Annotated in this window: 54 protein-coding genes and 1 tRNA gene; 48 read left to right on the top strand and 7 right to left on the bottom strand. The window is 62.4% G+C overall.

The genetic code is table 11. From position 1 onward, the window contains the following. The 11 genes from ftsH to nadC all read left to right on the top strand — a co-directional run. Positions 1-1,890: ATP-dependent zinc metalloprotease FtsH (gene ftsH, locus M1617_01150; protein MCL5886903.1), on the top strand; the 1,890-nt coding region annotated here is incomplete at its 5' end. Beyond that, positions 1,887-2,453, top strand: a complete 567-nt coding sequence (gene folE, locus M1617_01145; GenBank protein MCL5886902.1) for a GTP cyclohydrolase I FolE — start codon at positions 1,887-1,889, stop codon at positions 2,451-2,453. The genes ftsH and folE, both read left to right, overlap by 4 nt. Positions 2,454-2,482: 29 nt before the next feature. Continuing rightward, a complete protein-coding gene (gene folP / locus M1617_01140; protein MCL5886901.1) occupies positions 2,483-3,322 on the top strand; it encodes a dihydropteroate synthase in 840 nt (279 codons plus the stop codon). A 5-nt stretch (positions 3,323-3,327) separates the two neighbouring features. Continuing rightward, positions 3,328-4,176: a 2-amino-4-hydroxy-6-hydroxymethyldihydropteridine diphosphokinase gene (gene folK / locus M1617_01135; GenBank protein MCL5886900.1), complete on the top strand. Its 849-nt coding sequence runs from the start codon at positions 3,328-3,330 to the stop codon at positions 4,174-4,176. 87 nt (positions 4,177-4,263) lie between these two features. Further along, a complete protein-coding gene (locus M1617_01130; GenBank protein ID MCL5886899.1) occupies positions 4,264-4,572 on the top strand; it encodes a nucleotidyltransferase domain-containing protein in 309 nt (102 codons plus the stop codon). Further along, positions 4,562-4,915 carry a DUF86 domain-containing protein gene (locus tag M1617_01125; protein ID MCL5886898.1) on the top strand — a complete coding sequence of 118 codons (354 nt, stop codon included), beginning with the start codon at positions 4,562-4,564 and terminating at the stop codon, positions 4,913-4,915. The genes M1617_01130 and M1617_01125 overlap by 11 nt, the downstream gene beginning before the upstream one ends. A 129-nt stretch (positions 4,916-5,044) precedes the next feature. Then, the gene (gene panB, locus M1617_01120) at positions 5,045-5,920 is read left to right on the top strand and encodes a 3-methyl-2-oxobutanoate hydroxymethyltransferase (protein ID MCL5886897.1); all 876 of its coding nucleotides are present in this window, start codon (positions 5,045-5,047) and stop codon (positions 5,918-5,920) included. A gap of 3 nt (positions 5,921-5,923) precedes the next feature. Next, on the top strand, positions 5,924-6,802 hold the full coding sequence (gene panC, locus M1617_01115) for a pantoate--beta-alanine ligase (protein ID MCL5886896.1): 879 nt from the start codon (positions 5,924-5,926) through the stop codon (positions 6,800-6,802). Continuing rightward, complete coding sequence (gene nadA, locus M1617_01110) at positions 6,799-7,713, top strand: quinolinate synthase NadA (GenBank protein MCL5886895.1); 915 nt, start codon at positions 6,799-6,801, stop codon at positions 7,711-7,713. Before panC ends, nadA begins: the two co-directional genes overlap by 4 nt. Then, on the top strand, positions 7,706-9,328 hold the full coding sequence (gene nadB, locus M1617_01105) for an L-aspartate oxidase (protein ID MCL5886894.1): 1,623 nt from the start codon (positions 7,706-7,708) through the stop codon (positions 9,326-9,328). The genes nadA and nadB overlap by 8 nt, the downstream gene beginning before the upstream one ends. Continuing rightward, the gene (gene nadC / locus M1617_01100) at positions 9,325-10,257 is read left to right on the top strand and encodes a carboxylating nicotinate-nucleotide diphosphorylase (GenBank protein ID MCL5886893.1); all 933 of its coding nucleotides are present in this window, start codon (positions 9,325-9,327) and stop codon (positions 10,255-10,257) included. The genes nadB and nadC overlap by 4 nt, the downstream gene beginning before the upstream one ends. Before the next feature lie 119 nt (positions 10,258-10,376). Here nadC and M1617_01095 read toward each other — a convergent pair whose 3' ends face one another. Together M1617_01095 and M1617_01090 are read right to left on the bottom strand one after the other, a co-directional pair. Beyond that, on the bottom strand, positions 10,377-11,486 hold the full coding sequence (locus tag M1617_01095; protein ID MCL5886892.1) for a 3-hydroxyacyl-CoA dehydrogenase NAD-binding domain-containing protein: 1,110 nt from the start codon (positions 11,484-11,486) through the stop codon (positions 10,377-10,379). Continuing rightward, on the bottom strand, positions 11,483-12,625 hold the full coding sequence (locus M1617_01090; protein ID MCL5886891.1) for a thiolase domain-containing protein: 1,143 nt from the start codon (positions 12,623-12,625) through the stop codon (positions 11,483-11,485). The genes M1617_01095 and M1617_01090 overlap by 4 nt, the downstream gene beginning before the upstream one ends. A 187-nt stretch (positions 12,626-12,812) precedes the next feature. Here M1617_01090 and M1617_01085 point away from each other — a divergent pair, with 187 nt between their 5' ends. The 5 genes from M1617_01085 (at position 12,813) to M1617_01065 (ending at position 19,076) form a co-directional block, all read left to right on the top strand. Beyond that, positions 12,813-13,577: a DedA family protein gene (locus M1617_01085; GenBank protein ID MCL5886890.1), complete on the top strand. Its 765-nt coding sequence runs from the start codon at positions 12,813-12,815 to the stop codon at positions 13,575-13,577. Continuing rightward, positions 13,574-14,551 (top strand): biotin--[acetyl-CoA-carboxylase] ligase, encoded by a 978-nt coding sequence (locus M1617_01080; GenBank protein ID MCL5886889.1) that lies wholly within the window; start codon positions 13,574-13,576, stop codon positions 14,549-14,551. The genes M1617_01085 and M1617_01080 overlap by 4 nt, the downstream gene beginning before the upstream one ends. 78 nt (positions 14,552-14,629) lie before the next feature. Continuing rightward, on the top strand, positions 14,630-15,214 hold the full coding sequence (locus M1617_01075) for a biotin transporter BioY (GenBank protein ID MCL5886888.1): 585 nt from the start codon (positions 14,630-14,632) through the stop codon (positions 15,212-15,214). A gap of 77 nt (positions 15,215-15,291) precedes the next feature. Continuing rightward, positions 15,292-16,539 (top strand): DNA repair exonuclease, encoded by a 1,248-nt coding sequence (locus M1617_01070; protein MCL5886887.1) that lies wholly within the window; start codon positions 15,292-15,294, stop codon positions 16,537-16,539. Then, complete coding sequence (locus M1617_01065) at positions 16,536-19,076, top strand: AAA family ATPase (protein MCL5886886.1); 2,541 nt, start codon at positions 16,536-16,538, stop codon at positions 19,074-19,076. The genes M1617_01070 and M1617_01065 overlap by 4 nt, the downstream gene beginning before the upstream one ends. Here the strand turns inward: M1617_01065 and M1617_01060 are convergent. Together M1617_01060 and M1617_01055 are read right to left on the bottom strand one after the other, a co-directional pair. Then, entirely contained in the window at positions 19,051-20,466 is a 1,416-nt protein-coding gene (locus tag M1617_01060; GenBank protein MCL5886885.1) for a HAMP domain-containing histidine kinase, read from the bottom strand. The genes M1617_01065 and M1617_01060 overlap by 26 nt on opposite strands. Positions 20,467-20,505: 39 nt before the next feature. Beyond that, positions 20,506-21,213, bottom strand: coding sequence for a response regulator transcription factor (locus tag M1617_01055; protein ID MCL5886884.1), 708 nt, complete (start codon positions 21,211-21,213; stop codon positions 20,506-20,508). A 105-nt stretch (positions 21,214-21,318) separates the two neighbouring features. Between M1617_01055 and M1617_01050 the strand changes: the two genes are divergently transcribed. From M1617_01050 to M1617_00910, 29 genes are all read left to right on the top strand, one after another. Next, positions 21,319-22,104, top strand: a complete 786-nt coding sequence (locus M1617_01050; GenBank protein MCL5886883.1) for a type III pantothenate kinase — start codon at positions 21,319-21,321, stop codon at positions 22,102-22,104. Further along, positions 22,101-22,715, top strand: coding sequence for a transcriptional regulator (locus M1617_01045; GenBank protein ID MCL5886882.1), 615 nt, complete (start codon positions 22,101-22,103; stop codon positions 22,713-22,715). Before M1617_01050 ends, M1617_01045 begins: the two co-directional genes overlap by 4 nt. Then, positions 22,700-23,611, top strand: a complete 912-nt coding sequence (locus M1617_01040; protein MCL5886881.1) for a quinate 5-dehydrogenase — start codon at positions 22,700-22,702, stop codon at positions 23,609-23,611. Before M1617_01045 ends, M1617_01040 begins: the two co-directional genes overlap by 16 nt. 180 nt (positions 23,612-23,791) lie before the next feature. Beyond that, complete coding sequence (locus M1617_01035) at positions 23,792-24,463, top strand: cytochrome c maturation protein CcmE (protein MCL5886880.1); 672 nt, start codon at positions 23,792-23,794, stop codon at positions 24,461-24,463. 100 nt (positions 24,464-24,563) lie between these two features. Next, the gene (ccsA, locus tag M1617_01030) at positions 24,564-26,645 is read left to right on the top strand and encodes a cytochrome c biogenesis protein CcsA (GenBank protein MCL5886879.1); all 2,082 of its coding nucleotides are present in this window, start codon (positions 24,564-24,566) and stop codon (positions 26,643-26,645) included. 7 nt (positions 26,646-26,652) lie between these two features. Continuing rightward, positions 26,653-27,381 (top strand): ABC transporter ATP-binding protein, encoded by a 729-nt coding sequence (locus M1617_01025; protein MCL5886878.1) that lies wholly within the window; start codon positions 26,653-26,655, stop codon positions 27,379-27,381. Next, on the top strand, positions 27,378-28,112 hold the full coding sequence (locus tag M1617_01020; protein MCL5886877.1) for a heme exporter protein CcmB: 735 nt from the start codon (positions 27,378-27,380) through the stop codon (positions 28,110-28,112). Before M1617_01025 ends, M1617_01020 begins: the two co-directional genes overlap by 4 nt. 35 nt (positions 28,113-28,147) lie before the next feature. Beyond that, a complete protein-coding gene (locus M1617_01015) occupies positions 28,148-28,909 on the top strand; it encodes a cytochrome c biogenesis protein (GenBank protein MCL5886876.1) in 762 nt (253 codons plus the stop codon). Positions 28,910-28,939: 30 nt separating this feature from the next. Beyond that, positions 28,940-29,128: a CcmD family protein gene (locus tag M1617_01010; protein ID MCL5886875.1), complete on the top strand. Its 189-nt coding sequence runs from the start codon at positions 28,940-28,942 to the stop codon at positions 29,126-29,128. 93 nt (positions 29,129-29,221) lie between these two features. Further along, the gene (locus M1617_01005; protein MCL5886874.1) at positions 29,222-30,058 is read left to right on the top strand and encodes a cytochrome c biogenesis protein; all 837 of its coding nucleotides are present in this window, start codon (positions 29,222-29,224) and stop codon (positions 30,056-30,058) included. A 24-nt stretch (positions 30,059-30,082) separates the two neighbouring features. After that, positions 30,083-30,496, top strand: coding sequence for an NAD(P)-dependent oxidoreductase (locus tag M1617_01000; protein ID MCL5886873.1), 414 nt, complete (start codon positions 30,083-30,085; stop codon positions 30,494-30,496). After that, positions 30,496-31,302, top strand: a complete 807-nt coding sequence (locus M1617_00995) for an SDR family oxidoreductase (protein MCL5886872.1) — start codon at positions 30,496-30,498, stop codon at positions 31,300-31,302. Before M1617_01000 ends, M1617_00995 begins: the two co-directional genes overlap by 1 nt. A gap of 222 nt (positions 31,303-31,524) precedes the next feature. Then, entirely contained in the window at positions 31,525-32,856 is a 1,332-nt protein-coding gene (hemA, locus tag M1617_00990; GenBank protein ID MCL5886871.1) for a glutamyl-tRNA reductase, read from the top strand. 55 nt (positions 32,857-32,911) lie between these two features. Then, positions 32,912-33,868 carry a hydroxymethylbilane synthase gene (hemC, locus tag M1617_00985; protein MCL5886870.1) on the top strand — a complete coding sequence of 319 codons (957 nt, stop codon included), beginning with the start codon at positions 32,912-32,914 and terminating at the stop codon, positions 33,866-33,868. A gap of 10 nt (positions 33,869-33,878) precedes the next feature. After that, positions 33,879-34,679, top strand: coding sequence for a uroporphyrinogen-III synthase (locus tag M1617_00980; protein ID MCL5886869.1), 801 nt, complete (start codon positions 33,879-33,881; stop codon positions 34,677-34,679). A 74-nt stretch (positions 34,680-34,753) separates the two neighbouring features. Continuing rightward, a tRNA-Ala gene (locus tag M1617_00975) sits at positions 34,754-34,829 on the top strand. A 75-nt stretch (positions 34,830-34,904) separates the two neighbouring features. After that, entirely contained in the window at positions 34,905-35,234 is a 330-nt protein-coding gene (locus M1617_00970) for a hypothetical protein (GenBank protein MCL5886868.1), read from the top strand. Positions 35,235-35,248: 14 nt separating this feature from the next. Further along, a complete protein-coding gene (hemB, locus tag M1617_00965; GenBank protein MCL5886867.1) occupies positions 35,249-36,229 on the top strand; it encodes a porphobilinogen synthase in 981 nt (326 codons plus the stop codon). Positions 36,230-36,443: 214 nt separating this feature from the next. After that, on the top strand, positions 36,444-37,589 hold the full coding sequence (gene ahbD / locus M1617_00960; protein MCL5886866.1) for a heme b synthase: 1,146 nt from the start codon (positions 36,444-36,446) through the stop codon (positions 37,587-37,589). A gap of 28 nt (positions 37,590-37,617) precedes the next feature. Continuing rightward, positions 37,618-38,901, top strand: a complete 1,284-nt coding sequence (gene hemL, locus M1617_00955) for a glutamate-1-semialdehyde 2,1-aminomutase (GenBank protein ID MCL5886865.1) — start codon at positions 37,618-37,620, stop codon at positions 38,899-38,901. 15 nt (positions 38,902-38,916) lie between these two features. Next, positions 38,917-39,780 (top strand): UTP--glucose-1-phosphate uridylyltransferase GalU, encoded by an 864-nt coding sequence (gene galU, locus M1617_00950; GenBank protein MCL5886864.1) that lies wholly within the window; start codon positions 38,917-38,919, stop codon positions 39,778-39,780. A gap of 22 nt (positions 39,781-39,802) precedes the next feature. After that, complete coding sequence (locus tag M1617_00945) at positions 39,803-40,846, top strand: polysaccharide biosynthesis protein (protein MCL5886863.1); 1,044 nt, start codon at positions 39,803-39,805, stop codon at positions 40,844-40,846. Positions 40,847-40,851: 5 nt separating this feature from the next. Further along, positions 40,852-41,925, top strand: coding sequence for a UDP-N-acetylglucosamine 2-epimerase (non-hydrolyzing) (wecB, locus tag M1617_00940; protein MCL5886862.1), 1,074 nt, complete (start codon positions 40,852-40,854; stop codon positions 41,923-41,925). Then, positions 41,922-42,812: an SDR family oxidoreductase gene (locus M1617_00935; protein MCL5886861.1), complete on the top strand. Its 891-nt coding sequence runs from the start codon at positions 41,922-41,924 to the stop codon at positions 42,810-42,812. Before wecB ends, M1617_00935 begins: the two co-directional genes overlap by 4 nt. Before the next feature lie 13 nt (positions 42,813-42,825). Then, positions 42,826-43,596: a glucose-1-phosphate cytidylyltransferase gene (gene rfbF / locus M1617_00930; protein MCL5886860.1), complete on the top strand. Its 771-nt coding sequence runs from the start codon at positions 42,826-42,828 to the stop codon at positions 43,594-43,596. Beyond that, positions 43,581-44,708 (top strand): CDP-glucose 4,6-dehydratase, encoded by a 1,128-nt coding sequence (gene rfbG / locus M1617_00925; protein ID MCL5886859.1) that lies wholly within the window; start codon positions 43,581-43,583, stop codon positions 44,706-44,708. The genes rfbF and rfbG overlap by 16 nt, the downstream gene beginning before the upstream one ends. A gap of 13 nt (positions 44,709-44,721) precedes the next feature. Continuing rightward, complete coding sequence (gene rfbH, locus M1617_00920; protein ID MCL5886858.1) at positions 44,722-46,068, top strand: lipopolysaccharide biosynthesis protein RfbH; 1,347 nt, start codon at positions 44,722-44,724, stop codon at positions 46,066-46,068. Continuing rightward, positions 46,065-47,771 carry a thiamine pyrophosphate-binding protein gene (locus tag M1617_00915; GenBank protein ID MCL5886857.1) on the top strand — a complete coding sequence of 569 codons (1,707 nt, stop codon included), beginning with the start codon at positions 46,065-46,067 and terminating at the stop codon, positions 47,769-47,771. Before rfbH ends, M1617_00915 begins: the two co-directional genes overlap by 4 nt. Next, positions 47,768-48,712, top strand: coding sequence for an FkbM family methyltransferase (locus tag M1617_00910; protein ID MCL5886856.1), 945 nt, complete (start codon positions 47,768-47,770; stop codon positions 48,710-48,712). The genes M1617_00915 and M1617_00910 overlap by 4 nt, the downstream gene beginning before the upstream one ends. Here the strand turns inward: M1617_00910 and M1617_00905 are convergent. Together M1617_00905 and M1617_00900 are read right to left on the bottom strand one after the other, a co-directional pair. Further along, positions 48,701-49,675, bottom strand: a complete 975-nt coding sequence (locus M1617_00905; protein ID MCL5886855.1) for a glycosyltransferase family 2 protein — start codon at positions 49,673-49,675, stop codon at positions 48,701-48,703. The genes M1617_00910 and M1617_00905 overlap by 12 nt on opposite strands. A 1-nt stretch (position 49,676) precedes the next feature. Then, positions 49,677-50,810, bottom strand: coding sequence for a glycosyltransferase family 10 (locus tag M1617_00900; GenBank protein ID MCL5886854.1), 1,134 nt, complete (start codon positions 50,808-50,810; stop codon positions 49,677-49,679). 82 nt (positions 50,811-50,892) lie between these two features. On the opposite strand from M1617_00900, the gene M1617_00895 reads away from it, so the two are divergent. Together M1617_00895 and M1617_00890 are read left to right on the top strand one after the other, a co-directional pair. Beyond that, positions 50,893-52,218: an oligosaccharide flippase family protein gene (locus tag M1617_00895; protein MCL5886853.1), complete on the top strand. Its 1,326-nt coding sequence runs from the start codon at positions 50,893-50,895 to the stop codon at positions 52,216-52,218. Further along, a complete protein-coding gene (locus M1617_00890) occupies positions 52,211-53,200 on the top strand; it encodes a glycosyltransferase (protein ID MCL5886852.1) in 990 nt (329 codons plus the stop codon). The genes M1617_00895 and M1617_00890 overlap by 8 nt, the downstream gene beginning before the upstream one ends. Here the strand turns inward: M1617_00890 and M1617_00885 are convergent. Then, positions 53,197-53,934 carry an FkbM family methyltransferase gene (locus M1617_00885; GenBank protein ID MCL5886851.1) on the bottom strand — a complete coding sequence of 246 codons (738 nt, stop codon included), beginning with the start codon at positions 53,932-53,934 and terminating at the stop codon, positions 53,197-53,199. The genes M1617_00890 and M1617_00885 overlap by 4 nt on opposite strands. Positions 53,935-54,028: 94 nt before the next feature. On the opposite strand from M1617_00885, the gene M1617_00880 reads away from it, so the two are divergent. After that, a partial coding sequence (locus M1617_00880) for a glycosyltransferase (protein ID MCL5886850.1) occupies positions 54,029-54,704 on the top strand: 676 nt, incomplete at its 3' end.

The raw sequence follows: 54,704 nt of genomic DNA, 5'->3' as shown, positions 1-54,704 counted from the left end.
GTCGAGGACGAGCGTGTTTCGTCGGCATCTTTCGTGGTCGCCGAGTCGGTCATCACCGGAAGGTTCTGGCCTGACGCCGAGGCAAAGGCCGAAGGCGCCGATGCGCTTGTCTATTACACGTCGACTTTCGTGGGAGCTGACAGCCTCAACGAGCTGATGGCCGCCAATCCTGACGTCGACTACAAGGTGGATCCGACCACCCCGATACCGTGGGGCTCGATAGCCATGACGGTCCTGCCGATCCTGTTCTTCGCCGGACTGCTGATCTTCCTGCTCACACAGATGCAGGGCGGCAACTCCAAAGTGATGAACTTCGGGAAGGCCAAGGCCAAGAAGATGACGCGCGATCAGCCGCGGATTACCTTCAAGGATGTGGCCGGCGTCGACGAAGCCCTTGAGGAGCTTGACGAGATCAAGGAGTTTCTCGCCAACCCCGCCAAGTTCCAGGCGCTGGGGGCCAAGATCCCCAAAGGTGTCCTGCTGGTGGGCCCTCCGGGCACGGGTAAGACGCTGCTCGCAAGGGCTGTTGCCGGCGAGGCGTCGGTGCCTTTCTTCTCGATCTCGGGATCGGACTTCGTCGAGATGTTCGTCGGCGTCGGCGCAAGCCGCGTGCGCGATCTCTTCGAGCAGGCCAAGGCCTCGAGCCCCTGCATCATCTTCATGGATGAGATCGATGCTGTGGGCCGCCAGCGTGGCGCGGGTCTCGGCGGCGGGCATGACGAGCGCGAGCAGACCCTCAACCAGCTTCTGGTCGAGATGGACGGCTTCGACATCAAGGACAACATCATCTTGATCGCGGCGACCAACCGCCCCGACATCCTCGACCCGGCGCTGCTGCGTCCCGGGCGTTTCGACAGGCAGATCGTCGTGGACCGGCCGGATCTCAAGGGCCGTCACGATATCCTCAAGATTCACAGCGCCGGCAAGCCCATGGAAGACGAGATTGATCTCGAGGTCCTGGCGCGCCGCACCCCCGGATTCACCGGAGCGGACCTCGCCAACCTGGTGAACGAGGCTGCGCTTCTGGCAGCCCGCCACGGCAAGAAGAAGATCGACATGCTCGAACTCGACGAGGCCATCGAGCGCGTGATCTCCGGACCCGAGCGCAAGAGCCGCATAATCTCCGAGGAGGAGAAGCGGGTCATCGCATACCACGAGGCCGGGCACGCCCTTGTCGGCCACGTGCTTACCCACACCGACCCGATTCACAAGATCTCGATCATCGCCCGAGGTCAGGCACTGGGTTACACGCTGGCGCTGCCTCAGGAAGACAGGTTCCTGAACTCCCGTAGCGAGATGCTCGACGATATCGCGATGTTGCTCGGCGGCCGCGTGGCAGAGTCGCTGGCGGTAGGCGAGATAACCACCGGCGCGAGCAACGACATCGAGCGGGCGACCAAGATCGCCAAGGCGATGGTGACGCGCTTCGGCATGTCGGAGAAGCTCGGGCCGCAGACGTTCGGCGATGCGACCCACGAGGTCTTCCTCGGCAGGGATTTCAGCGCGAATGCGGATTACAGTCCGGAGATCGCGTACGAGATCGACAAGGAGATCAAGACGCTCATCGACCAGTCGTATGACAGGGCGCGGGCGATTCTCATGGAGCGCCGTGACCAGCTCGAGCTGATCACCGACGTGCTCATCGAGCGCGAGACGGTCGATAAGGAGGAGCTCGCTGCGCTTCTCGAGAACCGCTGGGCCGAGTTCTTGGTGACCGAGAAGGAGGCCGAGGCCAAGAAGGCCGAGCAGGCCGAGAGCGGCGCCGAGGAGCAGAAGGCCGCGGCTTCCGAGGCTGAGGCCGCCGATGAGCCGCAAGCCGGGGATGCCGATCCGGACTCAAGCGATGGAACCGAAGTCCCGGACACCCCGCCGGTGATAGGCCGGGCGTGAACCGCGAGAAGATAGAGGCGGGCGTGAGGCTCATCCTCGAGGGCGTCGGGGAGGATCCCGACCGCGAGGGGCTGCTCGAAACGCCTCGGCGAGTAGCCGACATGTACTCGGAGGTCTTCGCCGGGATGACCGTCGACCCCGCCGAGCACTTCCGGGTGACCTTCAACGAGGCGCACCAGGAGATGGTGCTTCTGCGAGACATTGCGCTGTACTCGATGTGCGAGCATCACCTGACGCCGTTCATGGGGCGGGCGCATGTGGCCTACATCCCGGGCGAGGACGGCCGGATATGCGGCTTGTCGAAACTCGCTCGCGTGGTCGACGCGTACGCGCGACGCCCACAGGTCCAGGAGCGACTCACCTCGCAGATCGCCGATACGCTGGTGCGATGTCTCGAGCCGGCCGGAGTCATGGTCGTGATCGAGGCCGAGCATCTGTGCATGTCGATGCGTGGCGTGCAGAAGCCCGGATCGATAACGACGACCAGCGCCGTTCGGGGACTTTTCGAGAGTAACCCGGCCACCCGTGCCGAGGCCATGTCACTCATCACCATCGGCAGATAGGCGCGCTTGACGCGAAGGATCGGGCGATCATGGGCATCTGGAGATGCGGCACCATCGAACTGACTTGCGACCGTCCGCTGGTGATGGGCATCGTGAACGTGACGCCGGACTCCTTCTACGACGGCGGCCGCTACGGCTGCATCGAGAGCGCCGTCCGACACGCACAAGACCTCCTCGACGCCGGCGCTCACATGATCGACGTGGGCGGGGAGTCCACCCGTCCGGGCGCGGACGCGGTCGATCCCGATGAGGAAGCGGCCCGCGTGCTGCCCGTGGTGGCTGCTTTAGCTGCCGAAGGGGGCTTCCCGGTATCCGTCGACACGCGCCACGCGTCGGTGGCCGCAGCCGCCATCGAGATGGGCGCGAGCGTGATCAACGACGTCACCGGATTCGCTGACCCCAAGATGCGCCAGGTGGCCGCCGCTTCGGATGCGGGACTGGTGGTCATGCACATGCTCGGCGAGCCGACGACGATGCAGGAGCGGCCCGTCTACGACGACGTGGTCGCCGAGGTGAAGCAGCATCTACTTTCCCGAGCGGACGCGCTACTCGCCGAAGGAGTCGCACGCGAGCGCATCTGTTTGGATCCGGGGATAGGTTTTGGTAAGACGATCGAGCACAACCTGGCGCTGATGCGCTCGCTGCACGAGTTCGCTTCGGCAGGCTATCCGGTCATGCTGGGGGCGTCGCGCAAGCGCTTCATCGCGGACCTGTGTGGCGCATCGGCCGGCGGACCTAAGAATCGCCTGGGCGGCAGCATCGCCGCAGCGGTGATGGGTGCCGCAAGGGGTGCCGCCGTGATCCGGACGCACGATGTCGCCGAGACCGTCCAGGCCCTGTGTGTTGCCAGGGCACTATCTAGAGGGTGAGAGCCATGCGCGTCCACATCGGGCTGGGAAGCAATCTGGACCTGCCGGGCGGCGACAAGCTAGCCGCGATCGCCAAGGCGCTCGCGCATGTCGAGGCGCTCGAAGGGACCTCGGTGATGGCGGTCTCCTCGGCGGTTGAGAGCGAACCCTGGCCGAATGCGAGCAGCCCCGTCTTCGTGAACGCGGTGGCGATCATCGAGACTTCGCTGCAGGTGGAGAACCTGCTTGCGGCCGTCAAGGACATCGAGGTCGGGTTGGGGCGCGATCCCGGGGCCGAGCGCAACGCACCGCGGGTCATCGACATCGACATCCTGCTCGCGCAAGGCGAGGAGCGCACGAGCGGCGCGGCGATCATCCCGCACCTTCGGATGGCCGAGCGGGACTTCGTGATCACGCCGCTGCTCGAAGTCGACGCCGACGCGAGGTGGCCCGACGGGTCGCCGGTCACGCGGGATAGCGTGCGCGTCGGGCGCGTGGTCCGCGACTTGGGTCCGGTGCCGGGCTTCTCCCGCCCGCCATCGGTGGCGGCCGTCGGCCACGAGTGGGAGACCGTGCTGGAGTTCGGCGAGGATCCGGCGCCATTCTCGCGGGGGCCCGCGTTCGTGCTCGGCGGATTTCCGGGGCAGGTCGGTATGGCCGGGCAGGTCGAGGGCTCCTTGGCCGAGATGGTCCTGACGCAGGAGCGCATCGCATGGATGTGGGACCCGTTCGACCCCAAGCTCGCCAGCGATCCCTACGGGTTCACTCGGCGGTACACGCTCAAGGTGCCTGCGCCAGATGCCGTACGGGCGCGCGAGCTGCTTGCGTCGATCGCCGCGGCACCGATCGACTGGAGCGATGCGGGGGAGGAGTGATCGGGTAGTCGCTGAAAGTTGAATGTTCCGAGTGATGCCACGATAATGATTCTTGCGGGGCTGTAGATACCGGTGGAGGTCGATGGCGTGATTCCCATACTCAAGGACAAGCATGATGCGATCGTCTCCCTGTGTGAGCGACACCATGTATCCCGCATGTACGTGTTCGGGTCAGCAATTCGCGACGACTTTCGTCCCGGTGGAAGTGACATCGACCTGCTCGTTGAATTCGCGCCTATGGAGCCCTACGAGAAGGCCAAGTCCTACTTCGCCTTACTCGATGACCTCAAAGAGCTGCTTGGTTCAGATGTCGATCTCGTGTCCGCCGGTGCGGTCAAGAACCGCTTCATCGCGGCTGATATCGAGCTCACCAAGCAGGTGTTGTATGCCGCGTAGCGTCCTGGCATATCTGGCGGACATCATCGACGCTTGCGACACGATCGATCTTGCGCTCAAAGATATCGACCTCGCTGGTTACCAGAGCGATCCGATCATCCGCGCAGCTGTGGAGCGTCAGTTCATCACGATAGGAGAGGCCGTGAACACGTTGTCGCGGCTGGATCCTAGCTTGGCGCTGAGGATATCGCACGCTTCGATGATCGTCGGCTTTAGAAATCAGCTTACCCACGATTATCCGTCGATCGACGACGTAATCGTTTGGGGAATCGCCACCCACGAAGCCTCGGTGCTCAGAGGAGAGTGTTCGACTCTGCTCGATGAGCTCCACGCGGCCGACTGATACTCGTCGTGGACATCGAGGATGCCCCTGACCCCGCCTGATGATATACTGCGTTCTCACCCCGTACGGGACCGCTTGGATCTCCCGCAAGGAGGAGACTGAGACGGTAGAACCGGGAAAGGAGCGCCCATGGGCGACACAGCTTCCTCACAGAGACCACCACGGGTCTCGATTCTGACTTTGCTTGAGATGAAACGCGCAGCTCTACCTATCGCGATGCTCACCGCATACGACGCGCCTTCGGGCCGACTCGCCGATGAGGCCGGTGCCGATGTCGTGCTGGTCGGCGACTCGCTCGGCATGGTGGTGCTCGGCTACGACTCGACGCTTCCGGTCACACTCGACGACATGCTCCACCACGGTCGCGCTGTGGTGCGAGGCGTGCAGCGCGCGCTCGTCGTGGTCGACATGCCATTCATGACATTCCAGGTCACTGCCGCCGATGCGCTACGCAACGCCGGGAGCATACTCGCCGAGACAGGCGCACACGCCGTCAAGGTCGAGGGCGGAGCGACCATCGCGCCGACAGTACGCAGGCTCACCGAAGCCGGCATCCCGGTGATGGGCCACGTCGGCCTGACGCCGCAATCCGTGCACCAGCTCGGCGGATTCCGAGTGCAAGCCAAAGACGCGCAGGCGGCCAGGCGACTCCGCGACGACTGCCTCGCGCTGCAGGATGCGGGCGCGTTCGCGGTCGTCCTCGAGTGCATCCCCGCCGAACTCGCCGAGGTCGTCAGCTCGCAGCTTACGATCCCGACGATCGGCATCGGCGCGGGCGTCGGATGCGACGGGCAGGTGCAGGTCTTCCACGACATCCTCGGCCTTGGTGGTTCGAAGTCGCCCAGGCATGCGAAGCGTTACGCCGAGATCGGCTCGGCGATGACCCAGGCGCTCGGCGATTATGTCGCGCAGGTGCGGGGGCGCGAGTTCCCCGGCGATGAGCAGTCGACCCGGCTCGATCCCGCCGTGCACGCCGAAGTCCTTCGATCGCTGGAAGAAGGCTAGCCGGTGGAGAAGGTCGTATCGAAAGAGGAGGCGCGGCAGGCGATCGCCGATGCGGTGCGTGAAGGCAGGACGATCGCCTTCGTGCCGACGATGGGCGCCCTGCACGAAGGCCACCTGTCGCTGGTGCGCGCCGCCAAGCGCAAGCGGGCCGCGTACGTCGTGGCCTCGGTCTTCGTGAACCCCTCGCAGTTCGGCGAGTCGACGGATTTCGAGTCGTACCCGCGTGACCTGGCCAGGGACGCGTCGCTGCTCGCTGCCGAGGACGTCGATCTGCTCTTCGCCCCGACCGCCGAGGTGATGTACGGTCCCGGCGGCGGACTGGCACCCGGCGCGGCCACAGTCGACCCGGGCCCGCTCGGCGATCTCTGGGAAGGTAGCTCGCGCCCCGGGCACTTCGTGGGCGTCGCCACGGTCGTCGCCAAACTCTTCGGCATATTGAGACCGCAGCTCGCGTTCTTCGGCGAGAAGGATTATCAGCAGCTCCGCATCGTCGAGAAGGTCGTGCGGGACTTGGATATCGCGACCACGCTCGTCGCGTGCCCCGTCGTGCGTGACCGGGACGGACTCGCGCTCTCATCGAGAAACGCGCTGCTCGGCCCCGGCAATCGCACCGACGCGCTCGCGCTCTACGCTGCGCTGCAGGCGGCCGAAGGCGCGCTGGCTCGAGGCGAGGCGTCTGCCGACGCGCTCGAGGCCCTCATGGCCGCCGAGTTCGCCGCCAGACCCGGCGCCGATCTCGACTACGCGGTCGTCGTCGATCCGCTTACGCTCGCGCCGATGCCGGTGGTCGACCGCCCGGCGCGTGCGCTCGTGGCCGGCCGCGTCGGGTCGGTGCGCCTGATCGACAACGCACCGCTCACGCCGCCCTTGGACCGCCCATGAGCACCCACAACGCCATCGCGGAGCAGGTCCGAGGCCTTGCCGCCGAGCGCGGTGCGGTCATACTCGCTCACAACTATCAGCGCGCGGAAGTCCAGGACGTCGCGGATTTCGTCGGCGATTCGCTGGGGCTTTCCCGGCAGGCTGCGGCGACTTCGGCAGATGTGATCGTCTTTGCGGGAGTGCACTTCATGGCCGAGACCGCGAAGATCCTCTCGCCCACCAAGACGGTGCTGATGCCCGAACCGGCTGCCGGATGCCCGATGGCCGACATGATGTCCGCCGATGCCCTGGCGACGTGGCGCGCCGAGAACCCCGGGATCCCCGTGGTCACATACGTGAACTCGACCGCGGCGGTCAAATCGCTCACCGACATCTGCGTCACGAGCGCCAACGCTGTCGCCGTGGTCCGCTCCCTGGACGCGCCCAAGGTGCTTTTCGGCCCCGACCGCAATCTGGCGGCCTGGGTCGCGCGGGCGCTTCCCGAGGTCGAGATCGTCCCGTGGCCCGGATACTGCCCGATCCACGAGGAGGTCACGATTGCCCAGGTCTCCTCGGCGATGGAGACGCACCCCGATGCCGAGGTGCTGGTGCACCCAGAATGCCGCCCCGAGGTCGTCGATCTCGCACATGCGGTGCTCTCGACGAGCCAGATGCTCGCTCATGCGGCCGCCAGTCCGGCCGACGAGTTCATCGTGGTGACCGAGGAGGGCCTGCTGCACGCGCTATCGAAGGCCGCGCCGGGCAAGCGGTTTTTCAACATCGAGCCGAGGATGCTTTGCCCCAACATGAAGGTCACGACGATCGAGAAGGTCCGCGACTCGCTGCTGTTTGCGCAGCACGCGATCGACGTCGATGAAGATGTGGCCGCCCGGGCGCGGGCCGCCGTCGAGCGCATGATAGCCATTGGCTGACCTCGGCGGACAGAGGCGCTGCGACGTTCTCGTGGTGGGCAGCGGGATCGCGGGACTGACCGCGGCGCTGTGTCTCGCGGGCAAGCGCTCGGTCACGCTCGTCACGAAGTCGCGGGTCGAGGACACCAGCACGTGGCACGCGCAGGGAGGCATCGCCGGGGCGGTCGGGGAGACCGACTCGGTCGAGCTGCACCTGGCCGACACGCTGGCGGCCGGCGCGGGGATCAACGCCTCCGAGGTCGTGGAGGCGGTCGTGGGCGAGGCCGCCGAGGCCCTGCGCGAGCTGCAGGCGTTCGGGGTCGGCTTCGATCACTCGGCACCTGGGAAGGTGAGCCTGGCCCGCGAGGGCGGCCATTCGCTGCCGAGGGTCCTGCACTCGGGCGACGCGACCGGCGCGGCGGTGCAAGACGCGCTGTCGAGATGCGTTCGGCAGGCCGCCGGGGTCGAGATTCTCGAGGAGCGTTTCCTTGTCGACCTGCTGGTCGAAGAGGGCCGCTGCACGGGTGCGATCGTCCGCGACATGACCACCGGGATCGCCGAAGTGTGCCGCGCCGACGCCGTCGTGCTCGCGACCGGCGGCTGCGGGCAGGTCTATCGCGTGACCACCAACCCTGCGATAGCAACCGGCGACGGGGTAGCGGCCGCGTGGCGCGCCGGGGCCGAGATCGCTGACCTCGAGTTCGTGCAGTTCCACCCGACGGCTCTGGACCACGAGTCGAGCCCCAAGTTCCTCATCACCGAAGCCCTGCGCGGCGAAGGTGCCTACCTGCTGGACTGCGCCGAGCAGCGCTTCATGCTTGGCCTCCATCCGCTCGCCGAACTCGCCCCGCGCGACGTGGTCAGCCGCGAAATCGAGAGCGTCATGGCGCGCTGCGGGCGCCCGAACGTGTGGCTCGACGCGCGCCATCTGGGCGGCGACTATCTCAAGCAGCGCTTCCCGACCATCTGGGAGATGTGCGTCGAAGCCGGATACAACCTGGCGACCGACCTCATCCCCGTGGCACCTGCCGCCCACTACATGATCGGCGGCGTACGGGTCGACATCGACGGACGCTCCTCGCTTGCGGGCCTCTTCGCCACCGGCGAGGTCGCGGCGAGCGGGCTGCACGGAGCGAACCGACTCGCATCCAACTCGCTTTTGGAGGGGCTGGTGTTCTCTCGGCGGATCGCGCGAGCGTTACTTGCCGAGGAGCCCTCGGCGCACGCGGAGCCCGCGGCGGACTCGGAGCCCGCAGCGGCCCCGCGCTCGGAGGCCCCGCAGGTCGCGGCCGCCACACCCGGCGCCCTCGCAGGCGCTGCGATCCGCGAGCAGCTGCAGGAGGTGATGTCGAGCTTCGTCGGCGTCACGCGCTCGGCGGAGTCGCTCGCACACGCGACTCGCGAGATTGCTGCGCTCGCCAGTGCGCCCGAGGCCGCGGCCGACCCCGAACTCGCGAACCTGCTCACAGTCGCCGGGCTCATCACGCAGGCCGCTGCTGCGCGCGAGGAGACCCGCGGGACCCACCATCGCGACGACTTCCCCGACCGCCGAGACGACCGCTGGCGCGGCCACCTGGTCTGGCGCCGCGGCGAGTCCGCCAGGTTCGAGCCGACGAAGGGCGGTGACGCCGGATGACCGGCCACCAGCGACCGCTCGTCGAGGTCCCGCCCGCCGACGACATCATCGCGCTCGCACTCGCCGAAGACCTCGGCGTCGACGCCTCACTGCTGCGCATCCCCGGCGGCGCGCCCGATCTGCTCGACCGCGACGTCACCTCGGCAGCGCTCGTCCCGGCGGACGCAGTCTTCGAGGGCCGCATCGTCCTGCGCTCCGAAGGCGTGCTGTGCGGCCTGCCGATTGCTGCGCGGGTGTGGGAGATGCTCTCCTCGGCAGTCGGGCTTGCTCGCGGAGTCGAGGTCGAGCCGCTGCTGCTGGAGGGCACGGGTGTCTCGGCGGGTATCGCGGTCGCGCGCGTGAGCGGTCCTGCGCGAGCGGTCCTCGCTGGCGAGCGGAGTGCGCTCAATGCGCTCATGGTGCTCTCAGGCGTCGCCACGACGGCTGCGCGCTGGCAGGCCGAGGCGGGCGACGGGCTCGCGGTCGTCGACACCCGCAAGACGCTGCCCGGGCTGCGTGGCCTCTCGAAGTACGCCGTGCGCATCGGCGGCGCGCATAACCACCGCGTGGGGCTGTACGACATGGTGCTCGTCAAGGACAACCACATCCGCTTCGCCGGGTCGATCGCCGAAGCCGTCGTCACGGCGCGCACGCACGCACCGGGCCTTCGGGTGCAGGTCGAGGCCGATGCCGCCGAGCAGGCCATCGAGGCCGTCGCCGCAGGCGCGGACATGCTGTTGCTCGACAACATGGATGACGCTGCACTCAAGCATGCGATCGGGGTCGTGCGCGAGGTTGCCGCTCGGCGTGGGGCTCAGGTGCTCATCGAGGCGAGCGGATCGGTGGCTTTCGAACGGCTCGCGGCGCTTCGCGAGGTCGGGGTCGACAGGGTCTCGACGAGTGCGCTCACCCTCGCGCCGCCGCTGGATTACGGGCTGGACGAGGGCTGAGGCGGAGAGTGGATCGCAGAAAAGCAGAAACCGCCCTGGTGGACGGTTTCGCGCCCTGCACCTCAGCACAGGGGTAATCTGACAACCATACTGCTCTTCGGCCTGTGCCCTGTCAACAGCTATTGCACCGAGTAGTCGTAGAATCCTTCGCCGGCTTTGCGGCCGGATTTACCTTCCTCGACCAATTGCCGAAGCATCGGTCTAGGCGCGTAGGCAGTATCCCCAAGCCGATCATGTAGGTCGTCCATGATGTTGACGACGACATCCAGTCCGATCAAATCGGCAAGGGCCAACGGGCCCATCGGGTGGTTCAGTCCAAGGCGAATGGCCTCATCGATGTCCTCGGCGGGCGCGACGCCATCCTCGAGTGCGCGAACAGCCTCGTTGAGCAGCGGCATCAGAACTCTGTTGACGACGAACCCGGGGCTGTTGGCTACTCGGACTGGGATCTTACCAAGCGCTAGGCTCAGCTCGAACAGCCGCTCGTCAGTATCATCATCGGTCTGGGGCGCCCGCACGACTTCCACGAGCCGCATCCTGATCGGCGGGTTGAAGAAGTGCATTCCCCCGAAGCGCATCGGGTGCTCGAGTGCGCTGGCGAGAACATCGAGAGGGAGCGAGGAGGTGTTCGTGGCGATGAGACACTCGGAAGAAACGGCCTGCTCTATGCTGCGCAATACCGCAAGCTTCGGTTCGACCTCTTCTACGACTGCTTCAATCACCAGATCGCACTCGGCTAAGCTCGCAAGATCGTCTGAGAGGGCCAAGCTTGAGAGTGCGACGGCGAGTTGTTCGTCGTCCATGACGCGCACTAGTCGTGACTCGACCTTGGCTTTGGCGATCTCCAGGCGCTCCAGTGAGCGAGCCACCCAGACCACCTCGAGACCTCTTGCCAAGAAGAGTTCCACCAAGCCACGCGCCATCACGCCCGACCCCACTATACCGATGCGATATTCTGCCGCTGTCTGTCCGGCACCGAGGCTCAGCTTATCGCCGATCGCAACAGGCGCGTCGTGTTTCGAGATTGCGTGGCCGCCGTCATCGAGCATCACAAGCGCACACCAGTAAGGCACGTCCTCGTGCCCCAGCGATGGCGCGGCGACTTCGGTGACTGCGATGACCTTCCCGCTTCGCTCTCCGGTCTCGGCGAGAGGGGAACGACAGACGGTGCACTCATCGAATGGATAGCCGTACCTGCGTCCGCAACCCTGGCATGACCGCACACTCATGAGGGCCTCCCTAGGACCTGCACTGCGCAGGTTCCGCCGACGCCACCGACATTGTGGGTCACGGCCACGCGTGCATCACGCACTTGGCGATCCCCGGCCTCGCCTCTGAGTTGTTGGCAGGCTTCGTACACCTGACCGACGCCGGTGGCGCTGATAGCGTGTCCGCCAGCCTTCAGGCCGCCGCTCGGATTGATCGGCAGCTCGCCGCCGGTACTCGTTTGCCCGGCTCGGATGAGATCGACGGCTTCTCCGGGAGCGGCCAGCCCAAGATCCTCCATTGCCACGATCTCGGCGATGGTGAAGCAATCGTGAACCTCGGCGAGATCGATGTCCGACGGGGATATCCCGGCCTGGGCGTAGGCCATCCGTGCCGCCTCGCGCGCGCTGGCGAACGTGTCGTGCTCGTCGCGCTGTGCCAGTGAGATGACATCCGTGCTCAATCCGGTGCCGATCAAAGGCACGCTGCGTGCATCCTTCGCCTCCGCCGACAGAATCACTGCCGAAGCACCGTCAGACACAGGGCAGCAATCGAACAGTCGCAGTGGAGTAGCAACGGTCGCCCCGCAATCTATATCGGCCTGGCTCACCTGCTTGTGATAGAAGTGGGCCAGCGGATTGAGCTGTGCATTGGCGTGGTTCTTGAGGCTGAGGATCTCGAAGTCGTCGGTGCGTGTGCCGTATCGCTGCATGTGACGCTGAGCTACCAGGGCGTAGGATGCGGGAAAGTTCAGTCCCTGCAGCTGATCGAGGATCACATCTCCGGCCATGCCGATGTTGCGGGTGAGTTCACCGGTCGGACGGCCGGATAGCCGCTCAACCCCGATGACCAGGATGGGATCGTAAGCAGCCAGCATGTGGACCGCTTGATGCACCGCCGCTCCTCCGGAAGCGCACGCTGCTTCCACTCGCCAGCCCGGTCGCCGCACACCTGGAAACAGGCCAGCAATCACAGAGTTGAGGTGTAGTTGGGACTCGTTAGGCCCGCCGAGGAAATTGGCGACAATGAACGCCTCGATATCCTCTATCGACATCCCCGCATCATCCAGGGCGCCGAGAATGGCCTCTTGTGCGAGACGGGGCATCGCATGAGTGGAAGGGCCGAAGCGGGTTTTTCCAGCGCCGATAACATAGCAGCTCAATCGATTCGCCCTTTCGAGTCAGTCGGCCATCATGGTTGATGCAACCATACGGTTTTCGGTCGGTGTATACAACCAACGGCACACTCTTTGATTAGGGGATTCTCGGATGGTTGCGCATGCAATATCATCGAGAGCATCCGCTGGGATCTCCTCGGCGATCGAAAAGGTTACGGACGGGCACGTTACCATGAATGCCATCACAGGAATCCCCATCATCGATTGGGCCTTGGGCCTATTGGATTACCACGGGTACGCGCTCGTGGTGTTCTTCACGACTTTCGAGAACCTGTTCATCATCGGGTCGTTCACGCCTGGCGAGACGATCGTGATCGCCTCGGCGTTCCTGACCTCGCCTGAGACGGGCACTTTGTGGCTTCCGGCGGTCTGGATCAGCTCGGTGGTGGGCACGGTGGTCGGGTCGAACATCTCGTACTTCTTCGGACTCAAGGGCGGGCGCAACACCCTGCTCAAGTACGGCCATCGCTTCCACATCACCGAGGAGCGCGTCGCCGAGGCCGAGGCATACTTCGAGGTGCATGGCCCCAAGGCGGTCTTCTTCGCGCGCTTCGCCACCGGCCTGAAGAACTTCGTGCCGGTCATCGCCGGCGTGACCCGGATGCGCATTCTCCACTTCCAGGGGTGGACGCTTTTGGGCGCCATCGCACAGACTTCGCTCATGTGCGCCATAGGCGTGCTGGTCGGGGAGAACTTCGACAAGGCCCTCGATATCGCACGTGGCTTCGGGATATTCGGGTTGCTGCTGTTCACCACGGTGATTACGCTGGCCATCCTCGCCAGAAGGCGCTTCTACAGGAAGCGTCGCGAGAAGGTTCTCGAGGAGGCCATGCACCTCCATGAGATCGAGGGGTCTGCCGCCGAGGATGTGCTCGCCGAGAGTGCGCCCACCGCCGAGAGCGCGTCAGCCAGCGAGCCACCCGCCAGCGACCGATGAGCACCCGACGATCCGACGTGCTCGCCGCGCTGATCGAGGCCGATGGCGCCGCGGTCTCGGGCGAAGAACTCGCCGCCCGCCTCGGTGTCAGCCGCGCTGCCATCGCGAAGCACATCGCCGCCCTGGGTGCCCTAGGCTACCAGGTCGAGGCGGTGACCGGAGTCGGATACTCGCTGGTAGCCGCTCCTGACCTTCCCGTGCCCGGAGCCGTCCGCGCCTTTGTGCGCGACCCGATGTGGGTCCGGCTGGAAGGCGGGGTCGAGACCGGCTCGACCAACGACGACGCGCGCACGCTCGCCCGCGAAGGCGCTCCGCACGGGACCGTCGTGCTCGCCGCCAGGCAGACCGCTGGGCGCGGACGCCTGGGTCGAACGTGGGAGTCGCCCGAAGGTGGCCTCTACCTCTCGGCGATCCTCAGGCCCCAAGTGGGCCTCGCCGACCTAGCGCCGATGGCGCTCGTGATCTCCCTCGGCGTGGCGCGCGGGCTTGCCGGTCTCGGCGTCGATCCGAGCTTGAAGTGGCCCAACGACCTGCTGCTGGGCCCCGGGAAGCTCGCGGGCGTGCTCATCGAGATGTCTGCCGAGGCGGACCGCGCCGAGTGGATGGTCGCAGGCGTCGGCATCAACGTCCGGCCGTCGGCCACTCGGATTGAAGGCGCCGGCTATCTCGCGGATGTGGCGAGCCCACAGGCCGATCTTCGGCTGGCGAACGTCGCTGCGGTCGTGCTCGACGGGATCGCCTCGGCATTCGCCGAGTGGAGCACACGGGGATTCGAGGCCCTGCGCGAGGAGTATGAGCGCCGGTCGATGTTCGCCGGTGCCGATGTGGTGGTGCGCGACGTGACCGGAGCTGTACGCGCCGCCGGGATCGTGCAGGGGATCGACGGGCTCGGGCGGCTCGTGCTGCACGCCGAAGGTGGGGCGGTCGCGGTTGTCTCGGCAGGTGACGTGACGCTTCGGGGGAGCGCCGAGTAGGGCGCGGTGCTTGACGGCGGGCCTCGGCGTGCGTATTGTAAACCGACTACAAACGAAGGTTTACAAGTGGAGATGACAATGACATCAAGCCCGGCCCCCGCAACCAGAGACAGACTTTTCAGCGTCCGAGACGTCACGACCATCGCCCTGTTCGCAGCGGTCATCTCGGCGTCTGCCGTGATTTCCATCCCGATCGGCGCGGTGCCAATCACCCTGCAGGTCTTCGCGGTCCTGCTCGCCGGCCTGCTCCTGCGCCCGCTGGCGGCGTTCGCGGCCGTGGGCGTGTACCTGCTCCTCGGCGCTGCCGGCGTGCCCGTGTTCGCGGGCTTCGCATCCGGCATCGGCGTGCTCATCGGCCCCACCGGCGGCTATCTCTTCGGGTTCGCAGCGGCAGCGCTGGCGGTCGCACTGCTGGTCAAAGCGTTCTCCGGCAGGGTCACCCCCATCATCGCCGAAGGCATCGCCTGCGCAGTCGGAGTCGCGGTGATCTACGTGCTCGGCTGGGCCCAGCTCATGCTTGTAACCGGTCTTTCACCCGCCGAGGCATTCATCGGGGGCGTCGCACCATTCATCGTGCTCGATATCGCAAAGGCCGCGGTCGCGGTCGGAGTGGCCGCATCGATCCGCCGAACCGGGCTCGTGAGCGTCAGAACGGCGGCCTGAAGACCCGACCTTCCTCGATGTCAGACCCCTGAGTAATATAGGTCGTGTAACTTTGTTCCGCGATCGATAGGGGAAAGATGAGCAGGTCGTTCAAGTTCGTCCACACAGCTGACATCCACCTAGACGCACCGTTCGTTGGAGTCAGCGCCAAGGACGTCAGGGTTCAAGAGGAGCTCATCAGGGCGACCTATGCGGCGCTCGACCGCGTCGCCACCATCGCCGTGGAGCGCCAAGTCGATTTCGTGGTTGTCGCAGGTGATATATACAACACCAAGGACAAGAGCACGCGAGCCCAGCTTCGCTTCCGCTCCGTGATGCAGCGACTTGCCGAGGCAAACATTGGCGTCTACCTCGTCCACGGCAACCACGATCCCGCCAACGGGTACTCGGCTGGACTCGACATGCCCGACAACGTGCACTACTTCTCCACGACCAAGGTCGAACGCATCGAGGTCAAGGACGCCTCCGGTCAGACCCTTTGCGCACTGTACGGGCAGGGTTTCGGGACAGCCGTTGTGACCGACAACCTAGCCCGTCGTTTCTCTCGGCAGGCCGGAGACGAGACCGCGATCGGGGTGTTGCACGCCAACGTCGGCGGCCAGCAGGGATACGAGAACTACGCTCCTTGCACTCTGCAGGACCTGCGAGACGCCAAGATGGATTACTGGGCACTGGGCCACATCCATAAGAAGCAGGATCTTGGGGATTCTCCCAAGATTCGCTATTGCGGCAGCCCACAGGGCCTCAACCCCAAGGAGGATGGTGCTCACGGCTGCTGGGTGGTGACGATGAACCGCGGTGAGGTGACCGAAGAGGAGTTCGTCGAGACCGACTCGGTGCGCTGGCATCAAACAACCATCGATGTAGGACAGATGAACAAGGTCGATGACCTTGTCGACGCGCTGAGGGATGAGTGCACCCGTTGCCGCGTGGAGTCGGGCGGCCGCCCCGCCATCGTCAGGATCGATCTTGTCGGCCGCACCGAGGTGAATGCTTCGATCTCAAGGGGAAGCACCTTCGACGAAGTGGTCGAGGAGCTACGCCGCGAACAACTCGAAGCGACCCCGTGGCTTTTGGTCGAGCGCGTACGCAATCGCACTCACCCTGCGTTCGATATCGAGTTCTTGCGTGAGGTAGAGGACTTCACGGGTGACCTGATCCGGTTCACCGACACGCTAGAGGGCCACACGGCGGCCAAAGCGTTTTTGGGTGAAGTGCTGGGAGGCGTCGACACAGCCTTCGGCGAGTTCGAACGAGACGAGGCGGAGTTGATCAGAAGAGCTCGCGACCTGAGCTTGAGCCGCCTTTTGGAGGAGGACCGATGATGAGACTAAAGAGAGTGGTGGCCGAACATTTCGGCAGGCTCAAAGGCGCACAACTCGGTGATCTTGATAAGGGCTTGAATGTGGTTCTTGGCCCCAACGAGGTCGGAAAGACCAGCTTTGCCAATCTGGTAAGGCAGCTCTTCTACGGATTCGCTGGTAAGCGCGGCGGTGAAGCCGCATACGTCGTAGATGACGGCAAGCGTCAGGGGCTGCTGGTCTTAACAGACGGCAGCGGTGAGTGGAGCGTCAAGCGAGTGGACGGAGCCCACGGTGGACCTGTCAGTGTCACTGCCCTGAGTGGTGCAGATCAGCCGGACATCCTCAACAACGTCACATCGGGTATCAGCAGGGAGGCCTTCAGGGTCGTCTTGGGCTTCGGATTGTCCGAGTTGGCCGAGATCGAGAAGGGGAGTGCTTCAAACGATGGAGTTTTGTCGCGACTGTTCGCTGCGCAGGCAGGTCTGGCGGTCAATCCCGCCGACGTGAAGGCCGACCTCGAGAAGGAAGCGGGCGAGCTTTGGGCACCGAGCAAGTCCAAGCCGATCCTCAATCAACTCAAGGCTCAGATCAAGGCAATCAAGTCCGAGATAACGCAGCTGGAGGCCAAGGCGAGCGGATACGCCGCTGACCAGGAGAGGTACAGAAATCTCTCCGACGAGCTGGAAGAGGCTCGAACAGCGAGAGAGCAGGCGCAGAGAGCGGCCAAGGCGCTAGCCGTTTACGAACAAGAGCTACGGACACTCGAGGGCACTCGGGAAGAGATGCGCAAGCAGATAGCTTCGGCCGGGCCGGATCTGGAGCGAGCGAATCAGGCTCTGGGTAGCATCAAGGTCGATGACGACCTGTTCGCTGCAACCCCCGCCATCGAGGCGGTGTTGAGTGATTTATCCGGTTTCGAACAGCAAATGAGTGCTATCGCTAATCACGATTCGAGCATCATCGAACTGGAAGCTAGAACGAAGACGATCCTTGGGGATGTCGGGATAACCGCTACGCAGGCTCAGGATGCTGACATCACACCAGACAGCATCGCGGGCATCGAGAAGTGGCGCGCCCAGCTCGTCAAGAAGGAGCATGCTTCCGATGAGGCCACACGCAAAGCGCAGGACCTTGCGGCTAGATGCGAGGAGTCCGAACAAGTCACAGAGGCCACTGCGCAACCTGCATCGTCTGGATACCGTTCGCCGGGAATCATCATGGCGGCCACCGGACTTCTACTGGTTGCATCGGGGGCTGCGCTGGGTGAGATAGTCTCGCTGGTGCTTGGGTTGGCTGTGTTGGGAGCCGGCGCATTCTTCCTCTGGCGCAGTCGTGGGGCGGGACCATCCAAGCAGCCAGAGTCTGCGCCGGCCGAGATCGCAGTGCAAATGAAATCTGCGAAGCGGGACGCCGAGCTTCGCCGGGCCGAGTTCGAATCTGATCTGCAAGGTTGGAGCCAGTGGCTGACCAGCAAAAGTCTGGATTGTGCGGGCGAGAATCCCACGGCGGTAGCAACGACCGTGGCTGCCATAAAAGAGTGGAGATCTGTGGTTGCGGACCTAGACAAGGTTCGTGCGCTGCGATCCAAAAACGAGGCATGGTGCGAGGACTATCTTGAGCGTCTGAACAAAGCCGTTGAAGGATTGAGGGGCCTTCCCTCGGCATCCTCGCTCGTGGATGTCGCAAGTGCTGCGGCTAGCATCAAACACATGAAAGATCAGAACACGGCTGCCATGCATCAACGCGAGACAGTCAGGCGCACGATCGAGCGACTCGCGGATGATTTGGCCAAGTGGCAAAACGAGCTGGAAGCGACTCGGAGCAAGATTGAGGAGGTGCTGGAGAAGGTCGGCCTGTCTCCGGGTGCCGATGTGGCTCAGCTAAGCGCCCTAAGCCAGGAAGCCGATTTGGAGGCAAAAGTCCTGGGCGAGAAGTATGACGATGTGTTGCGAAATCATACGGAACTCAAGCAAAAGCTGGGTGAAGAGGAGCGGGATTCCTCGATGGCTGCGGCAAGGCTCGAGATGACGGGCCTCGAAGAGTTGGTCCAGCAGAAGCTAGAGGAGTATGCCGTCCTCGCGATAGCGGCCCGGCTCGTCGAGCGCACCCAAAAGGAGCATGAGAAGAACCGTCAGCCAGCCGTGATTCAACGTGCCGGTCAGATTTTCGCCGACATCACGGAGGGGCGTTACACGGGAGTCGTCGTGCCGGGTGACGGTCGTTTCATCGTCCTCAATGGGAATTCGGATGCGATACCCTCGTCGGAGTTGTCGACGGGCACGGTGCAGCAACTCTATCTCGCGCTGCGCTTCGCCCTGATCGAGACCCTAGATGCAGTGGGGGTTGGACTGCCCGTGATAATGGATGACGTCCTGGTCAATGCCGACCCCACCAGGAGGGAAGGGCTGGCAAGGGCGATCGTCGAGCTGTCCGGACATCGCCAGGTCATTTTCTTCACGTGTCATCCTGAGACTGCGGAGCTACTCAGCGGCGTGGCAGACCCAAAGAACGGCATGCCCGGCGTGAAGCGGATCAGTCTTTCAGGGCCGGCAGCCTGACCGTGAAGCAGGTGCCGTTCGGGGTCAGGTTCTCGACGTCGATCTCGCCAGCGTGTCTGCTAACGATCGACTGCACTATCGCCAGCCCGAGACCAGCGCCTCCGGTCGTTCGGTCTCGGCTGGCCGACGTGCGATAGAAGCGATCGAAGATATGGGGGAGCGACTCCTCGTCGATGCCTGGACCTTCGTCACTCACGGTTACCACGGAGAACGCACCCTCGTGTCGCATCTCCAGGGTCACAGCTCCGCCCCGAGGAGTATGCCTTGAGGCGTTGTCGAGCAGGTTTGCAATCACCTGCTGTAGCCGATCCGGATCGCCGAGAACATCTGGTGCATCGCCGCTGACCCTGACATCGATACCGCGCTCCGATGTGGTGTGTTCCAGCGAGTCGACTGCGCCCAAGACGATCGATCGAAGCCTCGCTCTCCTCATCGGCAGCTCTCCGGTGGCTCCTTCGATGCGCTGTAGCGCGAGCAGGTCCTCGGCGAGTCGGGAAAGGCGCTCCGACTCCTTGACGATCGTGGCTAAGAATCGCTTCGTGTCTTCTGGCTCAACGTCGCCCTGCGCAAGTGTCTCCGCCGTGCCCCGTATCGCGGTGAGAGGACTCCGGATCTCGTGGCTAACATCGGAGACGAACCGGGACTTGCGCCTTTCCTCCCGCCGAAGCTCGTCGACCATCTCGCTGACTTGATCGGCCATCGTGTTGAAGGCCTCAGCAGCGGTGCGTGTTTCCTGCGGTCCTTGTGGAAGCACTCGTACTCCCAGGTCACCGGCCGCGAACATCTGTGCGCTGGATGCAATGTTGCGAAGTGGTCGTGCGAGCCAGCGAGACAGGATTTCTGCAAGCATGAACGTTGCCAGTGTGAAGATCACCGCCAGTAGCATCAGCGTGGCAGCATGATCGCGCAGTAGGGTCAGGCGCGAGAAAGTCTCTGCTGAAGCCACTGCGATTCCGATGACATCACCATTGTCCAGCATCGGCAAAGCAACAGTGAGCCTGATTCTACCGTCAGTCCCAGGTCGGCTCTCCACCCCGACCGAGCCTTCCATGGCTGAACGAACCTCGGGAAGATCCCCGAGTCCACTGCCACTAGCTGCAAGATTCCCCGAAACGGCGACAGGGACACCGTCGGGTTTGAGTATCGCAAGGTTCGAGTTGACCTCCAGAGCCGATTCCCGCAGCGCAGCACTCAGGGTCTCTCTGTCCTCGAGCCCCGTTTCGGCGGCGATGGCGGTCAGTAGCCGGGCCTCGGCGGTTAGGCGTTCCTCAAGTTTGCGGATGCCGTACGCTTGGACTTCCTCCAGGAAGTACCACGAAAGCGGCCCAGCAGCTGCGATAGCTATGACCAGCAAGGATATCAGCAGTTGTGTTCGTATCGAAGTTCGCACGGTACTTCCTCGGCGAAGGGGAGGGGCACGATCACGCCATCAAGGCGCGATCCGGTAGCCGTAGCCTCGGACGGTCTCGATCACGCCCGGGTCGACTTTGGCGAGTTCGAGCTTGTCGCGCAGCCGCTTGATGTGGGTGTCGACGGTCTTCGTCTCGACCAGGTGCTCCCACTGCCAGGCCTGCCGAAGTAGGTGCTCGCGACTGAGAACCATCCCAGGCTGAGCCATCAGCGTTGCCAACAATTCGAACTCTCGGGGTGTCAGGTCGATGACCCCATCGCCGAAGGTCGCCGAGTGGGTTCCTTTGTCCAGAACGATCCCGGAAACCTCGAGGCGCTGGCCGCCCGCGTCTGACTCCTGCGCCTTGTGAGTGGATCGACGCAACAGCGCACGCACGCGGGCCAGCAACTCATGGATGCCGAAGGGCTTGGCGAGATAGTCGTCACCGCCAAGCTCCAATCCAACGACCTTGTCTATCTCGGTGTCCCTCGCCGACAAAAAGAGAAGGGGCACGTTTGAGTGCTCTCGGATTCGCTTGCACACCTCATACCCGTCAATCCCCGGCAGCATGATGTCGAGTATCACGAGGTCGAACATTGTGCGCTCGGCAAGTGACACTGCGGTGTCGCCGTCGGCAGCAGTGATGACCTCGTAGCCTTCCTTCTTCAGGTTGTACGATATGAACTCGAGGATGGATTGCTCGTCGTCGACGACGAGGACCTTCGGGGGTGCGGTTCCTCCCACCATACGATCTCCGTTTCTAGGCTTCACCGGCGCAGGTTCGATGATAACATGCACGTTGGACGCCTCTTATTTCTGAGGACTGACTGTTGATTTGAGGATGACCAGCTCATGATCCTGACGATTGACATAGGCAACACACAGACCGTGCTGGGGCTTTTTGGCACCACGGATTCGGCGACGCTGCACTCCCACTGGCGGATATCGACAGACGCCATGCAGACCACAGACGAGCTCAAGGTAAAGCTCGCCGCTCTTCTCTCGGCGAACGGGAGGTCCTGGGGGGATATCGATGCGATCGTGATCGCTAGCGTCGTGCCCAGACTGACCGGCGCCTACGAGGAACTTGCGATCGATGCGACTGGCCAGCCACCCGTTGTTGTCGGCCCCGGAGTCAAGACCGGCATGCCGATACGCTATGACAACCCGCATGAGGTTGGAGCCGATCGCATCGCCAACAGCGTTGCCGCAGTCGAAGACTTCGGGGCTCCGGTGATTGTGGTCGACTTCGGGACTGCGACCACGCTCGACGTAGTAGATGCAGAGGGCGCGTACATCGGTGGCGCTATCGCCCCTGGTGTGGAGACCAGCGCCGAAGCGCTCTTCAAGAAGGCCGCGCGCCTATCCGTCGTTGACCTCGAAGCGCCCGAGACTGTCATCGGGACGAGCACCCGATCGAGCATCCAGGCAGGACTCGTCTTCGGCGAGGCGGTGATGGTCGACGGGTTGGTCAGGCGCATATGGGAAGAGCTGGGCGCCGAGACCCCGGTCATCGCTACCGGTGGTCTGGCTGAGCGTATGAGGCCTCTGTGCGCCACCATCACGCACTCCGACGTCGACCTCACGCTCAAGGGACTGCTCCTCATCTACGCGCGCAGCAAGGGTATCGATTCATGAGGTTCTACCGGATCGGCAACAAAGTCATCAGCCGAGACAAGCTTTTCGCAGTAATCGACGAGATACTCACCGACCGCGAGAACGGCTCCACGCAAGAAGAGGTGGCTAGCTCCCACAAGGTGCAGCGCACGTTCGTGTCCTTCCTCGAGTCGCTTGGCGAAGTCCGCCGAGGTCCCAAGGTGGCCCTGGTCGGCTTCCCGGTATCCAATGCCGACCCTGTCATCTCCCTTGCGGAGAGCAAAGGCTTGGATTTCGTGCTCGTCTTCTCGCAAAAGGAGCGTGAAGACGTCGAGTCGGCGTCGGGGTACGACGTCTTCAATCGGCTTCTGGAGACACTTGCGGCCCTACGCGACTTCGACCTGGTGGTCCTGATGGCCAGCGACTGGCGCATCGACCTCGTCGAACGCATCCTCGGTGCTGAAGTCATCGGCATTCCGCTCGGGACCTCACCTTTGCGTGAGGACGTCGAGGTGGATCTTGTCGCACTCGAAACACTCCTCGACGACGTTCTGTCCGCTCGCTCGGGTCAGGGGCGCAGCGGTCGTGTGAGCGCGGTGCTGCGTGAGGCAGCCGACAAGGCGGAGAGGTGGTCCGCATCAAGAAGGTCGTAGGAGTCTCCATCGGGCCTTCCTCCAGGGACCATACCCTAGAGATCGAGCTTGGCGGAGAGATGTTCACCATCAGCCGAGTCGGTACAGACGGCTCAATCGAGCGCGCTGCACAGATCCTCGGAGAGTTGGACGGCAAGGTCGATGCCTTCGGCATGGGCGGAATCGACATGTACCTCAAGGCGGCAGGGCGTCGCTATTACTTCCGAGACGCCAAGAAGCTCAAGGCCGCCGCAGGGAATACCCCGATCGTTGATGGTAGCGGCCTGAAGGGGGCGGTCGAGGCGGGTGTCGTGCGTCACTTGATCGACGAATGTGGTCTGGAGTTCAAGGGCAAGAAGGCCCTGGTCACTTCGGCGGTGGACAGATGGGGGATGGCGCAGGCTCTGCGCGATGCTGGATGCGAGATGGCCTTCGGGGACCTGATGTTCGCCCTTGGCCTTCCGTTCCCAATCAGAAGATGGTCGACACTGGTGGCTTGTGTGAAGGTAGTGACTCCTGTGGCGGTCCAGCTGCCGTTCGCATGGCTTTATCAATCGACGAACGGGAGTGTGCCAGCTCCCGAACCTAAGCCCTCCATTTCACGCCTATACCGTTGGGCCGACGTCATCGCTGGGGACTGGCACTACATCAAACGACATATGCCTGAGGACATGACAGGGAAGTGGATCATCACCAACACCACGACAGCCGACGATGTCGAGCTGTGCAGGAGTCGAGGTGTAGAGCTGCTGGTTACCAGCACTCCGAGACTCGAGGGAAGGTCTTTCGGCACCAATGTGATAGAGGCCGCTCTGGTTGCCCTCGATGGTCGCCAAGGTGAGCTTTCGGAGCAAAGATACCTTGAGTTGCTAGCCAGCGTGGGCTTTCGGCCGGATATCCAGCGATTCGGCATATGAATTGCTGTCACGAATCGCAATGATTCCTGATTGTTGCAGGCCTCGATAGGTGATATCATCAGACCGTTCAGGCAGCAGTTTAGAGATTGGTGCGTTCCTCAGGCTAGCACTCCCGGTCAAGGCTCCCTGATGTTCGCTTACGCTGCGGCGAAGTGTGTCCAATGAAAGGAGTCGAATACCGTGAACAAGCGTGCTCGGAATCGATTGATCGGCATCTCGGCCATTGTCGTGTTCGCTGTAGCAGCGATTCTCGTTGGGTCCGGCGCCGATGGGGCATACTCGAAGACCGTCAGTGAAGTCTCCGGAAACGAGCAATACGCTGGGGATAGGGTACGAGTCACCGGAACCGTCATTGATGGCTCGTGGAATCGCAAGACGACCCCGATGATTTTCGCAATCCGTAACGAGGGCGCCACCGACGGGCCGCAGCTGACCGTCGAGTATGAGGGAACCGTACCTGCGACATTCGGCGATGGAGTTGTGGCGATAATCACCGGTACGCTGGATGAAGCGAGCGCCAAGATAACATCCCAAGACATGGTCACACAGTGTCCCTCACGCTACGAATCAATCGAAGGGGCGCTTAGCGTAGACGACCTCCTCGGCGACACCGCCCCAGGATATCGCGTTGTCACCGGGTTCGTAGTGGCCGGTAGCATCGCTCCGATTACCGAAGAGTTCCGCTTCAGTGTCCAGAATTCTGCCGACGGCGGCAGCGTGGTGCCCGTGTTCTACGAGGGCGCACTGCCTGAGGGCATGGACTCCGGATCGCAGGTGGTTCTCGGCGGAGAGCTTGATGACAAAGGGACATTCGTGGCAGTTTCAGTGGCGCTGTCAAAGGCCGAGCAGTAGTGATACATCGCATCTTTGAGGACAGTCAGGTCATCAAACTGATGCGTGAGCGTGCAATGTCATCTCAATGCAACAGATCGAAGGGAGCGTTCATACCTCAATGATTACACTCGGAATCGTTTTCTTGGCGCTAGCGCTGATCTCCACGGTCGTTTCGGTAGTCGCGCTTTTCTGGGGCCATAGACTTGGACCCAAGGAGGGGGAAGGGGCTACCACTCTAGGTTACTATGCGACGTTTGCAGCGATGGGTGCCGCTACGATCTCCTGTGCCGTCATCGTGCTGGCGTTCTTCCGCGAGGATTTCACCTTCATGTACGTCGCACAACAGCATCCAACGGATGTCTCTAATCTCAGGTGGCTGTATCAGTTCTCGGCTATCTGGGCAGGGCGTGAGGGCTCGTTCATGTTCTGGATGTGGCTGATTACCCTCTTCGGATCCTATGTTGCCTGGAAGCGGATGCAGGAGATGGACAGGCTATCTAACATAGCCATCGCAGTTATCAACATCGTACAAGGCATCTTCCTTGCCAAGCTGTTCACCGATGGACACTTCCCGTTCAAGGTATCCCCGCCGGAGTGGTTCGGTCCTACGGGAGAGCTACTAACGACGACCGCGATGAATCCAATGCTGCAGCACTGGGCGATGATCGTACATCCACCTACGTTGTTCATCGGCTACGCAGGATTCACGGTGCCATTTGCATTCGCGATGGCAGCCCTGATCGTCAACGACGGGTCGAAGAACTGGGTCATTCGTTCGGACAGAATAACCGTCTTTGCATGGGTGTTTCTCGCACTGGGTAACGGCATCGGAGCCGTTTGGGCGTACGTCGTGCTTGGCTGGGGTGGATACTGGGCGTGGGATCCGGTCGAAAACGCATCGTTCATCCCTCAGCTGACCGGTCTGGCGTTGATGCACAGCTTCGTAGTCTATCGCCGACGTGAGGGCTTCAAGTGGTGGTCGATCATGATGGCGGCCGGTACCTTCTCTGCCTGTATCCTGGGAACCTTCATTGTGCGCTCCGGAGTCATCCAGTCGGTTCATGCTTGGACCGATGATCCGCTGTCTCTTTGGATGTTCGGCGCGATGATGATAATCCCGCTTCTGCTGGCTATCTACGGCTTGTGGTACCGGGGTGCGGAGTTCCGCAACGAGTATCAGTTCGAGTCACTCACTTCCAAGGAGTCATCCTTCTACTTCACCAACGTAATCATGGCCCTGTCCTCCATCGTCATCGTCGGATTGACGCTCTCACCGGCTTTCGGCGGGAAAGTGTATGGGCGGGACACCTTTGATGCGCTTGCCCATCCGTTCGGTCTGATATTCGTGCTACTCATGGCGATCTGTCCGATGTTGTCGTGGCTCAAAACCGACAAGGCGAACTTCTGGCGACGGATAAAGTGGCCTATCATCAGCGCTGCAGTGCTGAGCGTTCCGTTCCTAGCTATCTGGTATTACAAGCTACTTCCAATCCTGATGAGGACCGGTTCCGCTTCAGTTCTTGAGCCCGTCCCGCTAATCATCTTCTACTCGATCGTCGGGAACATAATCGGAGCACTTGCGATCACCTCAGCGATCTACCTGTTCGTGTCTGCGACCAAGCAACGTGCCAAGGCTAAGAGCGAGTCGTACCTGAAGGCTTTCGGCAACATTTTGGTGAAGGCTCGCAGGCAGTCAGGCGGTTACATTGCTCACCTTGGAATGGGTATCATCCTGATTGGATTGATTGGCTCCTCGATGTACGTCGATCAAACCAGGCCATCCGTTGAGAACGTCCCAGGGGCCCAGATCAACGTCGGAGGCTACGACCTCATACTCAGGGAAGTCGATCAGTATCAGAAGGACAACGGCGACATTCGAACATTCGCCATCTTCGATGTCTACTTCGAAGGAGAGCATCTGGGTGTTGCGGACCCGGGCAAGGTCGAGTTCTTCAGGCAGCAGCAGACCCAGCTTCATGCTGATGTCGTTGTCGAGTTCTTCCGAGATGTCTTCATGGTCTTCGAGGGCGTTCAGGACGGCCGTGTCGTACTTCAGGTCAAGATCAACCCTCTGATTTCGTGGGTGTGGTTCGGGTTCGGAGTGCTCACCGTTGGAGCAGCATGGGCGATGTGGCCCAGGCGAGAGGATGACCCTGTCAAGTTAGCCGCACGCAAGGCTATGCCCGCAAAGAAAAGGTAGCCAGTAGATGGCTGACAACACTTGTGGAAGCGCCGTCAATGTCCAGGGTCTGACCCGGACATTCGGCGCCCGCAAGGCACTGGATGATGTGAGCTTCTCTCTGGAGGCGGGCTCATTCCTGTCAATCTTCGGGCCCAACGGTGCCGGTAAGACGACGCTGGTCAAGGTCCTCACCACTCTGATGACGCCCTCCAAGGGCAAGGCCAGTGTCTGTGGCCTGGACGTTGTCGAGGACGCAGTCAAGCTGCGGGAGCGCATTGGACTCATCAGCCACAATCCGCTACTTTACCCCGATTTATCCGCCGAGGAGAACCTGACGTTCTTCGCGGAGATGTACTGCATCTCGCAGCCGACAGAGAGGGTGCGAGAGTTACTTGCGGCCGTTGAACTCGATCATCGCCGAATGGACCTCGTGCGTACCTTTTCCCGCGGGATGCTCCAACGGCTTTCGATCGCACGCTCGCTTTTGCATCGTCCGGATGTCTTGTTCTTGGACGAGCCATACTCGGGCCTCGATCCTCATGCGGTTGAGATCTTTGACTCGCTCATCAGACAGATCCGACAGGATCACACTTTTATAATGATCAGCCACGATCTGGCAAAGGGCTTGGAGCTGTGCTCGCACGCCCTTATCTTGTCTCGAGGGAAGATTGTTCTCTCCCTCCCCAAGGATCAGATCGATGAGAACGAGTTCGCCGCGACCTTCAGGGCGACCGTAGGAACGGGCGTCGCATGAGCGCGCCCACTCAAGTCGCCACGGTCTCTCAGAGGTCGCTTTCTTGGCGACAGTTCAAGGCGATCCTTCGCAAGGATATCGTCATGGAGTTGCGAACCAAAGAGATGATCACCACGATGAGCATCTATTCGTTGCTTACTATGGTCATCTATCAGGTGGCGCTTTCTCAGGCCGGAACCGGTTTCGATCCTCGCAACATCGCAGCGGGCCTGCTTTGGCTGGCCTTCGTCTTCACTAGCATGCTGGGCCTGAACCGCTCTCTGGTGCATGAGAAGGATCAAGGCTGCCTAGAAGCGCTCCTGCTTAGTCCCATCGATCGACCGGTCATCTTCTTCGCCAAGATGGTGGGGAACCTCATCTTCTTGCTGATCGTGCAGATTCTGACCATCCCTGTGTTCGGGTTCCTATTCCTCCAGGGAGGATCTTACGCCGGAGAGTGGTGGATGATTCCCTTGGTTTTGTTTGGCGGATCCCTTGGCATCGCGGGAGTCGGCACGCTCCTCGCTACCATGTCCGTGAACACGAAGGGAAAGGATTTCGTGCTCGCGGTCCTGTTCGTTCCACTCATGTATCCGTTGCTGATGGCCTGTGTGTCGGCGACCACGGTTGCAGTGCTGGGAGGCGTTGATTCCGGGCAGCAGTTCTGGTCCGCAATGGCTATGATAGCGATTTACGATGTCGTCATGATTGCGGCTGCCTATGCGCTGTACGAATTCGTCATCGGAGCCTGATCCGGCATTGGATGTATAGTTGAGGAGGCAGTGACTTGAAACTGGTCAAGATTGCAGTAGTGCTTCTCGTAATCGGCGGATTGCTGACCACGGTAGCGTTCGTGATGGCGTTCACCACCGCCGAGGTCCAGAGGCATACCAGCACCATCACCTTGCCCGAAAAACCGGACACGGTCTTTATGGCGATCGATCACACGGAAGAAGGCTTCGTCTACCCTCGGCCGTGGTTCAGTCAGAAGATATTCTACTTCCACGTGCCTGTAGGGCTTGCATCGTTCCTGGTCTTCGGTGTGGCCGCGTTCTTTTCGATACGATTCCTCATGACGCGGCGTAGGGAGTACGACACGAAGAGCCGGATAGCCATGGAGACGACGCTAGTATTCGTTGTTCTGACTATGATCACAGGGGTTATTTGGACCCGCGCTGCTTGGGGTGTCTGGTGGCAGTGGGAGCCTAGGCTCACCACGTATTTCATTATGACATTGATGATCATTGCCTACTTCGTTCTTCGAAACTCGATCGAGGATGAGGAGCGGAGGGCGGTATATGCTGCGGCCTACTCGTGCATTGCAGTCATCAATGCACCGATTTCCTTCGCAGTGACCCGGTTGATACCGTCGGCCAGTCACCCGGTCGTCGATGAGGGGGCAATGGCTGTATCCAACCTAATTCCCTTCCTGGTGGCGATGGCCGGAATGCTCATGGTCGGGTTCGCCATTTATGTCGCCAGGATGACAGAGGAAAGACTGGGCGAGCGACTAGCCGCACTGAAGGAGAAGTTCGAGTCAGGATTATAGACGCTGGTCAGCTAGCGAGAGGAGTTCTTGATGGAAGCGAGTAACCTAGAGCTATACACACTGGTGCTTCACGATGCGCCGTTCGTCATCGCAGCGTATGCGATCCTCTGGGCTGCACTCATGGTTTACATCAGCATGGTGCTGCGTAGACTCATGAGGATCGAGAAGGAGATAACCGTGCTTGAGGAGTCGATCGAGCGTCGCTCGGCTTCCCAGTAACTCTGGTCTCGCTGCCTAACCGATCTTCAGAACGGCCGAATGAACTTTCCGGTGTGTTCGTATAAGATATGAGCATCACCAAGGAGGTTCGTTTTGGAGCAACTTTCAGTCATCTTTCGGTGGTTGGCCCTAGGTCTGCTGATTGCTGCAACCGTTCTGTTCATCTACAGAATCACTGCTGAGCGTGCTGTCCTAGGCACCCGAGCCCGCCTTATCACCATTTTTGCGTTCGCCATGCTCACTTTGGCCATTGGCGTCCGTCCGGTGGATCCCACACAACTGACGGGATCACACAGCACTCTGGTGCTGTTAGCGTGGGCTATGCTGCTTCTTTACCTTGTTGTCGATCATTTTCTGAAGATCGGCCTCTACGGGACGGTACTTGTGCCGGCGGCGGTGACCTTGCTCTTGTTCGCACAGGCCCGGTCGGGTGCCGCACATGAGGGCCTGACCGCACAGCAGTTCGACCTGGTCGACTCGTGGCGTGTGGGCATTCATGTCGGGTTGATACTCTTTGCGAACGCAGGATTCGCAGTTGGGGCTTTGGCTTCGGCGTTCCACCTTATCCAAGATCGCCAGCTGAAGCTCCACCAGACCACCGGCTGGTTCAAGCGACTTCCATCCCTGAGTCAGGCTCAGACGCTGGCCCGAAAGGCCATCGCTCTTGCTTTCCCCATCTACACCGCCGGCATACTGCTCGGAATAATCCGGGCTGTGGAGACAGACGTCGAAGGCTGGTTCGCTGACCCCCGTGTGATGATGTCGGGAGTAGCATGGGCGATCTTTGGCACCTATCTCGTCAAGGTGTACAGGCATGGGATATCGGCGCGAGCAGCTTCCTGGATGGTTGTGGCCGGGATTCTTGCGGTCGTTCTGGTGTCTATATTCGCAAGAACTCTGCCGGTCGGATTCCATCTGTTTGCTCTCTAGCCCTGATCGGAGGCGCACTTGTTCTTGCCAGGTGAAAGGTACTACCCGGCCTTTCTGGACATTCGAGGCCGACTGGTCGTAATCATCGGTGGTGGAACCGTCGCCGAGGAGACCGTTGGCACTATGCTTGATTTCGGTGCCGACGTTCTCGTCATTGCCCCGCAGATCACCCCTGGAATCGACCTGTTAGTGGCCGAAGGTAGGATAGAGCACGAACAACGTGGCTACATTCGAGGGGATCTTGCGGGGGCGTTCATAGTCTTCAGTGCCACGGACTGCGTCGAGACCGACCGCGCCGTCTACCAAGAGGCCGAGGGCATGGGATGCTTGGTCAGCATTGCCGAGGAGCCATGTCTGGGCAATTTCATCACACCGGTCCACGAGCGGCATTCGGAATTGATGGCCGCCATCGACCTCGATCACCTGAAGGAATCCTAGTGTCCCAGAAGGTTATCGTGACTGGCGGATCGAGCGGAATCGGGCTCGAGGTCGCGAAGGCCTACTTCTCGGCGGGGGCAGATGTCGCTATTGTCGCACGCAATCCCGACAGACTTGCCTCGGCAGCTAAAGAGATCGACGGCGTCAGGCGCGATTCGTCTCAGCGGGTGATGACGGCAGCGGCTGATCTGTCGAGTTTTTCGCAGGCCAAAGCTGTTATCGATCGGTTCGCGAACGACGACATGGTCCCTGATATCCTTGTCAACAGCGCCGGCGTCATCTTACCAGGCGAATTCGTGACGATGCCGATTGAGAACCTGACCCGGAACATCGAGAGCGGATTTTTCAGCGTGATGTGGCCATGCCGCGCAGCGGCCCCGTACATGATAGAGCGAGGATTCGGGCATATAGTCAACGTTTCCAGTGTTGCAGGGTTCCTGGGAATCTACGGCTACAGCGGGTACTCGGCGGCAAAGTATGCGGTCATGGGCTTGAGCGAGGCCCTTCGTTGCGAACTCAAGCCCAAGGGCATAAGCGTGCATGTGGTCTGTCCTCCCGATACCGACACCCCGGCACTTGCCACCGAGCGCACGATGCGCCCGCCCGAGACCGAGGCGATCGCAGGGTCGATCAAGGCCATACCTCCTGCAAGGGTGGCTGACGCCATCCTCCAAGGAGTGACCAAGGGGCACTTCCACATCATCCCGGACGCAACAAGCAGCTTCTACTTCAGGCTCAAGGGGCTACTGCCCGAGGTCTTCTACTCCATAGTCGATTCTGAGGTCCGTAAGGTTGGGAAACCGTAGCCTGAGGAACCCGGATCCGCGTGTTTGTTTCGGCGGTTTAGGTTGCCTGTACTGGACTGAAGCGATAGAATCAGGAGCGTTCAGGTGAAGTGCAGGGTTGTGCGACAGTTACACATAATGTGTACTTGATTTCGCTCCCGCCGGACCTGCTTGCCTGAACAACACGCACCAATCCGGCGGGGGCGACCTTTTTCCAGCGAACTGCGAGGCGACAGAAATCGAATGCACCTGACGCTGGTCGGGCTGAGCCACAAAACGGCACCCGTAGACATACGTGAGAAACTGACTTTTCCTGCCAACGTACAGGAAGAGGCCATAGGGCTACTGACGGACGGCTCCGACGTGATCGAAGCGGTCATCGTCTCGACTTGCAATCGCACTGAGATCTACGCCGTTACCGCAACCGAGGACGACGGCCTCGACGCGATCGTCAGCTTCCTTGTCGACTACCACTCCCTCCCGCGTGACGTGCTCGAGAAGTACCTGTACTCCCGCCGAGGAGAAGACGTCGTCCGCCATCTGTTTCGCGTGGTGTCGTCGCTTGATTCGATGGTGATCGGCGAGGCGCAGATCCTCGGCCAGCTCAAGGAAGCTTATGAGCTCAGCTTCGAACACAACGGGACTGGGCGCGTGTTCAACAAGCTTTTCCGACAGAGCTTCGAGGTCGGCAAAAGGGTAAGGAGCGAGACAGCCATTGGGGAATCGGCCGTCTCGGTAAGTTATGCGGCTGTCGAACTCGCCAAGAAAGTCTTCGACGACCTGTCCGGTCGAGTCGTGCTACTTCTCGGCGCCGGGAAGATGAGTGAGCTTACTGCACGTCATCTCGTATGCAACGGCGTGGCGAAGGTGTTCGTCACGAACCGTACCTACGAGCGCGCGTGTGAGTTGGCCGAGCGCTGTAGCGGGGAGCCCGTTAGCTACGATCGACTCTTCGAGCGTATGGGTGACGCGGACATCGTGATCTCCTCGACAGCCGCTACGGAGTACGTGGTCACCGCCGAGGAAGTCGCCCAGGTCATGCGCGGCCGTCGCGGCCGTCCACTGTTCTTCATCGACATCGCAGTGCCTCGTGACATCGACCCTGAGGTCAACAACGTGGACGACGTCTTCCTCTACGATATCGACAGTCTCAACGGCGTCGTTCAGTCGAACCTATCCGACCGCATGCAAGAGGCGAAGCGTGTCGAGGCGATAATCGCCGAGGAGATCACCGCCTTCGAGACTTGGCTTGACTCGATGGAGGTCGTTCCAACGGTCGCCGCCATGCGAGCCAAGGCCGAGCGCATTCGACAGACCGAGATGGAGAAGGCCCTCAAGCGACTTGGCGGCCTTTCGGAGAAGGAGATCCAGACAGTCGAGGCACTGACCGCATCGATCGTCAACAAGATGCTCCATGGTCCCACGAATCGACTCAAGACCGCAGCAGGCGACAGGTACGGAGTCGCCTATGTGGAAGCCGCTAGGTATCTCTACGGCCTCGACTCGAACCCGGATGGGAAGAATCCACACCTGGGACTCTTGCGAAGCCTTCTTGGAAAGATAGACCGAAAGTAGCACCTACTTCCGGGCATCGGACCTGGAGGGATAGAGATGGGAGAGATTCTTGGCAGTGGACCGGGATAAACTTGTCATCGGCACCAGAGGCAGCCAACTGGCTCTCTGGCAGTCGAACTACATAAAGCAGATGCTCGAGTCGATTACGGGACTTCCGGTCGAGCTCAAGACCATCAAGACCACGGGCGACAAGATACTCGACGTCCCGCTGGCCAAGGTGGGGGGCAAAGGGCTGTTCACCAAGGAGCTGGAAGTGGAGCTTCTGGCAGGCATGGTGGACCTGTGTGTCCACTCGATGAAGGACGTCCCTACCGAGCTCCCGGAAGGCTGCGTCATAGCGGCTACGCCGCCTAGGGTCGATGCGCGCGATGTGCTCGTGTCGGGTCCCGGCAGCTTCGATCTGGCTAGCTTGCCGGTGGGCGCCAAGCTCGGGACGAGCAGTCTGCGACGCCGCGCTCAGGTGCTTGCGCTCCGCGAGGACCTCGAGATCGTCGACGTACGGGGGAACCTTGACACACGCATGCGCAAGGCCGAAGAAGGCGAGGTCGACGCCGTCATCTTGGCTGCGGCCGGGATCGCTCGCCTCGGCTGGGCGGATCGCATCTCGCATTACATCGATCCAGGTCAGATGGTCTCGGCGGTGGGGCAGGGCGCGATCGCGGTCGAGATCCGCGAGGACGACGCCTTCATGCTCGACGTCTGCGAGAAGCTCAATGATCCGGAGACTTTCACCTGCATCACTGCCGAGCGGGTCGTCATGCGCTCGCTCGAGGGCGGCTGCCAGGTACCCATCGGCGCCAACGCCCGCATCGAGGGCGACCTGCTGGTGATGGATGCGCTCGTTGGTTCGATCGACGGGAAGCGCATCGTCAGGGACACGCTGAGCGGTCCCGTCGTCGATCCCGTCGGACTGGGCGATGCGATGGTCGCTCGCCTGCGCGAACTCGGTGCGACAGAGATACTCGCCGAGATCCGTTGCGCCGACAGCGTCGATGGCTTGCTGGGAAGCTGAGGCTCGCTCCTTGCACTCCGCCGACAAGCCGCTCACAGGACTCACGATCGTCGTGACCCGCGCAAGGCATCAGGCGGCAGAGCTTGTCACCGCACTCGAATCGGCGGGTGCCAGCGTGCTTGAGTTCCCGGTGATAAAGACCGTTGACCCGCCGGACTGGGCCGCGGCTGACACAGCTATTGGGAGTCTGGCGGTCTATGACTGGGTCGTGTTCACTTCGGCGAATGCGGTCAGATGCTTCCTTGCGCGGATGCAAGCCCTGGGTCGAGAGCCCCAGAGCCTTCGAAGCGCACGCATCGCGACCGTGGGCACTTCGACGGCAGCGTTGCTTGCTCAACACGACCTGACGGCGGACCTAGTGCCCGATGACTTCGTCGCCGAAGGGCTCATTGACGCATTCGAGCGGGCGGGAGTCGGCGAGGGATGCCGGATTCTGCTGCCGCGTGCGCTCAGGGCGCGCGAGGTGTTGCCCGAGACACTGCGTGCGATGGGCGCATCGGTGGATGTGGCTCCGGTCTACCGCACTGTGGTGGGTGACGGAGACGCGCAGACCCTGGCGCGCCTTGCCGAGGGAGGCGTTGATGCGGTTACGTTCACCTCGCCATCCACAGTCAGCGGTTTCTTGCGACTTGCGGCCAACACCGAGGCTGAGGACGCGTTGACCCGTGTCGCACTGGCCTCGATTGGTCCGGTGACTTCCGATGCGATCGTCTCAGCTGGGTACACCGTGGCCGCAGAGGCGAATCCTCACACTGTTGGTGGGCTCGTTGAGGCCATAGCGGAGTGGGTTTCTGCGGGGCGAAAAACGTGAGTGCTGCGTTGACAATAAGCACGATGCTAGGCACACTGTTGCCTTGCCGTCCAGCTAGGACGGAACGTTCGAATGGGGACGTGGCTCAGCTGGGAGAGCGCTGCCTTCGCACGGCAGAGGTCGGCGGTTCGAATCCGCTCGTCTCCACCATGTTTAGTCCCCAGGGCAACTCAGTATGGTTGTCTTGGCCAGCGGTTTTGTACACCCGACAGTAAGGAGCACAGAATGGGCGCTACAGGTCCTACCGGTTTTCAGGCTCAGTTCCAGGAGTTCATGTTCTACTTCGGTTCGATTGCTCAGGTTCTCTACTGGATCGTCATCCCGATCATCGCAATCTGGGCCATTCTGATACTCAGGCGTGCCGTGAACCATCACACCGGAAAGTGCTGCAGCAAGCATGCAGTTCACCATGGTGCCGTTCATGCGGCCTCTCATGGCACAACACAGCCGAGTGATGGCGATGATGGCTGGAGATACGATGAAGACGACGCCGAAGACGATGCGGAAGAGCCAGCGGGCAAGCGGCCGATCAAGACCGACAAGTTCGTTGATTAGGCGGTCGATCGATCATGAAGTTCCCAGAGTATCGCCCCAGGCGGCTTCGCTCCAGCAAGACACTGCGATCGATGGTGCGCGAAACCGTTCTGGACACAAATGACCTGATATACCCGCTCTTCGTGAAGCCCGGGACGGGCCATCGAGACGGGGTGGCGTCGATGCCGGGGGTCTATCAGCTCTCACTTGACCAGTTGCCCGGCGAGATCGACGAGCTTCGCTCGCTTGGCATCCCCGCGGTCATCCTCTTCGGCCTGCCCGAATCCAAGGATGAGGCTGGTACCGGCGCTTACGCCACCGATGGCATAGTCCAACAGGCAGTTTCGGCAATCAAGCAACACGCACCCGACTTCTTCGTCATCACCGACGTTTGCCTCTGCGAGTACACAGCCCATGGGCACTGCGGACTTCTCGACGAGAAGGGCAGCGTCATCAACGACGTCACCCTTGAGCTGCTTGCCGCCACCGCCGTCAGCCATGCCGAGGCGGGCGCAGACATGGTGGCCCCCAGCGACATGATGGACGGACGGGTCGGAGCGATCCGCACCGCGCTGGACGCCGAGGGGTTCTCGGCAGTTCCGATCATGGCCTACTCGGCGAAGTACGCGAGTGCTTACTACGGGCCGTTTCGGGATGCGGCGGACAGCGCGCCCACCTTCGGCGACCGAGAGGGCTACCAGATGGATCCCGCTAACAGCGAGGAGGCGTTGCGCGAGACCGCGCTCGATATCGCCGAAGGGGCTGATATCGTGATGGTCAAGCCTGCGCTCGCATACATGGATATCATCCGCAGGGTCAAAGACGAGTTCGGTTACCCGACCGCGGCATACAACGTGAGCGGCGAATACGCGATGGTCAAGGCTGCTGCTCTCAATGGCTGGATCGACGAGCGGCGAGTCGTGCTCGAGACGCTTACCAGCCTCAAGCGTGCCGGTGCCGACATGATCCTCACATACCACGCCAAAGATGCCGCACGCTGGCTCGCGAAGGGATGATTCCGACCGCATGAGCCACACTGACGAGCACTCAGGTCGACCCGATGAAGGCTGTGCAGGCTGCAGCGATGAGGCCCAGGCACGCCATCACGGGCGCAGGTTCACTCCCGACGAACAGGAGCTCGCCGAGGCGGGCGCACCCTGCGGCACAGTAGGGGTCGCCGTAGCCGTCCACCCAGGCGGCGCTCCGGGCGGACATCCCGCCGGAGTCCCGATGACCCGCCAGCGCCATGGCGGCGCGCGCTCGACGGGCTTTCGGCCCGGAGGCGGCCCGCAGGCACTTGCGTACGAGGAGCGCACTGGCATCAAGGCCCCGCGTATCATCGCCTGGGAGATCACTCGCAGCTGCAACCTGTCGTGCGTCCACTGTCGCGCCGCAGCCGAGTTCGGACACTACGAGGGCGAGCTCACTCTCGACCAGATCAAGACTGTCATCGACGACATCGTGACGATCTCCAACCCGATCTTCATCCTCACCGGCGGCGAGCCGCTCATGCGCCCTGACATCTGGGAGATCGTCGACTACGTGCACGAAAAGGGCGGTATGCCCGTCATCGGCACCAACGCGACCATGATCACCGACGAGATAGCCGGCAAGATGGCCTCTCACGGAATCCCTCGGATATCGGTCTCGATAGACTTCCCGACCGCCGAGGGCCACGATACCTTCCGAGGCCAGCCCGGCTGCTTCGAGCAGACGATCGAAGGCATCAAGATCGCCAAGCGCCACGGTGTCGGCGTGCAGATCAACACCACGGTCACCACTCGCAACGCCGAATACCTCGAGGAGATCCATACGCTCGCTGAGTCCCTCGGCGTCGATGCGTTCCACATCTTCATGCTGGTCCCGACCGGTCGAGGCGCCGAGATACTCGCCGAGGAGCTCCCTCCGCAGGAGTACGAGCGCGTGCTGGAGTGGGCGTACGAGCGCCAGAAGACGAGCCCGCTGCACTTCAAGCCGACGGATGCGCCTCACTACTACCGGATCATCCGCCAGCTCGCCAAAAAGGAGGGCCGCAAGGTCACCCGCGAGGAGTATGGGCTGGACGCGATGACGCGCGGGTGTCTTGGCGGGATAACCTTCTGCTTCATCAGCCACACCGGAGACATCCAACCTTGCGGGTATTTCGACATGCAGTTGGGGAATGTAAAGGAACAGCCGTTCTCTGAAATCTGGACCGAGAGCAAGGTCTTCAACGACCTGCGGGACTATTCGCTGCTCAAAGGCAAGTGTGGGGCGTGCGAGTACAAGGCGGTCTGTGGAGGATGTCGCGCAAGATCGCTTGAGATCACAGGCGACTACCTAGAGGCGGAGCCATACTGCATCTACGAACCGACCGGGTGGAAGCCTACTTCCTAAGCCCGATGAGAAAGGGGAATCTGCTGCCATGACCCACGGTAATTCGAGCGATTCGTTCAAGGCCGCCTGCGATGTCATCCCTGGAGGCGTCAACTCGCCCGTCAGGGCTTTTCGCAGTGTCGGGATGGAGCCCAGGTTCGTTGATAGGGCCAAGGGATCACGCGTCTGGGACATCGACGGGCGCGAGTACGTCGACTTCGTGGCCTCTTGGGGGCCGATGATCCTCGGCCACGCCCCCGATGTGGTCCTCGACAGAGTGCGCGAGCAGCTCGACAAGGGTACCAGCTACGGCGCGCCGACGTGTGCCGAGACCCGACTCGCCGAGGCGGTCATCTCGGCAGTTCCAAGCGTCGAGATGGTGCGCTTCGTCTCAAGCGGCACAGAGGCGACGATGAGCGCGCTTCGGCTGGCGCGCGGGTACACCGGCCGCGAGAAGTTCATCAAGTTCGACGGTAACTACCACGGTCACTCCGACGCGCTGTTGGTGGCGGCCGGATCTGGGCTGTTGACGCTTGGGATTCCGGGTACACCCGGAGTCACCGCAGGAGCCGCGGCCGACACGATCGTGCTGCCGTACAACGACCTGTCCGCGGTCGAGGAAGCGCTCGAAGCCTGGACAGGACAGGTGGCGGCGATCATCCTCGAGCCCATCGCGGGCAACATGGGAGTGGTGCCGCCCGCACCCGGATACCTGGCGGGATTGCGCGCGCTGTGCGACGCACACGGAGTCGTGCTGATCTTCGACGAGGTGATCACGGGATTCCGCGTGGCTCTCGGCGGGGCGCAGGAGCACTACGGCGTGACCCCGGACCTGACCACGATGGGCAAGATCATCGGCGGAGGTTTCCCGGTGGGGGCTTTCGGCGGGAAGCGCGAGATCATGGAGCACCTGGCGCCGGTGGGTCCTGTCTATCAGGCCGGCACGCTTTCGGGCAATCCGGTGGCGATGGTGGCCGGGCTGGCGACCATCGAAGCCTTGAGCGCGCCAGGCGTCTACGAGGAGTTGGAGCGCAAGGGCAAGAAGCTCGCCGACGGATTGTGCCGGGCAGCCGGTGACGCCGCAGTACACACCTTCTGCACTCGCGTAGGCTCGATGTCGTGCATGTTCTTCACGCACCTTGAGGTCTCGAATTGGTCGACCGCGTCGACTTCGAACACCGAGAGGTACGCCGCATTCTTCCGAGGAATGCTCGACGAGGGCTTCGCTCTGGCGCCCAGTCAGTTCGAGGCGACGTTCGTGTCGCTCGCTCACAGCGATGAGGACATCGAGCGGTTCATAGCCGCGGCCGCCCGCGTGCTCAAGACGGTATAGGAGGAGCCCGATCCGATGAAGGTCATCATTCCCGCTGCTGGATTGGGCACCAGGTTCTTGCCGGTGACCAAGTCGCAGCCCAAAGAGATGCTGCCTGTGGTCGAGAAGCCCGTAATTCAGTATGTGGTCGAGGAGGCGGTGGCTGGAGGCGCCGAAGACATCCTGCTCATCACCGGCCGAGGCAAGCGCGCCATCGAGGACCACTTCGACCGGTCCCTAGAGCTCGAGGATATGCTGGAGCGCTCAGGCAACACGCAGAAGGTGCGCGAGATCCGTAGGATTTCCGAGCTCGCCCAGATCTTCTACGTTCGGCAGAAGACACCGCGCGGACTGGGTGACGCCGTCTTGTGCGGTGCGCCCTTCGTTGGGCCCGATCCGTTCTTCGTGATGCTTGGCGACGTCCTAGTGCCGCATAACGATTGCCTGCCCCGGATGAAGGAAGTCCACGAGAAGTACGGGGGGTCGGTCGTTTGGGTGGTGCCGGTCGAGTCGAACAAGGTATCTCGGTACGGAATCATTTCGGGCAGAGAGGTAGAGCCCGGAGTGTGGGAGATAAACGATCTCGTAGAGAAGCCCCCGGCCAACGAAGCACCTAGTAACCTTGCGATCTTCGGCAGATATCTGTTGACGCCGACGATCATGGAGATCCTACCCAAGGTCGACGCCGGTCGTGGCGGGGAGATCCAGCTCACGGACGCCCTTCGGCAGTTGTTACGCAAAGAGGAGCTGTTCGCCGTCACCATCGACTGCCTCAGTTATGATACCGGGGACATGATTTCATGGCTGGAGGCCAACGTCTCTCTTGCGCTCCAGGACGAGAAGTTCGGCGATCAGATGCGGGAGAGTATCCGCAGGTTGACTTCGCTCGACAGTGACTGAAGGAGGCATCTTGACGGCAGCCATGGAGGGTAAGAACATCCTGATCACCGGAGGCACCGGCTCACTGGGTCAAGCGCTCGCTAAGCGGCTGCTCTGCGGTGCCGAGGGCCTTCCCGCGAGCGTGACCGTCTTCTCGCGTGACGAGGCCAAGCAGCACTTCATGCGCCTCGACTTCATGCGGCGTACGACAGCAACTGATGAGATCATTTTTGAGAACTCCAAGCACGCACTCAGGTTCATGATTGGCGATGTGCGTGATGAGGCCAGCTTGCTTCGGGCAGTCAAAGGCGCCGACATCGTCTTTGCCGCAGCCGCCCTCAAGCAGGTGCCTAGCTGCGAGTACTTCCCTTGGGAGGCTTGCCGCACCAACATTGAAGGTGCCGAGAACCTCGTGCGCGTCATCGCGCAGAACGACCTGCCGGTCGAAACAGTGGTCGGGATCTCCACCGACAAGGCGTGCAAGCCCGTCAACGTCATGGGGATGACCAAGGCAATCCAGGAGCGGATCTACATCGAGGGCAACCTCAGGGCCCCGCAGACGCGATTCATCGCAGCGCGCTACGGTAACGTGCTTGCGTCCCGCGGCTCGGTGGTCCCGCTCTTCCTCGAGCAGATTGCCGCTGGCGGACCCGTGACAATCACGACTGCGGAGATGACGCGATTCCTGCTCACGCTCGATGACGCAGTCGATACGATCCTGGCCGCGGTGCGTTCCGCCGAGCCCGGTGAAACCTACATCCCGCGCTGTCCCAGTGCGAAGATGACCGAGCTTGCAGCGTGTCTAATCGGCGACCGCCCGATCGAGACCGGGATTACCGGCATCCGCCCGGGAGAGAAGATCCACGAGTCGCTGCTCTCCGAGGAAGAGGCGACCCGGACGGTCTGGGGAGAAGAAGGCTACTATGCCCTGCGCGCGATGCTGCCGGAGCTGGCGGACCACGTCGATGCGCCAGCGCTCGTCGGCGAGTACAGCAGCGAGGGCTCGCTGATGGACCTGTCCGAGCTGGGCGAGTTCCTCAGGCAGAAGGTCCCTTCGGCGATGGACAACCGCTACCTGGAGGCATGAGACGGATGAAGGTGCTCACTCTTCTGGGAACGCGCCCGGAGATCATCAGGCTTTCGCGCGTCATTGAGGCCCTGGACGCCAACTGCGACCACGTCCTGGTCCACACCGGCCAGAACTACGATGACCGTCTGAGCGGAGTGTTCTTCCGAGAACTCGGCGTGCGCGAGCCTGACGTGTACATGGGGGTGCGCGGCAACGGCTTCGGCGATCAAATCGGGCAGATACTCGCCAAGACCGAGGCGGTGCTCGCGGAGCACAAGCCCGACACCGTGCTGGTGCTCGGCGATACCAACACCGGCCTGGCCGCGATCATCGCCAAACGGATGGGCATCCGGGTGTGCCACATGGAGGCCGGCAACCGCTGCTACGACGATTCGGTGCCCGAGGAGATCAATCGCCGGGTTATCGACCACTCCAGCTCGGTGCTGCTGCCATACACGCATCGCAGTGCCGCCAACCTTGTCCGCGAGGGCGTCGAGCGGCAGCGCATCTACGTCACCGGCAACCCGATCAAAGAGGTACTCGACCATTACGATGGGCGGATCGAGGCTGCGGACCCGTTCACGGAGCACGGAGTCGAGCCCGGCCGATACTTCCTGGTCACGGCCCACAGGGCCGAGACCGTCGACGTACCCGAGCGACTCGCATCGCTCGTGGCTGCGCTCAATGCAGCCGTCGACAAATACGGAATCCCCGCGCTGGCGTCGCTGCACCCCCGAACCGCCGATAAGATGCGCGAGTTCGGGATCGATGCAGGCAACGTGACCTTCATCTCGCCATTGGGCCTCTTCGACTTCGTGCGCCTGGAGAAGGACGCCTTCTGCGTGCTTTCGGACAGCGGCACGGTGCAGGAGGAGTGCTGTATCTTCGGCGTGCCGACCGTGACGCTTCGCGATGTCACCGAGCGCCCGGAGACCATCGAGTGCGGCAGCAACATCTTGGCGGGCGTCGAGGCCAGCCGCATACTGCCAGCGATCGAGCTTTCGCTGCACTCGGGCGGCACCTGGACGCCACCCGCCGAGTACATGGCTGACAACGTCTCGGACATCGTGGCGCGCATCGTTCTGGGCATCGCATGAGCGGGCCGCGAATCCTTGTGGTCGGCGCCAGCGGGATGCTCGGGCATCAGGCGGTGCGCGTGCTGGCCCCCGACTTCGAGGTGGTAGCTGCCTGCCGAGACGCCCGGGACCTTGCGTCGCTGGGACTCGAAGCGGTGCCGGTGGTCGACGGCCTGGAGGCGATGAGGCCCGAATCCGCCTATGACTTGCTCGAGCGGGTCCGCCCGGACTTCGTAATCAATGCGGTCGGCGTGATCAAGCAGCGGGCTGAAGCGAAGGACGCGATCCCGTCGATCACCATCAACAGCCTGTGGCCCCACACGCTTGCAGACGCCTGCGCCCGTGTGGGCGCGCGCCTGGCGCACGTGAGTACCGACTGCGTGTTCTCCGGCTCGCGCGGCGGATACGCCGAGACCGACGTGCCCGACGCCTTCGACCTGTACGGACGATCGAAACTGCTGGGCGAGGTGGGCGACAGCCCCCACGTAGTGACGCTGCGCACTTCGATCATCGGCTGGCAGCTTGGCGAGCCGACAGGGCTTCTCGGCTGGTTCGCGGCGAATCGCCACGAGTCGCTCAAGGGCTACACGCACGCCGTGTTCAGCGGACTTTCGACTCGGGCGCTGGTCGAGGTGGTGCGCGACGTCGTGATGCCGGACCCCACGCTTAGCGGCCTGTGGCAGCTCTCTGCCGAGCCGATCGACAAGCACACGTTGCTCACCAAACTTGCGGGGTATCTGGGGTGGGAGGTCGAGGTCACCTCGGTCGACGAGCCCGTGATCGACCGCTCGCTCGACAGCACGCGATTCCGTGAGCGCACCGGCTGGACGCCCCCGAGCTGGGATGAGATGCTGAGTGAGCTGGCACAGGAGTGGCAGACGGCGGAAGGCTTATACGACGGTTCGTGAAAGGAGCCCGCGGATGAAGGTTGTGATCCTGGCAGGCGGAATGGGGACACGCCTTTCGGAGGAGACGGGCACGCGACCCAAGCCTATGGCCGAGGTCGGTGACAAGCCGATCCTCTGGCATATCATGAAGGGCTACAGCCACTATGGCTTCAACGATTTCATCATATGCGCTGGCTACAAGGGCTACCAAATCAAGGAGTACTTCCACAACTACTGGCTGCACAACTGCGACGTGACCTTCGATCTTTGCACGCACTCTACCGAGGTGCACCAGGACGGCAACGAGCCCTGGCGCGTGACGATCGTCGACACCGGGCAGGACTCAATGACCGGCGGACGCCTGAAGCGCGTCGCCTCATTCATCGGCGATCAGACCTTCATGCTCACCTACGGCGACGGCGTCGCGGACATCGACATCGGGCGACTCATCGACTTCCATCGCTCCTCAGGGCGCCTCGGCACGCTGACTGCGGTGCTGCCATCGGGCCGCTTCGGTGCCCTTGAGCTCGGCTCCAACGACAGCGTCGCGAACTTCCGAGAGAAGCTGCTCGGCGACGGGGATTGGGTCAACGGCGGCTTCTTCGTGCTGGAGCCCGAGGTCCTTGGCAGGCTCGTCGACGATCACACGATATTGGAGCGCGAGCCGCTCGAATCGCTGGCGCGCGATGGACAGTTGGGCGCCTACAAGCACACGGGCTTCTGGCAGCCGATGGACACCCTGCGTGACAAGATGCACCTGGAGGCTTTGTGGGATTCAGGAGAGGCGCCGTGGAAGGTTTGGTAACCTCAGCCTCTGACTCGCCGAGGCTCTTCGGCGATGCATTCCGCGGCAAAAGGGTGCTCGTGACAGGGCACACGGGCTTCAAGGGCTCGTGGCTTTCGCGTTGGCTGCTCGATCTGGGCGCCGAAGTGACCGGCTTTGCGTTGCCGCCGGACACCACGCCGTCGCTCTTTACCGAGCTCGACCTGGCCCGCTCGCTGGACAGCCGCTTCGGCGACGTGCGCGATGCGCAGAAGGTCGCAGCGCTGATCGCTGAGGTCCGGCCCGAGATCGTCTTGCACCTGGCCGCCCAGCCGCTGGTGCGCAGGAGTTACGCCGAGACCCCCTACACCTTCGAGACGAACGTCATGGGCGTGGTCAACCTGCTCGAGGCGGTCCGCGCATCGAGCGATTGCAGGGTCGTGCTCAACGTCACCACCGACAAGGTCTATGCGAATCCGGAGACCGCTGAGCCGTTCGCCGAGGATTCCCCGCTGGGCGGTCATGACCCCTACAGCGCCAGCAAGGCTGCCGCGGAGATTGTGACGGCTTCGTATCGGTCGTCGTTTTTCGGCGGACCGGGTGCGTCAGCGGTGTCGACTGCGCGTGCGGGCAACGTCATCGGCGGCGGGGATTGGGCCGAGGACCGCCTGGTGCCAGATTGCGTGCGAGCCCTTGGAGCCGGTGAGTCGGTCGAGATCCGCAACCCGGCATCGACCCGGCCGTGGCAGCACGTCCTTGAGCCGCTCGGCGGGTACCTGCACCTCGCAGCGATGTCGCTTCGCGAACCGCAGGCCGCGGGCGCATTCAACTTCGGCCCCGATGTCGGGGAGATCCGCACCGTCGGCGAGGTCGTCGAGCACTTCTGCGCGGCGTGGGGCCACGGCGACTGGCATGCGCACGCCCCCGACCGGCAGCCACATGAGGCGACCCACCTCAGACTAGCCATCGGCAAGGCCGACCGCGAGCTCGATTGGCGCCCGCTATGGGGCTTCGAGCAGAGCGTCGAGCGGACCGTGCAGTGGTACCGCGCTTTCGCCGACGGCTCCGCTGCCGAGGATCTCGTCGCAGAGGATATCGCAACCTATGTGTGCACGGCCGCCCAGGCTGGCGCTTCGTGGATCGATCAACGTTGAGAAAGGTGCACCTGTGAGCAGCGGTTCCGGCAACCCCGAGGAGATACGCAGCGAGATCCTCGCCCTGACTCGAAAGTATCACGAGGCCCGCTTTGCGCAAGCGCCGGAGTTCATCCCCGGCAAGTCGCGCATCAGCTATGCCGGTCGGGTCTTCGACGAGCGCGAGATCGTCAACCTGGTCGACTCATCGCTCGATTTCTGGCTCACCTACGGCCGGTATTCCGAGGAGTTCGAGCGCAGGCTCGGACAGTACCTGGGCATCAAGCACACGCTCTTCGTGAACTCGGGTTCGAGCGCCAACCTGCTGGCGGTGGCCGCACTCACCAGTGAGAGGCTCGGCGAACGCCGCCTTACCCCCGGCGACGAGGTCATCACCGTGGCCGCCGGATTCCCCACGACGGTCGCCCCGATCGTGCAGCTTGGCGCGGTCCCGGTCTTCGTCGATGTGGAGCTCGGGACATGCAACATCGACGTGGAGCAGATGGAGCAGGCCTTATCGCCCAAGACCAAGGCGGTCATACTCGCGCATACGCTGGGCAACCCGTTCGACATCGGCGCCGTCCGCGGATTCTGCGACGCGCATGGGCTGTGGCTCATCGAGGACAACTGCGACTCGCTGGGAAGCGAGTACCACGGCCGCAAGACCGGGACCTTCGGCGACATCGGGACATCGAGCTTCTACCCGCCACATCATATGACCACCGGCGAAGGCGGGGCAGTCTACACCGATAACGACGAACTCGCCGCCATCATGCTCTCGATGCGCGATTGGGGGCGCGATTGCGTCTGCCCCTCGGGCCGGGACAACGTGTGTGGCAGACGTTTCTCGCAGCAGTTCGGCCTACTGCCGCCCGGCTACGACCACAAGTACGTCTACACCGAGTTCGGTTTCAACCTCAAGGCCACCGAAGGTCAGGCGGCCGTCGGCGTTGCGCAACTCGACAAGCTGCCGGGATTCGTCGAAAGTCGCCGACGCAACCATGCGCTCCTCGCCGAGGCGCTGAAGTCCCTTGCGGACATCATCCTGCTACCAAAGACCGCCGAAGGGGCCGACGCGAGCTGGTTCGGGTTCCTGATGACCGTCGAGCCCGAGGCGCCCGTCACGCGCGACGAGCTCGTTGCCGCCGCCGAGGCCGCCGGTGTCCAGACCCGCATGCTCTTCGCGGGCAACATGGTGCGCCAGCCGGTCTTCGACCGCATGCGCGAGCGTGCCGTCGGCTACAGGGTCGTTGGCGAGCTGCTCAACACCGACCGCATCATGCGCGACGCCTTCTGGATCGGCGTGTACCCCGGGATGACCGACGAGATGCTCGCACATATGGCTGATACCCTGCTCAAAGCATGCGGTAGGCGACCGTGAAGGCAAGCGATTACATCGCGCAGTTCCTCGCTGAGAGCGGCGTGACGACCGTCTACGAGATGACGGGCGGGATGATCACCTTCCTGCTCGATTCACTGGCAGCCCGAGGCGACATCCGCCTCATCAGCATGCATCACGAACAGGCCGCAGCATTCGCCGCCGAAGCAAGTGCCCGCATGACCGGTGTCCCGGGGGTCGCGATGGCCACCAGCGGTCCGGGCGCGACCAACCTGCTTACCGGCATCGGCAGTTGCTACTACGACTCCGTGCCAGCCGTCTTCATCACCGGTCAGGTGAACACCCACGAGCTGCGCGGGGATTCAGGCGTGCGCCAGGCCGGATTCCAGGAGACCGACATCGTGGCGATGGCCGCGCCGATCACGAAGATGGCGGTCCAGGTCGCTTCGGCAGATGACATCGTGCGCATCCTGCCCCTGGCGTTCCGGACCGCGCTCGAAGGCCGCCCAGGCCCCGTCCTCATCGACATCCCGATGGACATCCAGCGCCTCCCGCTCGCCGAGAGCGCGCCGCGCATCGAGGTGTCGCGCCCTGCAGCCCCCGCTGGAGTCGCCGCCGCACTTGAGGCCCTGTGCGCTGCCGAGAGGCCGCTGATCCTCGCGGGCGGGGGTGTCCGCGTTGCGGGAGCGGCCGCCGCACTGCGCCGCTTCGCCGAGAAGACCGGCATCCCCGTGGCGAGCACGCTCATGGGACTCGATGTGCTTGAGCACTCGCACCCCCTGCGCGTTGGGATGATCGGGACTTACGGGAACCGCTGGGCGAACCTCGCGCTGGGCGGGTGCGACTGCCTACTCGCGCTGGGCGCTCGCTTCGACGTACGTCAGACAGGCGCCGATGTCGAGGCTTTCCGGCGTGACAAGCGCATCATCCAGGTGGATATCGACGCATGCCAGCTCAGGTGGCGCCTCGAACCCGACATCGCGATCCAGGCGGACGTAGGTGCCTTCCTCGGCGAGGCGCTGCGGCTTGCAGACGGGCTTGCGGGCACCGACATCTCGGCATGGCGCGTGCAGATCGAAGCGGGGCGCAACAGGTGGCCCGACACCTCCGAGCTCGCCGACGCGAGCGGGATCAACCCGGCGAACTTCCTCCGGCACCTGTCAGGGGTTGGCGGGGAGGCTTCGGCGTTCATCGCCGACGTGGGCCAGAACCAGATGTGGGCGGCCCAGTCGGTGCGTCTGCGGGAGGGGCAGCGCTTCCTGACCTCGGGCGGCATGGGCGCGATGGGCTTCGCGCTGCCTGCGGCCATCGGCGCGGCGATCGCCAGCCCGGGAGCACCCGTTTTCGTGATCTCGGGCGACGGCGGCATGCAGATCAACATTCAGGAGCTCGAGACTATCGTCAGGCTGGGCCTTCCCGTGAAGGTCGCCGTGATGAACAACGGTTGCCTGGGCATGGTGCGCCAGATGCAGGACGAACTTTTCGAATCGCGCTATCAGTCGACCGTGCTCGGGTATGGCGCGCCGGATTTCGTAGCGGTGGCCCGCGCCTTCGGCATGGATGCCGACAGGGTCGCTGACTCTGCCGACGTGTCTTCAGCCGCCGCCTGGCTGGCCGATGACCCCAAGCAGCCTCGCCTCCTTGAAGTCTCCCTGGATACCAAGACGTGCGTGAGACCCAAGGTCACCTTCGGCAATCCCGTCTTCGTGATGGACGAGCCGCCGGGGGAGGGGGAACCTGCGTGAGTGTCGTAAAGAAGTTCATACTGTTCGTAAGGCCGGTGGTCGTTGGGCGCTTGCCCGCTTTGGCCAGGGTTTATCGATACATGAGGGATAACTACTGGGCGAAAGCCCGTGCGAAGGTGCGCAACACGACACTGGCCGTGGCTTGCCAGTACAGGCGAGACAACAGGCCGATGGTCGATGAACCCAGGGACACCCCAATGGGCTTCAAACTGATCGGTGACCCTGCGATGGAGAAGGGGTTGTTCGAGCCGGTCGAGACAGAGATCGTGAGAAGTATCCTCGACAACGTCGAAGTCGTGGTGAACGTCGGTGCCAATATCGGCTACTACTGCTGTCTTGCCCTCCGAAGAGGGAAGCACGTTGTCGCTTTCGAGCCGATGAGCGGCAATCTTCGGCATCTCTACAAGAACATCATGGCCAATGGCTGGACGGACAGGATCGAGATATTCCCGATGGCCCTATCCGACAGAGTGGGGGTCATCGAGATATTCGGCGGACGGACGGGGGCGTCGCTCGTGAAGGGTTGGGCCGACACTCCCGAGAGATACGTCGAAATCGTCCCGACATCGACCCTGGACAACATCTTAGGATCGAGGTTCCAAGGCAGGAAGTGCCTTGTTCTCGTTGACATCGAAGGGGCGGAAAAGCTGGCACTCGAAGGAGCCACTTCATTCTTGTCCGCCGAGCCAAGACCGGTGTGGATGGTCGAGATAGCGATCACGGCCCATCAACCGAAGGGCACAACGATCAATCCGCATCTGCTTCCCACATTCGAGATCTTCTGGGAGCGCGGTTACGAGGCGTGGACTGCCGATGAGTCGATGCGTCTGGTTCTTCCTGCCGAGGTGGAAGCCATAGTTGAGAGCGGCGAGGACACCCTGCTCACACACAACTTCCTCTTCATCGAAGAGGGAAGGAAGATGGAGATCCTACCGGCGTGACAGCGCGCGCTTGATCTTCCCCAGGAGCGGCCTGACTGCCGAGTAAGCCGAACCCACACCGGCCAGCGCCGCAAGCGCCGCTATTCCTTGCCCGTCGATGGCCGCCCAGGAGAACACGCCGTCGCGCTTCGCCGCATCCACCAGCTCTCCGAAGGCTATCCGGGCGTCTGGCAGGACCGCCGTGCGCGCATGCAGCAGGTAGTTGGTTGCGTGTCGGCGCAGCAACCTGAGGTCCTCGGCGGCCAGGGGCGCTCCCAGAGCGTCGCGGTAGTAGCGCATCAGAGCAAGCGCGTGGGCTTCTCGGAAGATGGGGTTGTGACTGTCCTGGCCTTCGTGATGTCGGTAGCGGACCAGCGGCTCTCGGAGCAGGCCGACAGGGCCACTTTGCGCCAGATCGACCAGCAGCACCCGGTCCGCAACGATCTCGAACTCCGCGTGACGTAGCCGGGCGGGCGGACCTTGCGAGCTGTGGAACATCACGGAGCCGAAGTTGAGCGCCACGTTCTCGAGGAGTCTTCGGACTAGCGCAGGCGGTGTCTGGTAGATGTCCAGGGCCCCAATGCCGACGTCCTCGAAGGCCACGGCCGAGCCCGAGACGAAGGGCGCGCACTCTGTGGCGACCCAGCGCATCCCAGGATTCGCGTCGAGTGTCCGCACCTGCTGTTCGAGCATGTATGGGTGCGCCAGATCGTCGTCGTGGAAGATCGTGAAGTACTCTGTAGCCGAGCCGATTGCAAAGGCCTTTTCGATGTTGCGCGTGGATCCGATGTTCTCGGCGTTGCGGATGTACTCGATGCCCGCAGAGCTGAACCGCTCGAGCACCGGCCCATAGTCGGTTTCGCTCGCGTTGTCCAAAATGACCAGCCTAAAGTCCGAAAACGTCTGCGCCATCAGGCTCTCAAGACACTCGCCCAGAAACCCTGGGCGGTTGTACGTTGGGATGACGATCGTCAGGCGGCTCATGTCACCGCACCCTCTCAAGCGAATCCATCACGAGCGTTGCGAACAGTTCGACCTGCGCTTCCTGAGTGAACCTCGAAGCCTCATCGGCCGATAGGAACGCCCGCGCCGCCGCAAGGTAGGTGTCCGCCTCGGTCTCTGTCATCTGCCGAAGGAACGCCTCCAGTTCGCTAAGGCTCTCGAAGCCCCGGTGATCGATGAAAACGCCCGCCGGGATGTACTGCTCGACATCGGGAGCTCCCAGATAGACCGGGATCGTCCCCGCGCACAAGCAGTCGAAGATCTTCTCAGTGATGTAGCCGGGGAACATCGTGTTCTCGTAGCACAGCGAGAACTTGTATTCGCCCAGTGTGGCCAGCTTGCCATCAGCAGGTATCTCGCCGCGCCACGCAGCCGCGATAGCGGACTGAGTGCGCGCATCGGCGTTGTAGGCGGGCTGGTCCCACCCACGCCCGAAAAGCGCGAAGTCACCGCAAGCCCCGAAGTGCCTGATCGCTGCGAGGCGCTCCAGGTAGAAGTCGGCCGCCATCCACGGGTAGCGACGCTGCGCCAGATTGGCCTGGAGTGCGCGATACCACCTGCCGAGCGACACCTTCGGTCTGGAGACCTCGAACACTGGCCGAGGCCAACCCAGGATGGCCTTGTTGCTGTTGATCAGCGTCAGGAGCGAGCGCTCGTTCCAGCGCTTCGGACTCTGGACAGCAAGATCCGGATTGGGCCAGAAGAAGTCGTGGAAGCCATTCGGGTCATCCAGCATCGATCGGACCCCGGGGAAGAACGCCAGGTGGTCGTAGTGGACACCGGTGCGGGGGAGGTTCGCATAGAACCGCCACGCTACCAGAGGTGACTCTCCGCTGACACACAGTGCTCCGCGAAGGCGGCGCTCGAACAACAGCTCGCGCGTGAAGCGAGTGTACTCGTTGGAGAAGACTACGGTGGTCACTCCGGGAGGCGGTTTCGACAGGTACTCATCGGCGGTTATCATGTCGACACTTTGCTCGCCCAGCCGAGCGGCCAGCGCAGGGATCACCTCGGCACCCGGATATTGGCGCATGAGGTCGGCGTCGAAGGCACGGCCCTCCCAGAACTGCGGGAAATCGATGTCGTAGACGCACAGACCTCTACTGGGGGCAGGCATCTGACTCCGATCCGGTTGGCAAATTCGCTCCTGACAGTTGGTGATATAGTGACACGAGCATGAGACCACTTGGAAATGTTAGATGAGCATAGCGAGAAAATCGATACTTGGCATCGGCGGTCAGATCTACATCTTGATCGTGGGCCTGGCATCGACAGTGATCCTGGCTCGTCTGCTCGGCCCAGAAGGCAAAGGAGTGCTCGCCCTTGTGGCGGCGATATCCTCTTTCGGAGTAGGCGCCGCGTCGTTCGGGCTGGGGCCGGCGCTCTCCTACCTCTCGGGCAAGGACAGGTTCAGCCCGCGGGAACTGATTTCCGCAGCAGTCGTCTGGTCGCTGCTGCTCGGAGCTGCGGTGGGTTCTGCAACCTGGGCCTTCAGGGAGCCGCTCCTCGGCTCGGTGCTGGAGGGCATGACCGCCACCGACCTGGCCATCGCACTCATTGCCCTCCCGACGTACTACGTCGGCGCCTTCACAGGAGCGCTGCTCGCCGGAGAAGGCCGCGCGGTCAGGGTGGCTTTCCTGCAGGTAGCGGCTGCTACGGCAAACATAGCAGCGGTGATCATCGCTTCCGTCACGGCTCCAGGTGACACTTCGGTGGTGATCATCGGCGTGAGCCTGGCCAGCGCGTTCAATGCCACCCTTGCGCTTGTGGTGCACCGCGGCGGTCTGACGCTGTCGCCGGGCAAGATCCACGGCGTGACGAGAAGCGCCCTGCCTTACGCCCTGAAGGCATACGTTGGCCAGGCGACCTCGATGTTCTTCCTGCGGGCCGACGTGTTCTTCCTCAACTACTTCGCGGGCCCGTCGGTGGTCGGGATCTACAGCGTCGCTACCAGCATCGCCGAGAAGCTGTGGATGCTCAGCAATCCAGTGGCCACGGCGGTGTTCCGCAACATCACGAGCTCTGAGCGCGATGACTCCCTGCGGATCACAACGCTGACAGCCCGCTCTCTGCTGGTGCTCAACGGCGTTGTCGGCATCGGACTTCTGCTGGTTGCGGTGGTGCTGGTGCCGGTCATCTACGGTGAGCCCTTCGCCGAGGCGACCATCTACCTCGGTCTGCTAATCCCGGGGATCGTGGTGTTCGCCCTGTGCCAGCCCTACGGCCACTTCTTCGCAGGGCAGTTGGGAAGACCCGCAGTCACATCGGCACTTTCCTTTGCGATGATGGTACTCAGCGCCATCCTCTACATCGTCCTCATCCCGAGGATGGGCGCAGTAGGCGCTGCGATCGCATCGTCGATCGCATACAGCTCTGCTCTCCTGGGCTATGCGTTCCTGCTGCCCAGAGCGGCGAAAGTCTCCATCAGGCAGATGCTGGTGCCTACTCGCGCGGACTTCGAACTCTACCGCTCGATTGCTGCTTCGGGCGTCTCGACAATCACGAGGAGGTGGAAGCGTGGCTGAGGCCACCTCGACATCCGCTGGCATGCCAGCGCTAAGCATCTACATCCCGACCTACAACCGCTTGGCGACACTCAGGCTGCAGCTTGACGCCTTGACCGCCCAGCGTGACGCATACCCGGGACCAGTACGCATCCTCGTGAGCGACAACGCCTCTCCGGCCATCACCGACGAGCAACTGAGCGCCCTTGCCCAGGAGTACGGGATCGAGGTCCGGCGCAATCCAGGGAACATCGGGGCCAACGCCAACATCGCGCTCGGCTTCATCTTCGCCGATCCCGAGGGACTTCTCTGGATACTCAGCGACGACGACACCGTCTCACCCGACGCGCTGTCCTACATCGCGGAGCATTGTCAGGGCGTCGACTACGACATCATCACCTTTTACACCAAGATCACCGAGCCGGGCGAGTTCACCCACAGATGGGTGCGAGCCTGGGAGGATTTACACGAGACCGGACTCATCTCCAACGTCATCTACAAAGCGTCGGTGTTCCTGCCCGAGGCCAGGAAAGCATTCCTCTACCACAACACGAGCTTCCCGCATCTTGCGGTCATGCTGGTGACTTTGCGCGAGCGCGGAGAGCTGCGGTACAGACTCCTTCCAAGCTCGAGATTACTCACAGTTGCGACTTCCCATGCCGAGGAACCCGGAGACTACTCACTCTCTTACTCAGGGATGCCGCAGATCATGCCGCTACTTCCTGCTGCTCAGGCGAGAGTGTTCGCACGGCAGTGGATTCACAGCTCCGGTAGGGGGTTCCTCAGGAGTCGGGACTCGTTGCCCGGGGCGTACGTGAGCACCCGCGCCCACATCAAGCGCTTCGGCGGATTGCGCGCAAGGCTCATGCTGGCTGCGCTAAGGATCGAGCATGCGACTTACGGGCCGATGCTGCACCGAGTCCTGGATGCCATCAGGCGACGACTGCCGAAAAGCGCAAAGAACAGTTTGCGCTCACTTTTGGATCGCCGAAGGGGTCGCTAGAACTTGCGGAAGATGCAGTCCACCTGGGCGAGCTTCCACTTTGGATCTGGGCCGCCCTGCTCGATATCGAAGAGCATGGCAGGTGCGAACCCAAGTGAGTGCATAGTCTCGAACAGGCGGAGGTAGTCACCTTCACTGCGCTCGTGTCGGACGAACGAGATCTCGAGAATCACCGTGTCCACCCGCTCGCGGAAGGTCTCGCTACCGCCCAACAGCACCTCGGCCTCGACGCCCTCGACGTCGATCTTCACAAGGTCGATCTTCTCGATCCCTGTTTCGCGCACGAAATCATCCATCCGGACAAGCGATATCCGCTCAGTCGCCGTCGTCTCGATATGCGGATTCGCCGAGCTGTAGGCGTCGCCGATCCCCAGCATGGAGCTGGCTCCGTCTTGCGAGGCCAGATGGAGATCCGCCTCGGCGGTCTTGTCGAAGAAGCCGAGCCTGTGTGGGTGGAATCTGTCTGCGAACCCGGCCGATTCGACATTGGCGCACAAGCGCTCGAACATCGACTCTCCGGGCTCGAACGCGTACACCTGAGCCTTCGGAAACCAGCGCAGGAACGCGAGCGACACGTTACCCACGTTGGCGCCCACATCAAAGATCGTGCGCATGTCTTGATCGAGCGATAGCAGGGCTTTGTAGATCCCGTCTTCGTCACGGTGCCGATACTCCCGAACCGCACGCTTTAGCTCATGGGGGAGGGAATCCTTCAACTTTTGCCTTAGGCTCACTGTGGGCCATCCTTTGTCTGCCGCGGAACCGTCCACCGCCCGCGCCGGCGTGCGACCAGGGATCTATCTGTTCCCGTGATGATATCATTGACCGATGCGCAGGTTCGTACTGATCGTCCCAAGCTACTACCCCAGCGATGAGCGGCCGATCGCTGGCATCTTCGTGCACCAACAGGTGCAGGCACTGAGCGAGCATTGCGATGTAGCGGTGCTGCATGTGACCCCCGCGACGGCTGAAGCACCACCGACGCTTGTTGTCGAAGACGGAATCACCGTTGTCCGTGCAACTACCAAGGCGCACTGCATTCCTCGGCAGGGAGCGATGCGCTTCCTAGCGTACCTAGTCGACCTCTACCTGAACCTCAGGGTTCACCCCAGGCTCGGGCTTCGTGGCTTCGAGCTGTTGCGGCAATCCAGGCAGGCGCCGGACATCCTCCACGTGCACGGTCTGTGGCCGGCTTCGGCGGTGGCCTCGGCGATCCAGCGTCGCCATGGCATCCCGTACGTGGTGACGGAACACTCCTCGGAGTACTTCGCCGACAGCCCGCGCAAGCTCGTCAAGTCCCCGGTGTTCGTGGAGCGCGTGCTTCGCCCGTTGGCGCAGCAAGCCGCAAGGACGATCGCGGTCAGCCGCGTGCTGGCCGACAGGCTCGCCGAGCTAGGGCTGGCGGTCGATCCGATGGTGATCCCTAACGTCGTTCCAGAGTGCCCCCCGCAGCCACGCCCGCATAGACCCATCGCCGGACAGCCGCATCTAATCGTGCACGCCT

It is taken from the genome of Actinomycetota bacterium, assembly GCA_023488435.1.
Classification (GTDB): domain Bacteria; phylum Actinomycetota; class Coriobacteriia; order Anaerosomatales; family UBA912; genus UBA912.
Note: the sequence above shows the minus strand (reverse complement) of the source record. Positions and strands in the feature narration are given on the sequence as shown.

Bases quoted from the DNA above. Each gene is read 5' to 3' on its own strand.
- folK (MCL5886900.1), top strand. From the start codon at position 3,328: ATGCGCGTCCACATCGGGCTGGGAAGCAATCTGGACCTGCCGGGCGGC.
- M1617_00900 (MCL5886854.1), bottom strand. From the start codon at position 50,810: ATGCCTGCCCCCAGTAGAGGTCTGTGCGTCTACGACATCGATTTCCCG.
- M1617_01020 (MCL5886877.1), top strand. From the start codon at position 27,378: ATGAGCGCGCCCACTCAAGTCGCCACGGTCTCTCAGAGGTCGCTTTCT.
- hemB (MCL5886867.1), top strand. From the start codon at position 35,249: ATGAAGTTCCCAGAGTATCGCCCCAGGCGGCTTCGCTCCAGCAAGACA.
- M1617_01085 (MCL5886890.1), top strand. From the start codon at position 12,813: ATGAATGCCATCACAGGAATCCCCATCATCGATTGGGCCTTGGGCCTA.
- M1617_01075 (MCL5886888.1), top strand. From the start codon at position 14,630: ATGACATCAAGCCCGGCCCCCGCAACCAGAGACAGACTTTTCAGCGTC.
- ccsA (MCL5886879.1), top strand. From the start codon at position 24,564: ATGATTACACTCGGAATCGTTTTCTTGGCGCTAGCGCTGATCTCCACG.
- nadC (MCL5886893.1), top strand. From the start codon at position 9,325: ATGACCGGCCACCAGCGACCGCTCGTCGAGGTCCCGCCCGCCGACGAC.
- M1617_01010 (MCL5886875.1), top strand. From the start codon at position 28,940: ATGGAAGCGAGTAACCTAGAGCTATACACACTGGTGCTTCACGATGCG.
- wecB (MCL5886862.1), top strand. From the start codon at position 40,852: ATGAAGGTGCTCACTCTTCTGGGAACGCGCCCGGAGATCATCAGGCTT.
- galU (MCL5886864.1), top strand. From the start codon at position 38,917: ATGAAGGTCATCATTCCCGCTGCTGGATTGGGCACCAGGTTCTTGCCG.
- M1617_01080 (MCL5886889.1), top strand. From the start codon at position 13,574: ATGAGCACCCGACGATCCGACGTGCTCGCCGCGCTGATCGAGGCCGAT.
- ahbD (MCL5886866.1), top strand. From the start codon at position 36,444: ATGACCCGCCAGCGCCATGGCGGCGCGCGCTCGACGGGCTTTCGGCCC.
- panB (MCL5886897.1), top strand. From the start codon at position 5,045: ATGGGCGACACAGCTTCCTCACAGAGACCACCACGGGTCTCGATTCTG.
- M1617_00935 (MCL5886861.1), top strand. From the start codon at position 41,922: ATGAGCGGGCCGCGAATCCTTGTGGTCGGCGCCAGCGGGATGCTCGGG.
- M1617_01055 (MCL5886884.1), bottom strand. From the start codon at position 21,213: ATGGTGGGAGGAACCGCACCCCCGAAGGTCCTCGTCGTCGACGACGAG.
- M1617_00905 (MCL5886855.1), bottom strand. From the start codon at position 49,675: ATGAGCCGCCTGACGATCGTCATCCCAACGTACAACCGCCCAGGGTTT.
- M1617_00970 (MCL5886868.1), top strand. From the start codon at position 34,905: ATGGGCGCTACAGGTCCTACCGGTTTTCAGGCTCAGTTCCAGGAGTTC.
- M1617_00895 (MCL5886853.1), top strand. From the start codon at position 50,893: ATGAGCATAGCGAGAAAATCGATACTTGGCATCGGCGGTCAGATCTAC.
- folP (MCL5886901.1), top strand. From the start codon at position 2,483: ATGGGCATCTGGAGATGCGGCACCATCGAACTGACTTGCGACCGTCCG.
- M1617_01065 (MCL5886886.1), top strand. From the start codon at position 16,536: ATGATGAGACTAAAGAGAGTGGTGGCCGAACATTTCGGCAGGCTCAAA.
- M1617_01070 (MCL5886887.1), top strand. From the start codon at position 15,292: ATGAGCAGGTCGTTCAAGTTCGTCCACACAGCTGACATCCACCTAGAC.
- hemA (MCL5886871.1), top strand. From the start codon at position 31,525: ATGCACCTGACGCTGGTCGGGCTGAGCCACAAAACGGCACCCGTAGAC.
- M1617_00945 (MCL5886863.1), top strand. From the start codon at position 39,803: ATGGAGGGTAAGAACATCCTGATCACCGGAGGCACCGGCTCACTGGGT.
- nadA (MCL5886895.1), top strand. From the start codon at position 6,799: ATGAGCACCCACAACGCCATCGCGGAGCAGGTCCGAGGCCTTGCCGCC.
- rfbF (MCL5886860.1), top strand. From the start codon at position 42,826: ATGAAGGTTGTGATCCTGGCAGGCGGAATGGGGACACGCCTTTCGGAG.
- M1617_01095 (MCL5886892.1), bottom strand. From the start codon at position 11,486: ATGAGTGTGCGGTCATGCCAGGGTTGCGGACGCAGGTACGGCTATCCA.
- M1617_01025 (MCL5886878.1), top strand. From the start codon at position 26,653: ATGGCTGACAACACTTGTGGAAGCGCCGTCAATGTCCAGGGTCTGACC.
- M1617_01050 (MCL5886883.1), top strand. From the start codon at position 21,319: ATGATCCTGACGATTGACATAGGCAACACACAGACCGTGCTGGGGCTT.
- M1617_01125 (MCL5886898.1), top strand. From the start codon at position 4,562: ATGCCGCGTAGCGTCCTGGCATATCTGGCGGACATCATCGACGCTTGC.
- hemL (MCL5886865.1), top strand. From the start codon at position 37,618: ATGACCCACGGTAATTCGAGCGATTCGTTCAAGGCCGCCTGCGATGTC.
- M1617_01045 (MCL5886882.1), top strand. From the start codon at position 22,101: ATGAGGTTCTACCGGATCGGCAACAAAGTCATCAGCCGAGACAAGCTT.